This is a genomic window from Bacillota bacterium (genome assembly GCA_013178045.1).
GTDB lineage: Bacteria > Bacillota > Ch66 > Ch66 > Ch66 > Ch66.
Map to the genome: position 1 here is coordinate 173,015 of JABLXP010000002.1, position 44,008 is coordinate 217,022.

General features: G+C 50.4%; 44 protein-coding genes and 1 tRNA gene (1 of these 45 only partly in view). 38 read left to right on the forward strand and 7 right to left on the reverse strand.

Going from position 1 to position 44,008, the window contains the following annotated elements:
* The 6 genes from HPY81_02630 to hemL form a co-directional block, all read left to right on the forward strand.
* Positions 1-1,114, forward strand: partial view of a radical SAM protein gene (locus HPY81_02630; protein NPV26356.1) — the 3' portion only. It extends 65 nt beyond the left edge of the window; only the last 1,114 of its 1,179 coding nucleotides appear in the window; its start codon lies off the left edge, out of view; its stop codon occupies positions 1,112-1,114.
* A gap of 113 nt (positions 1,115-1,227) precedes the next feature.
* The gene (gene hemB, locus HPY81_02635) at positions 1,228-2,205 is read left to right on the forward strand and encodes a porphobilinogen synthase (GenBank protein NPV26357.1); all 978 of its coding nucleotides are present in this window, start codon (positions 1,228-1,230) and stop codon (positions 2,203-2,205) included.
* A gap of 30 nt (positions 2,206-2,235) precedes the next feature.
* Complete coding sequence (nirJ2, locus tag HPY81_02640; GenBank protein ID NPV26358.1) at positions 2,236-3,252, forward strand: putative heme d1 biosynthesis radical SAM protein NirJ2; 1,017 nt, start codon at positions 2,236-2,238, stop codon at positions 3,250-3,252.
* Complete coding sequence (locus HPY81_02645) at positions 3,239-3,718, forward strand: Lrp/AsnC family transcriptional regulator (protein ID NPV26359.1); 480 nt, start codon at positions 3,239-3,241, stop codon at positions 3,716-3,718. The genes nirJ2 and HPY81_02645 overlap by 14 nt, the downstream gene beginning before the upstream one ends.
* On the forward strand, positions 3,715-4,188 hold the full coding sequence (locus HPY81_02650; GenBank protein NPV26360.1) for an Lrp/AsnC family transcriptional regulator: 474 nt from the start codon (positions 3,715-3,717) through the stop codon (positions 4,186-4,188). The genes HPY81_02645 and HPY81_02650 overlap by 4 nt, the downstream gene beginning before the upstream one ends.
* An 8-nt stretch (positions 4,189-4,196) precedes the next feature.
* Positions 4,197-5,498, forward strand: coding sequence for a glutamate-1-semialdehyde 2,1-aminomutase (gene hemL, locus HPY81_02655; protein NPV26361.1), 1,302 nt, complete (start codon positions 4,197-4,199; stop codon positions 5,496-5,498).
* Positions 5,499-5,609: 111 nt separating this feature from the next.
* Here hemL and HPY81_02660 read toward each other — a convergent pair whose 3' ends face one another.
* The 3 genes from HPY81_02660 to HPY81_02670 are packed head-to-tail and all read right to left on the reverse strand — an operon-like array spanning position 5,610 to position 8,481.
* Positions 5,610-6,029 carry a universal stress protein gene (locus tag HPY81_02660; protein NPV26362.1) on the reverse strand — a complete coding sequence of 140 codons (420 nt, stop codon included), beginning with the start codon at positions 6,027-6,029 and terminating at the stop codon, positions 5,610-5,612.
* Positions 6,030-6,067: 38 nt separating this feature from the next.
* Positions 6,068-7,195 carry a cation:proton antiporter gene (locus HPY81_02665; protein ID NPV26363.1) on the reverse strand — a complete coding sequence of 376 codons (1,128 nt, stop codon included), beginning with the start codon at positions 7,193-7,195 and terminating at the stop codon, positions 6,068-6,070.
* A 23-nt stretch (positions 7,196-7,218) separates the two neighbouring features.
* A complete protein-coding gene (locus tag HPY81_02670; GenBank protein NPV26364.1) occupies positions 7,219-8,481 on the reverse strand; it encodes an MFS transporter in 1,263 nt (420 codons plus the stop codon).
* A gap of 297 nt (positions 8,482-8,778) precedes the next feature.
* Between HPY81_02670 and HPY81_02675 the strand changes: the two genes are divergently transcribed.
* Positions 8,779-9,282 carry a universal stress protein gene (locus HPY81_02675; protein ID NPV26365.1) on the forward strand — a complete coding sequence of 168 codons (504 nt, stop codon included), beginning with the start codon at positions 8,779-8,781 and terminating at the stop codon, positions 9,280-9,282.
* A 75-nt stretch (positions 9,283-9,357) separates the two neighbouring features.
* Here the strand turns inward: HPY81_02675 and HPY81_02680 are convergent, their stop codons facing one another.
* Together HPY81_02680 and HPY81_02685 are read right to left on the reverse strand one after the other, a co-directional pair.
* The gene (locus tag HPY81_02680; protein NPV26366.1) at positions 9,358-10,326 is read right to left on the reverse strand and encodes a 2-hydroxyglutaryl-CoA dehydratase; all 969 of its coding nucleotides are present in this window, start codon (positions 10,324-10,326) and stop codon (positions 9,358-9,360) included.
* Between the two features lie 506 nt (positions 10,327-10,832).
* Positions 10,833-11,294 carry a PaaI family thioesterase gene (locus HPY81_02685; GenBank protein NPV26367.1) on the reverse strand — a complete coding sequence of 154 codons (462 nt, stop codon included), beginning with the start codon at positions 11,292-11,294 and terminating at the stop codon, positions 10,833-10,835.
* A 257-nt stretch (positions 11,295-11,551) separates the two neighbouring features.
* Between HPY81_02685 and HPY81_02690 the strand changes: the two genes are divergently transcribed.
* The 11 genes from HPY81_02690 to HPY81_02740 all read left to right on the forward strand — a co-directional run bounded on the left by HPY81_02690 (position 11,552) and on the right by HPY81_02740 (position 22,758).
* Positions 11,552-12,325, forward strand: a complete 774-nt coding sequence (locus HPY81_02690; GenBank protein ID NPV26368.1) for a protein-glutamate O-methyltransferase CheR — start codon at positions 11,552-11,554, stop codon at positions 12,323-12,325.
* A 433-nt stretch (positions 12,326-12,758) separates the two neighbouring features.
* Positions 12,759-13,508 (forward strand): electron transfer flavoprotein subunit beta/FixA family protein, encoded by a 750-nt coding sequence (locus HPY81_02695; protein NPV26369.1) that lies wholly within the window; start codon positions 12,759-12,761, stop codon positions 13,506-13,508.
* Between the two features lie 38 nt (positions 13,509-13,546).
* Entirely contained in the window at positions 13,547-14,506 is a 960-nt protein-coding gene (locus tag HPY81_02700; GenBank protein ID NPV26370.1) for an electron transfer flavoprotein subunit alpha/FixB family protein, read from the forward strand.
* A gap of 157 nt (positions 14,507-14,663) precedes the next feature.
* Positions 14,664-16,778 carry a 4Fe-4S dicluster domain-containing protein gene (locus tag HPY81_02705; protein ID NPV26371.1) on the forward strand — a complete coding sequence of 705 codons (2,115 nt, stop codon included), beginning with the start codon at positions 14,664-14,666 and terminating at the stop codon, positions 16,776-16,778.
* 96 nt (positions 16,779-16,874) lie between these two features.
* On the forward strand, positions 16,875-17,657 hold the full coding sequence (locus HPY81_02710) for a short-chain-enoyl-CoA hydratase (GenBank protein ID NPV26372.1): 783 nt from the start codon (positions 16,875-16,877) through the stop codon (positions 17,655-17,657).
* Between the two features lie 433 nt (positions 17,658-18,090).
* Positions 18,091-19,236, forward strand: a complete 1,146-nt coding sequence (locus HPY81_02715) for an acyl-CoA dehydrogenase (protein ID NPV26373.1) — start codon at positions 18,091-18,093, stop codon at positions 19,234-19,236.
* 220 nt (positions 19,237-19,456) lie between these two features.
* Positions 19,457-20,632, forward strand: a complete 1,176-nt coding sequence (locus tag HPY81_02720; protein NPV26374.1) for an acetyl-CoA C-acetyltransferase — start codon at positions 19,457-19,459, stop codon at positions 20,630-20,632.
* A 42-nt stretch (positions 20,633-20,674) separates the two neighbouring features.
* Positions 20,675-21,517 (forward strand): 3-hydroxybutyryl-CoA dehydrogenase, encoded by an 843-nt coding sequence (locus tag HPY81_02725; GenBank protein ID NPV26375.1) that lies wholly within the window; start codon positions 20,675-20,677, stop codon positions 21,515-21,517.
* Positions 21,518-21,635: 118 nt separating this feature from the next.
* Positions 21,636-22,130 carry a pantetheine-phosphate adenylyltransferase gene (gene coaD / locus HPY81_02730; protein ID NPV26376.1) on the forward strand — a complete coding sequence of 165 codons (495 nt, stop codon included), beginning with the start codon at positions 21,636-21,638 and terminating at the stop codon, positions 22,128-22,130.
* A 160-nt stretch (positions 22,131-22,290) separates the two neighbouring features.
* The gene (locus HPY81_02735) at positions 22,291-22,485 is read left to right on the forward strand and encodes a type II toxin-antitoxin system HicA family toxin (protein ID NPV26377.1); all 195 of its coding nucleotides are present in this window, start codon (positions 22,291-22,293) and stop codon (positions 22,483-22,485) included.
* A 185-nt stretch (positions 22,486-22,670) separates the two neighbouring features.
* Positions 22,671-22,758: transfer RNA gene (locus HPY81_02740), tRNA-Leu, on the forward strand.
* Between the two features lie 9 nt (positions 22,759-22,767).
* Here the strand turns inward: HPY81_02740 and HPY81_02745 are convergent.
* Complete coding sequence (locus tag HPY81_02745) at positions 22,768-23,043, reverse strand: hypothetical protein (protein ID NPV26378.1); 276 nt, start codon at positions 23,041-23,043, stop codon at positions 22,768-22,770.
* Positions 23,044-23,713: 670 nt separating this feature from the next.
* Between HPY81_02745 and HPY81_02750 the strand changes: the two genes are divergently transcribed.
* From HPY81_02750 to HPY81_02805, 12 genes are all read left to right on the forward strand, one after another.
* The gene (locus HPY81_02750) at positions 23,714-25,486 is read left to right on the forward strand and encodes a sigma 54-interacting transcriptional regulator (protein ID NPV26379.1); all 1,773 of its coding nucleotides are present in this window, start codon (positions 23,714-23,716) and stop codon (positions 25,484-25,486) included.
* A 399-nt stretch (positions 25,487-25,885) separates the two neighbouring features.
* The gene (locus HPY81_02755) at positions 25,886-26,878 is read left to right on the forward strand and encodes a CoA transferase subunit A (GenBank protein ID NPV26380.1); all 993 of its coding nucleotides are present in this window, start codon (positions 25,886-25,888) and stop codon (positions 26,876-26,878) included.
* 1 nt (position 26,879) lies between these two features.
* Positions 26,880-27,674 (forward strand): CoA synthetase, encoded by a 795-nt coding sequence (locus tag HPY81_02760; GenBank protein ID NPV26381.1) that lies wholly within the window; start codon positions 26,880-26,882, stop codon positions 27,672-27,674.
* Between the two features lie 131 nt (positions 27,675-27,805).
* A complete protein-coding gene (locus HPY81_02765; GenBank protein ID NPV26382.1) occupies positions 27,806-29,122 on the forward strand; it encodes an MFS transporter in 1,317 nt (438 codons plus the stop codon).
* Between the two features lie 68 nt (positions 29,123-29,190).
* Positions 29,191-29,841, forward strand: a complete 651-nt coding sequence (locus HPY81_02770; GenBank protein NPV26383.1) for a 4Fe-4S binding protein — start codon at positions 29,191-29,193, stop codon at positions 29,839-29,841.
* Complete coding sequence (locus tag HPY81_02775) at positions 29,834-30,775, forward strand: CoB--CoM heterodisulfide reductase iron-sulfur subunit B family protein (protein NPV26384.1); 942 nt, start codon at positions 29,834-29,836, stop codon at positions 30,773-30,775. Before HPY81_02770 ends, HPY81_02775 begins: the two co-directional genes overlap by 8 nt.
* Before the next feature lie 24 nt (positions 30,776-30,799).
* Positions 30,800-31,834, forward strand: a complete 1,035-nt coding sequence (locus HPY81_02780) for a CoB--CoM heterodisulfide reductase iron-sulfur subunit A family protein (GenBank protein ID NPV26385.1) — start codon at positions 30,800-30,802, stop codon at positions 31,832-31,834.
* 29 nt (positions 31,835-31,863) lie between these two features.
* Positions 31,864-32,424 (forward strand): heterodisulfide reductase subunit C, encoded by a 561-nt coding sequence (locus tag HPY81_02785; GenBank protein NPV26386.1) that lies wholly within the window; start codon positions 31,864-31,866, stop codon positions 32,422-32,424.
* Positions 32,417-33,283, forward strand: coding sequence for a CoB--CoM heterodisulfide reductase iron-sulfur subunit B family protein (locus HPY81_02790; protein NPV26387.1), 867 nt, complete (start codon positions 32,417-32,419; stop codon positions 33,281-33,283). The genes HPY81_02785 and HPY81_02790 overlap by 8 nt, the downstream gene beginning before the upstream one ends.
* A gap of 29 nt (positions 33,284-33,312) precedes the next feature.
* Positions 33,313-33,621: a hypothetical protein gene (locus HPY81_02795; GenBank protein NPV26388.1), complete on the forward strand. Its 309-nt coding sequence runs from the start codon at positions 33,313-33,315 to the stop codon at positions 33,619-33,621.
* Positions 33,622-33,627: 6 nt separating this feature from the next.
* Positions 33,628-34,128: a hypothetical protein gene (locus HPY81_02800; protein ID NPV26389.1), complete on the forward strand. Its 501-nt coding sequence runs from the start codon at positions 33,628-33,630 to the stop codon at positions 34,126-34,128.
* A gap of 1 nt (position 34,129) precedes the next feature.
* Positions 34,130-34,858 carry a CoA-transferase gene (locus HPY81_02805; GenBank protein NPV26390.1) on the forward strand — a complete coding sequence of 243 codons (729 nt, stop codon included), beginning with the start codon at positions 34,130-34,132 and terminating at the stop codon, positions 34,856-34,858.
* 94 nt (positions 34,859-34,952) lie between these two features.
* Here the strand turns inward: HPY81_02805 and HPY81_02810 are convergent, their stop codons facing one another.
* Entirely contained in the window at positions 34,953-35,171 is a 219-nt protein-coding gene (locus tag HPY81_02810; protein ID NPV26391.1) for a hypothetical protein, read from the reverse strand.
* 258 nt (positions 35,172-35,429) lie between these two features.
* On the opposite strand from HPY81_02810, the gene HPY81_02815 reads away from it, so the two are divergent.
* From HPY81_02815 to HPY81_02850, 8 genes are all read left to right on the forward strand, one after another.
* Positions 35,430-35,735 carry a polyhydroxyalkanoate synthesis regulator gene (locus tag HPY81_02815; GenBank protein NPV26392.1) on the forward strand — a complete coding sequence of 102 codons (306 nt, stop codon included), beginning with the start codon at positions 35,430-35,432 and terminating at the stop codon, positions 35,733-35,735.
* Positions 35,736-35,813: 78 nt separating this feature from the next.
* The gene (locus HPY81_02820) at positions 35,814-37,472 is read left to right on the forward strand and encodes an AarF/ABC1/UbiB kinase family protein (GenBank protein ID NPV26393.1); all 1,659 of its coding nucleotides are present in this window, start codon (positions 35,814-35,816) and stop codon (positions 37,470-37,472) included.
* Between the two features lie 39 nt (positions 37,473-37,511).
* Positions 37,512-38,630, forward strand: coding sequence for a D-alanyl-D-alanine carboxypeptidase (locus HPY81_02825; protein ID NPV26394.1), 1,119 nt, complete (start codon positions 37,512-37,514; stop codon positions 38,628-38,630).
* Between the two features lie 179 nt (positions 38,631-38,809).
* The gene (locus HPY81_02830; GenBank protein ID NPV26395.1) at positions 38,810-40,456 is read left to right on the forward strand and encodes a hydrogenase iron-sulfur subunit; all 1,647 of its coding nucleotides are present in this window, start codon (positions 38,810-38,812) and stop codon (positions 40,454-40,456) included.
* Positions 40,453-41,133 (forward strand): hypothetical protein, encoded by a 681-nt coding sequence (locus HPY81_02835; GenBank protein NPV26396.1) that lies wholly within the window; start codon positions 40,453-40,455, stop codon positions 41,131-41,133. Before HPY81_02830 ends, HPY81_02835 begins: the two co-directional genes overlap by 4 nt.
* Positions 41,117-42,037 (forward strand): methylenetetrahydrofolate reductase, encoded by a 921-nt coding sequence (locus tag HPY81_02840; GenBank protein NPV26397.1) that lies wholly within the window; start codon positions 41,117-41,119, stop codon positions 42,035-42,037. The genes HPY81_02835 and HPY81_02840 overlap by 17 nt, the downstream gene beginning before the upstream one ends.
* 12 nt (positions 42,038-42,049) lie before the next feature.
* On the forward strand, positions 42,050-43,102 hold the full coding sequence (locus HPY81_02845; GenBank protein NPV26398.1) for a CoB--CoM heterodisulfide reductase iron-sulfur subunit A family protein: 1,053 nt from the start codon (positions 42,050-42,052) through the stop codon (positions 43,100-43,102).
* A gap of 70 nt (positions 43,103-43,172) precedes the next feature.
* Entirely contained in the window at positions 43,173-43,928 is a 756-nt protein-coding gene (locus HPY81_02850) for a hypothetical protein (protein ID NPV26399.1), read from the forward strand.
* Positions 43,929-44,008: the final 80 nt, after the last annotated feature.

Genomic DNA, 44,008 nt, shown 5'->3' on the forward strand with positions numbered 1-44,008 from the left:
CGATTCCAGACAGTTACCACCACAGATGCTGCAGTTTTCTACTGCTGAACGGCCGCTGGTGGTCTGGAACATGACCAACCGCTGCAATCTCCGGTGCCGGCACTGCTACCTGAACGCCGAGGACCGGGATTACCGCGGGGAATTAACCACAAAACAAGCCCTTGCCTTCATCGATGACCTGGCAGAAATGAAAGTCCCAGTGCTCTTATTTTCTGGAGGAGAGCCCCTGCTGCGCCAGGATATTTTCCAACTGGGCAGATACGCGGCTGACCGCGGCTTGCGCCCGGTGATTTCTTCTAACGGTACCCTGATTACGCCAGAGGTCGCCGCGCGGATTAAAGACGCGGGTTTCCAGTACGTCGGAATCAGTTTGGACGGGGCGCCAGCCACTCACGATAAATTCCGGGCCTTACCAGGGGCATTCGCCAAAGCCCTGGAGGGGATTCATAACTGTTTGCAGTTCGGCGTCAAAACCGGTGTCAGGTTTACAGTCAACAAGTTCAATCAACAGGACCTGCCGGAAGTTCTCGACATCGTCGAGAAAGAAGGTATCCCGCGTTTCTGCATGTACCACCTGGTCTACTCCGGCCGGGGCAAAGAGATCAGGGACCTGGATACCAGCCGGGAAGAGAAACGGGAGATCATGGAGCAGATCATCGCGAAAACCCTTGATTTACACCGGCGCGGGGTCGAGGTGGAGATCCTGACCACGGATAACCACGCTGATGGCATCTATCTGTTGCACTATCTACGGAAGCACGCGCCCGAGCGGGTAGACGAAATTATGCAACTATTAGACATGCATGGTGGCTGCTCGGCCGGGACCAAGTTTGCTAATGTGGATCCCCAGGGAAATGTTCATCCCTGTCAGTTCTGGCAACACTACACCCTGGGTAATGTCAAGGAGCAGAAGTTCAGTGAGATTTGGTGGAATAACGATGATGAACTGCTGGTCGCCTTGCGGGATAAACAGAGTAAAGTTACCGGCCGCTGTGGGCGCTGCCAGTATAAAGCGGTTTGCGGCGGTTGCCGGATTCGAGCTCAGATGGTGTACGGCGACCTCTGGGCAGAGGATCCCGCTTGCTATTTGACGGAAGAAGAGATCGGCAGTTAGCCTTAGAGTCAGCTATCGTTGGCTAACGAAAAACTGCCGGTTAACCGTACCCTGATGATGAGGAAGTGCGGTTGGTACTGAATAATTTAAAATAATAGGAGGTTGATTAGGCTATGGGTTTTCCCACGATCCGGCTGCGGCGTCTGCGCGAAAATCAGGCCATGCGCAATCTGGTCAGAGAAACACACCTCACTGTGAATGACCTGATTTATCCCCTTTTCGTCATCGGGGGGCAGAACGTGCGTAACCCCATCGATGCAATGCCAGGGGTCTACCAGCTTTCGATTGACCAGTTGCTAAAAGAGGTGAATGAGGTAGTAGACCTGGGTATACCCGGCGTGTTGCTTTTCGGTATTCCTGAAACCAAAGACGAAGTGGGTTCAGCAGCGTATGACCCGGACGGCATCATCCCCCGTGCGGTGCGCGCTCTCAAGGATGCTTACCCCGAACTGCTGGTCATGACCGATGTCTGTCTCTGCGAGTATACCAGCCACGGTCACTGCGGTGTAATCAAAGAAGGGCATGTGGACAACGACGAAACCCTGGAGTTATTGGCCAAAGAAGCCGTCGCGCACGTTAAGGCGGGGGCGGATCTGGTGGCTCCCTCCGACATGATGGACGGACGGGTGGGCTATATTCGTCGAGCCCTGGACGAGGCGGGCTACAGGCACATCCCCATCATGGCTTATTCGGCCAAATATGCCTCGGCTTTCTATGGCCCATTCCGCGAAGCCGCCCAGTCAGCTCCTCAATTTGGCGACCGCCGCGGCTACCAGATGGACCCGGCCAATGGCGATGAAGCCCTGCGTGAAGTCTGGCTGGACATCGAGGAAGGGGCGGACATCGTGATGGTCAAACCTGCCCTGCCGTACCTGGATATCGTCCGGCGCGTGAAAGATGAATTCCGTTACCCGGTGGCTGCCTACAACGTCAGTGGGGAATACGCTATGCTGAAAGCAGCGATCGCCAACGGATGGCTGGAAGAGGAGCGTGCCATCATGGAAGCCCTTACCAGCATCAAGCGGGCCGGGGCGGATGTCATCATCACCTATTTTGCCAAAGATGTGGCCAGGTGGCTGCGTGGCGAATGATATGAATGGAAGAAAAGGGGTGGGGCCAGCATGATCGTTTCCTGGAACACGACCAACCAGTGCAATATGTACTGCGACCACTGTTACCGGGATGCTGGAGCCAGGGTGGAAGACGAGCTGAGTACAGCGGAGGCGAAGAAATTATTAGACGAGATCGCGCGAGCCGGCTTTAAGATCATGATTTTTAGCGGCGGTGAGCCGCTGCTGCGGGAGGATATTTTTGAACTGGTGGCCTGCGCCCGGGAACTTGGTTTACGTCCCGTCTTTGGGACCAATGGTACCCTTATAACACCAGAGGTGGCCGAAAAGCTGAAACAGGCGGGAACAATGGGCATGGGGATCAGTCTGGACAGCCTCAATCCTGACCGTCATGATCAACTGCGGAAGTTCCCTGGCGCCTGGGAAGGCGCGGTGGCCGGGATGCAGAACTGCCGGGCGGTCGGTCTGCCCTTCCAGATTCATACGACTGCCTTTGATTGGAACTATGATGAGATCGAGGCTTTGACTGACTTTGCTGTAGAAGTTGGGGCAGTCGCCCACCACATCTTTTTCCTGGTACCGACCGGCCGGGCGGTGAATATTGAAAATGAGGCTCTGCGGGTGGAAAAATATGAACGGCTGCTGCACCGGATTCTAAAGAAACAGCGGGAAGTGTCAATCGAGCTCAAACCCACCTGCGCTCCCCAGTTTATGCGGATTGCCCAGCAGCAGGGAATAAACCTCCGCTTCCAGCGGGGGTGTCTGGCGGGAACGTCCTATTGTATCATTGGCCCGACAGGGGATGTCCAGCCGTGTGCTTATCTAAATACCCCGCTCGGCAATGTGCGGGAAGTACCATTTGATGAAATCTGGCGTCACCACCCGGTTTTCACCCGCTTGCGCAGCCTGGAATACGGTGGAAAATGCGGCTGGTGCCAGTTTAAACAATCCTGTGGCGGCTGCCGGGCCCGGGCGGCTTATTATCAAAAGGGTGATTACATGGCGGAAGATACCTGGTGTCTTTTTCAACCCAAGCGAGGTGAGCAGGTTAGTGCTGGAAGCCGTTGACCGGAAACTTTTAAATATGATTCAGACCGATTTTCCCATCACCACGGCTCCCTACCGGATAATCGGCGAACGGCTTGGGCTGACCGAAGCGGAGGTTTTGGCCAGGATCGCTAAACTTCGGCAGCAGGGCATCATCCGGCGCCTGGGTGCAACTTTTGATTCTCAGCGGCTTGGCTACCACAGCACCCTGTGTGCGGTTAAGGTCCCTGTCGATCGGGTTGAAGAGGTGGCGGCTTTGATCAACAAGTATCCCGGCGTCACTCATAACTACCTGCGCGAACATGAGTACAACCTGTGGTTTACCTTGATTGTTCCAACTCCTGAGGATCTGCACGCAACCATCATGGAGATCCAGGCACGAACGGGATTACCCGTGCTTAATCTACCCGCTGACAAGATGTTTAAAATCAGGGTTAACTTTGATTTTGCACTTGTGCCGGAAGACCGGGAGGTGGAGGATGATTGACTGAGCTAGAACAGCGCATCGTCAGAGAACTTCAAGAAGATCTGCCCCTGGTCCCCAATCCATTCAAGGTCATTGCTGACCGGCTGGGTCTGACCGAAGTGGAATTACTGGACAAAATTCGTGAGCTGCAAGCCTGCGGGATCATCCGCCGCTTTGGAGCGGTGCTCCGACACCGGGAAGCTGGCATTGAGGCCAACGCGATGGTGGTCTGGCGGGTTCCCCCAGAACGGGTGGAGGAAGTAGGCGTGCAAATGGCCGCATTTTCGGCGGTTAGCCACTGTTACGCCCGTCTGACGTACCCAGACTGGCCGTACAGCTTATTTACTATGATCCACGGTCGAGACCGGCAACAGTGCCAGCAGATAACCGAAGAAATTGCCCGAACAGTAGGCATTGAGGATTATCAGTTATTGTTCAGCACCGCGGAATTGAAGAAGACGAGTATGCGGTATTTTGTAAAGGAAGGTTAGGTGAGATTGTGCACAAGGGGTTTTCTCGCTCGATTGAACTGTTTGCGGAGGCGAAAAAACTGATCCCCGGCGGTGTTAACAGTCCGGTCCGGGCCTTTAAGTCCGTAGGAGCCAACCCTGTGTTTCTCACGCAGGGAGTGGGGGCGAAGGTATATGACGTTGATGGTAATGAGTATATTGACTACGTGGCCTCCTGGGGGCCGTTGATCTTGGGCCACTGCCACCCGGCTGTGGTAGCGGCGCTCAAGGAGCAGGTTGAGCGGGCAATGAGCTTTGGTGCGCCAACCGAATTAGAGACAGAGATGGCTCGCCTGATCGTCGAGGCTCTGCCCTCGGTCGAGATGGTGCGGATGGTCAACTCGGGGACCGAGGCGACGATGAGCGCGCTTCGCTTGGCCAGAGGCTACACTGGGCGCGACAAGATCGTCAAGTTTGAAGGCTGCTACCACGGGCACGCTGACTCTCTGCTGATCAAAGCCGGTTCAGGTGCCCTGACCCTGGGTGTTCCCACCAGCCCGGGCGTGCCAGCCGCCATCGCCAACTACACCATCACTGCTCCCCTTAATGACCTGGAGACCCTGAGCCGGATTTTCGAGCTGGAGGGAGAAGACATCGCGGCGGTGCTCGTCGAGCCGGTGGCCGGGAACATGGGCGTAGTCCTGCCCCAGCCCGGCTGGCTGGAAGGCTTGCGCGAACTAACCCGGGCTTACGGGGCGCTCTTGATCTTTGATGAAGTGATCACCGGCTTTCGGGTTGGTTACAGCGGGGCCCAGGGCCTCTACGGGATCGACCCGGACCTGACCTGTCTGGGCAAAATTATCGGCGGGGGGCTTCCGGTGGGGGCTTACGGCGGGAAACGGGAGATCATGGAGGCGATGGCGCCGGTGGGGCCTATCTACCAGGCGGGGACGTTGTCGGGTAATCCCCTGGCGATGACCGCGGGAATCGCCACCCTGCGGGTCCTCCAGCAGCCGGGTGTTTACGAAGAGTTAGAGAGGAAGGCGGCTAAACTCAACGAGGGATTACGCCAGGCGGCCGAGGAGGCCGGTGTGCCGGTGGCCTTTAATCGAGTAGGGTCGATGATGTGCGGTTTCTTCACCGATCAGCCGGTCATTGACTACGCGAGCGCGTGTACAGCGAATACGGCGCGCTACGCTGCCTACTTCAGAAGCATGCTGAAGCAAGGGGTTTATCTCACTCCGTCGCAATTTGAAGCTGCTTTCGTCTCGCTGGCCCACACCGACGAGGACATCGAACGGACGATTGAGGCCAGCCGGGTAGCGTTTAAGGTAGCGGCTAGGGTAGAATAAGGCGCTTGTTTTTTCTACGCTGAACTGTGCGGGTAAGCGGGTTTTTCTCCTGCTTTTAGCCGACGAAAGAAGGCGTCATAGTCCCGTTCGACCCGCCTTTCATCTTCCTTTTTATTTGACCAGGATTACGGTACAAGGGGAGTGATGAATTACTTTTGATGACACACTCCCTAAGAGGAATCTCTCTATACCAGATACCCCTTTATAACCAATGACTAGCACATCAAAACCTTTTTCAATGGCATAAGCAACAATTTTATCGGCCGGATGACCAAAAAGAACTTTAGTGCCAATTTCTATTCCTTGATTTTCAGCCATCCGTTTGACCTGGGAAAGGATACGTTCCCCCCGAAGCTGACCCTCAGATTGTGCCTCATTTACTTCTCCGACCGTGGCGCTGTAGTCGGGTAGTGGTACTACGGTGAGAGCACAGATACTACCTTCATATTTCGCCGCCAAATCAAGGGCTATCTGGACGCCTTTCTTGGCAATTGGTGAGTCATCTACCGCAACTAATATTTTTTTAAACACTGTATTCCCTCCTTGTTGATTATTTGATTGATCTTATCTTAGATATTATTGTCCTCATATAGAAGATGCCTTGGTTCAAACCAGCGTTGAGCAATGTAAGTTGGAATTATAGCGCTTAGAACTACCGCTGCTACGAGCAGCGAGAATTGAGTTGCATCAATAAACCCCATTGATAGCCCGAACATCGACGAAATAGTTCCAAACGTTAAGCCTGTGCTCATAAGCAGGGTTGTGTATGTCGCACTCTCTTTTATATAAGCTCGGGCAAATGGGTATACTCCAATGATTTTAGCAGCGACTTTCACCAGGAATAGAAATGTTAAAAGTCCCAGGTTGGCATATATTCCAGGCAATGATACATTCATCCCAGCCTTTATGAAGAAGAACGGTGTCAGCATAGCAAAGGCAACAATTCGTAATTTGCGTTGTACGGCCGCATACTGGCTGAAGGTTCGGGACAGAACCAGGCCAAGAACAAAAGCTGGAAGTACAGCATGCCCGGCGCCAACATTGGCCAGGTACATGAAGGCAAATAGTAATAAAAACAGAAATTTAATTTCGGGTTCGATTACACGGTCACCGTATCGATCAAAAACAATAGGAATAATTTTCGGGGCTACCATGATGATTGCAATTGAGCCAAACAGGAAAATTAGCGTTGTCCAACTGTAATCTGCAAACAACAGGCTGAGTGCCAATACTGTACCCATGTCGGTGATAAAACATGATGCCATAATAATTTTTCCCAGTTCAGTGTTAGTTAATCCTGTTTCAACTAAAACGGCATAGACTACCGCTAAAGAGGTGGTTGACAAAGCGACTCCCGCTATCTCGGCCGCTTGAAGTGACCAACCAGCAATCCAATAAGTATAAGCGAAGGCAGCCAATCCGGGGAGTAAAAATGAAAAGCCACCAATCAGGATACTTTCTTTCAGTTTTTGCTTCATGATATCCGGGTCAACTTCTGCCCCGGCTAAAAAGGTTAACAATACGGAGGCAAACCCCGCTAAAAAGTCGACCCAGGGGACCGTATGCAGCCCTAAAAAGTTGCCGCCAATTATCCCCATTGCTATTTCCACGATAGTTACGGAAATTGCAGTTTCAACTGAAACAAAACTGGCAATAAATACAAGAGTGATTAATACTAAAGCTAATTGATAATCCACCGGTGTCCCTCCTAAAATGTCAATTATGCCTCTTGGCGATTATGTTTTGTGGTGGAAAGCAACCAAAAGAGTGTTAAGGTTCCTGCCAACATGACTATGGCTGAATAAGAAAAAGCAAACTTTGGTGATACGGCTGTCCATAAAAATCCGACGGCTAAACTGGAAAATAAATCCCCGATCCCATTGATGGTACCCAACACTCCAAATGCGGTTCCTCTTATTTTAGAATCAATATAATCGCCAGTGAGTGCTCCCTCCAGCGCATCCTCAGCAGCAATATAAACGCCGGCTAAAGCTGATAGGAAACCCAAGTATAGAATGCTGGATGTGTTCAGGGAGAATTCTATGGCAAAACCAAATGAAACTATACTGCCCAAAAGATAACCTACCGCTAGTAGTTTTCCTCGGCCGATTCGGTCACTAATGGCCCCAATCGGGTAGGACGCTAAAGTGTAGAAAATATTTCTTACGACATATAAAGTGGCGGCCATTTGTGCAGCTTTAATTGGACCAAGGCTCGTTGCCAGCAATTGAGTGGAGGCTAAAATGATCAGAGTATGAGAAAAATCGCCGATTCCAAACAATCCTACCGCGGTTAAAAAACGTTTGAAATCTGAGGGTAATGTACGAATGGTCGACCATAAACGAAGTTCACGGTTCCCTTCATGCGGCACTTCCCGAACCATCAAAAAGAAAACTAACGCTGAGCCAATACCCGGGATCAAAGTAAGCAAAAAGATTGTTCTAAATGGAGCAGTTGGCTCAACCGGGTTGGACAAAAACTGTAGGACATAGACCGCGATCAGAGGACCAACCACGGCACCTAAAGTATCACCCGCTCGATGAAATCCGAACGCTTTACCTCTAAAACGGCTTGGTACCGAATCTGTAAGCATGGCGTCGCGGAGAGGCCCCCTTATTCCTCGACCAAACCAACCTACGGTTCGCCCAAATAGGACAAGCAGCCAGGTATTAGCGAAAGCAAACACTGCCTTAGCTATCCCAGTTAAAAAATAGCCTAATGTTACAATATTCTTACGTCGGCCCAAACGATCAGAAAACCAGCCAGCACCAAGTTTAACGAAACTAGAAACGGCATCAGCAATTCCTTCAATAGCACCTAATGCCACAGGTGGCGCCCCGATCGCAGCTAGAAACGCTGGCAACACAGAAGTTGCCATTTCATGTCCTGCATCGGATAGAAAGCTGGTTATACCCATCCCAAGAACGTTACGGTTCAACCAGGTATCTTCTTGTTGTATTATTTGTTCTTCGAGGTCAGCCATTTTTAAAAGGTTCACCTCCTCAAGATTAACTCGGCTTAGTTTTCCCACCCACTAAAAAATAATGACCCCTCTTAAAGTAGGGGCCATTAGCATACTGCATTTCAGTCTACCGACTGTGGTGAGCACCAACACCAAGAATTATTTTTTTTACTGAGTTTCAATATATCAGAATTCCACTTGTACAATCAAGACATTTATTCTTATTGAAAAAGGATAATTAACAATTTATTGTAAGATTTCTCTCTTTTTTAAGTATTTTTGTATTGTTCCCTAATTTTATTTGCTGATAAAAATTATATGGCTGTTTTTGGTCCAGGAAACTCTCGTAAGTTGGGAAAATATGTTATAATAAAAAAAGAAAATGATATGGGGGAGTCGGAAATGTTTCGGAAAGTTTTAGTTCCAATTGACGACTCTCTGATCGCGAGAAAGGCAGCTAACGTCGCAATTGATCTGGCAAAAAGAATGGGTGCTGAATTGCTGCTAATATCTGTTGTTCCCCTTCCTGAGCATGCTGGCACGGTCGGAGAAGTAGCGGAGGCCAAGGCCGAAGGAGAGAGCAAAGTTAGTAAGTATCTTCTAGAATTCCAAAAAGCGGCCAATTTATCTGGAATAAAAGCTGGGGCAAAAATTCTCTTTGGGCACCCTGCCCACACAATTCTCAAGTGCGCAACAGAGGGTAGATTTGATTTGATTGTGATCGGTTATAAAGGGGCCTCAGCAATACAACGATTTTTACTTGGTAGTGTCTCAACTGCTATTGCCGAACATGCACAATGTACTGTTATGATCATAAAATAATCCTGCGTAACGACCGATTTTAAAAAATAAGAATGCTGTTGACTATCCCTAATTTGATACCTTTCTTAAAACGTGTTATGCTGAAATATCTTGGACGTTACCCTGCCACTTACCGCATCTGTCTCCCCATCTAGCCACCGTCTTTCCGTTAAGTTTTAAAGTAACAATTTCACACAGGTTTGGGCATCCTTGGCATTCCCAGCTTGTTGAGGCAAATTGGAAATTGGCAACTTCAAATCCCCTAAATTTTGTTTGGTTTTCTCCGATTGTATCACGGGCTATTAAAGCCGCCCCAATTGCTCCCATAATACCGAAATGATCGGGCACTAATACTTGTAACCCTAACGCTTTTTCGAAAGCCTGTTTTATAGCAATATTTGCAGCCACACCACCTTGGAACACAACTGGTGGTTTGATGTCTTTACCTTTACCAACATTGTTAAGATAGTTTCTAACCATTGCCTCACATAAACCCGCAAGTATGTCAGGCAGGTTATGTCCAACTTGCTGCTTATGAATCATATCTGTTTCAGCAAAGACAGCACATCGGCCGGCAATTCGGACTGGGTTTCTCGCCTTTAAAGCAGTTTCCCCAAAGTCCTCAATATTTATGTTGAGCCGGGCTGCCTGATGGTCTAAAAAAGATCCTGTACCGGCAGCGCAAACGGTGTTCATGGCAAAGTCCACAGGTACGCCATCACGCAAAATAATAATCTTTGAGTCCTGGCCTCCGATTTCTATAATTGTTTGCACACCCGGTACAACATGACTGGCGGCTACTGCATGCGCGGTTATTTCATTTTTTATAACATCTGCGCCTGCCACAACCCCCGCCAGGTATCTACCGCTGCCCGTGGTACCAACTGCTTTAATACTCACTGTCTCATCAATTGCTTCCTTTATTTTGCTCAGGCCTGTTTGTAGCACTTTGGTTGGCTGTCCCTGTGTTCTTAGATAAAGCCCCTTAATAAGACTACCATTTTCATCAATTAATGCTAATTTGGTTGTAACTGAACCAATATCAATTCCCAAGTAAGTGTTCACATCGAGAACTCCCTCCTTATAGTTACAAAAAAATAATTTGTCTATAATTAAATAAAAAACTAAAGCCCCTATTAGTATTTAATACCAACAGGGGCCATTAGCATTCGCTGTTTTGATCGATTCTCCGATCAGGGTGGGCACCATCACCTGATTTATTAAACTACTATATATATTTTTCTATATTTTTCTCCTAAAATTAATAATATACCATCTTTTATCTAATATACAAGAAGGTAAATCTATTTTCTCTGAACCGGTAGGGGTGCTGACGTGCAACACGTCCGAATGGCAGCGGATTCGGAAGCAGAAGCTTGCCATCAATACCTTGTGTGAGGATTGTGTCAGGGAGGGCAAGGTGACGCCTGCAACAATTGTAGACCATATTGTTCCTAATATACCGTTTCAATTCCTCGTAAAATTTTTCACGAGTGCCGGCAAGAATCATATAACAACGGTTGAGCCGCCTTCTTCAATAAATAATTGTATAGTCCAGCTCATAGTTTGTTTTATCTAAAAACATCGGAATTACTCCATATCTGCCCGCGGATGAAGAACGTGCAGCGGGCTTTAGCGATCAATGAATTGTTTTCATCACGAACTTCTGTTTCGGCGACAATAATGTTTTTTCCGATGTTAAGAACAGTGGCTGTAGCTGTTAATGTCTGACCTACCTTTGCCCCAGCGATATAATTAATGTTCATTTCCACAGTGACAACCGAGTAGCCAACGCTGCGAATGGCCATGCCCATAGCTGTATCAGCCAAAGCTGATGCAATCCCGCCGTGAGCGTACTCGAAAAGGTTGGCATGCTCAGGTTGAACTTTTATGATTACGCTGGCCTGACCAGGGGCGACTGAGGCCAGATTCAGACCAAGATAGCGGTGAAATGGGCAGGTCTGATTGATCTCCAGGATTCGCTCGAAACGAGCCGGATCAATTCCTTCATTTTTTACTATATCCCAGTTCATTTGCCATAATCTCCTTATTTTAATTTTAATAATATTAAAATTAAAAATCTCATGTCGAGATTACCTTGTTCAATCCACCTTGTCAATAGTAATGATTCTATTTATCCACTCAATTAAGCAGGAATTTACCCTGAAGGAGCGAATATCTTGACATGCTGGATGCTTTTTGCCCCGAAGAGATTCGGAAAAAATAAACGGTATTCTTGGCCTAAATTTTGACGAAGTCGATTTAGGTATTGAGGGAGAACGCGTACGGTATGGACCTTGGCTACGAATGGTTTATTCAGAAGATTTACGAGCGCAGCGGAATTGACCTCCGTTATTACAAACGCACCCAAATGGAGCGACGGATTAATGCCTTGATGCGGTCAATGAATATTGACAATTACGCTGAGTATTTGAGGTTATTAGTGCGAGAGCCGGCTCACTACCGTAAATTTATTGATCACCTGACCATCAACGTCTCTGAATTTTATCGCAATCCCCAGCACTGGGAGGTGCTCGAAAAAAAGATTCTGCCTGAACTGAAAGCAGCAAATGCTCATCTAAAAATCTGGAGTGCTGGCTGTTCAACCGGGGAAGAACCATACACACTGGCGATTATTGTGAGCGAACAATTGCGCGGGACGCAGAGCCGGATCCTGGCGACAGATATAGATCGAGGGGTTTTGGCCAAAGCCAAAGAGGGGGTTTATTCGAGTAAAGCGGTGGCCAATGTTCCGCCACGGTTGTTGGAGAAGTATTTTGAACGCAACGGTGATCATTTTGTGGTGCGGGACTCCCTCAAACAGCTCATTACCTGGCGGCAGCATGATTTGCTCTGTGATGAATTTCCAACGCAGTGCGATCTGATTTTATGCCGGAACGTGGTCATCTATTTTACCGAAGATGCCAAAAGCAAACTATATCAGCGTTTTGCCCAGGCACTACGAAAAGGTGGAGTATTGTTTATCGGTAGTACGGAACAGATTTTTCAAGCTCGGGAGCTAGGACTAAGCACAAAAGCAACATTTTTTTACCAAAAAAACTAAGGAATGTAGAAATGTGGGAAATTAGAAAAATTTTCGTTTATGGGAGGAATTTAAATAAATCATGTAGAATAAACAGGTGAATGTTATATTGTGTGTATTATATTCTCCTGGTTATCTGTCTGACTAGGCAGAGGCAGGTTTATACTGTTCAGAAAATGGGGTAGTTATAAAAGAAATAGTGAATAATTGTACTATTTCACCGGAATTAAGAAATAAAATGTTCTTGTGTAACCGGTTAGTACGAAAACCGGGTGCCAAGGCTTTAATAGTATAGTTTAATTTTAAGTGTTTTAGGATTACCAAACTGATTTAAGATTCCAGTGCTGGAGGTGGTAGATAGACATTATTGGCAGCAGAAGAGACTTAGTACATTGCCATTGTTTATCTTTGGTTAAACTTGAAGAAGAAATCTTTAAAAAGGGAGGAAAGAGCTTTGAAGATAGTTGTTTTAGTTAAACAAACGTTCGACACCGAAGCCAAGATTGTTATTGGTGGAGACGGCAAGATCTCAGATCAGGGTGTAAGCCTAATTATCAACCCTTATGATGAAGTGGCGGTAGAAGAAGCTCTCCGAATTAAAGAAAAACTTGGTGGCGAAGTTATCGTTGTGTCTGCGGGCAGTGACAAAGTAACTGAAGCGATTCGTCAGGCCTTGGCAATGGGTGCTGACAAGGGCGTGCTGGTGAATATGGACGGAGAAGCTGACGAATATGCCCGCGCGGTTATTCTGGCGAAAGCCGTTCAAGGCCTGGGTGCTGATTTAATTCTCTGCGGCCATGTGGCTGCCGACGATGGTTCTTCCCAGGTTCCGACCAGAGTGGCGGAAATTCTTAATATCCCCCACGTCAATGTTGTCCGTAAGCTTGAACTGAATGGTAATGTAGCAACCTGCACCCGTGAAGTCGACGGCGGTACCGAGATCATCGATGTAAATCTTCCCGCGTTGATCACCTGCCAGGTTGGTATGAACGAGCCTCGTTATCCTTCGATGAAGGGAATCATGCAGGCTAAGAAGAAGCCGATTGATAAGGTGGCTGGAGAAGCAGTTCCTTCCAAGGCGAAAGTGGTCACCTACTTCTTACCACCGACGAAGGCTGCTGGTATCGTGATCGAAGGCGATCCTGCTGAAACCGCGGCGAAACTGGCTGAGTGGCTGAAGAAAGAGGCCAAAGTCGTTGGCTAATACTCGATAAAAAATATCGAAAAGGAGGATTTACACTGATGGCTAAAGGTACGTGGGTATTTGTCGATCAAAGGGATGGTAAAATTCGTAAAGTCACTTTTGAATTAATTAGTGAAGCTAAGAAATTAGGCGACGAAGTTTGCGCGGTTCTGTTGGGTAAAGGCGTAGAAGGCTTGGCAGCTGAACTAGGTAAATACGGCGCAGACAAGGTTTATATCGCTGATGACGATAAACTGGAGAAATACACTACTGGTGCTTTCGCGGCCCAACTGGCGGCGATGGTGAAGGAATATCAACCGGCGACGATCCTCTTCGGTCACACGGCCATGGGTAAGGACCTCGCTCCCCGGCTGGCGCAAAAACTGGAAGCGGGCCTGGTTACCGATTGCACCGCGATGGCTAACGAAGGCGGCCAACTAGTCTTTACCAGACCAGTTTACGCTGGTAAGGCCTTTGCCAAGGTCGTTGTGGAAAGCACGCCGGTGATGGCTACCCTGCGGGGAAATGTTTTCGAAGCAGTTGAAGCGCCGAAGTCTCCTGAGGTGATTAAAGAGGCGATCGCAGTGACTGATGCGGATATATACCAAAACGTTAAGGAGTTTATCCCCACTGTTTCTACCCGTCCTGAACTTAGTGAAGCGAACTATGTTGTGTCTGGTGGCCGTGGCATGAAGAGCGCCGAAGGATTCAAAGAAGTGCTTGAGCCGCTGGCTGACTTGCTTGGCGCGGCGATTGGTGCTTCTCGGGCGGCTGTTGACTCTGGTTGGATTGACAACCAGTATCAAGTTGGTCAAACTGGTAAAGTTGTTAACCCGATTCTGTATGTAGCGGCTGGTATTTCCGGTGCAATTCAGCACCTCGCGGGGATGTCTTCTTCCAAAGTTATCGTGGCTGTGAATAAGGACCCTGAAGCGCCGATCTTCAAAGTGGCCGACTTTGGTGTTGTCGGAGACCTATTCCAGGTAATTCCGAAGTTAACTGAAGAACTGAAAAAGTAACACGCTCTAGCTGGATGATTTAGACGAAAGAAGGATAGAGCGAGATCTGTTCCGAAATTCGGAATACTGGATATGCGCCGGCATTAGTACCATTGCTGGTCACGGTTCGTATATCCAGTATTCCTTTAATAAAGTAGAGCGCAAGGAGGGTATTGTCATGCAATATCACGGCTTCACCGTGCCAACTGTCCCAATGCGTGAGGTTGGAGCGAATATACCCGGGGAATTTTTAATTTACGTTTTTATGTGGATTCCTTTAATCGCCTTCGCATATGGGATTTATAAGCGGGTACAACTGTGGCGGTTGGGTCAACCGGAAAACCGGTTTGACAATGTTGGTGCCCGAATCGGTTCGCTCCTTACCTACAGCTTTGGTCATAAGCGAATTATCCGCGAAACCGTACCTGGCTTTATGCACTTCTTCCTGTTCTGGGGATTCGTCATTCTGGCTATAGCTGCTGGTATTGATGCACTGCACTCTGCTCCTGGCTTGAGTGTGATTGGACACATCTTGGGGCTTAAAGTTGAGGGAGGATTCTACATCGGCTTTTCGGCTATCGTTGACCTGATGGGATTCCTGGCGACGATCGGGGTTTTTTATCTAATGTATCGGCGTTATATCGTTAAACCTGACCGGTTGGACAATCAGCCGGAAGATGCTTATGCTATTCTTCTGGTCGCAATTATCTTGGTTACTGGCTTCCTGATTGAAGGCCTGCGGATCGCGGCACAAATTCAAATCGGCGGCGTAGCAGCGATGGCTTTTGAAAAAATCGCTTCGCCCTTTGGCTGGCTGACGGCGCAACTTTTTACTGGTTGGCCGCATGAGACCGTTCTGGTCTGGCACCGCATCCTCTGGTGGTTCCACATGGTGATGGCCTTTGCTTTTATCGGCTACCTGCCTTATTCGAAACTGTGGCACATTCTGGCCGGGATGATCAATCACTATTTCCGTAACTTGGGGCCCAAAGGTGCCTTAAAACCGATTGAAAACATCGAAGAGGCAGAGTCTTTTGGGGTTAGCGCTATTGAACAATTCACTTGGAAAGATATGCTCGATTTCGACACCTGTGTTCGTTGCGGTCGATGTCAGGACAATTGTCCAGCTTATTTGACGGGCAAACCTCTTTCTCCGAAACGACTGATTCAGGATCTGAAGGCACACTGGTTGGAAAAAGCACCCTATCTGGAGCCGCCTAAACCGGCGACGGGGGCTGAAGAAGCGGCACTTTCTGATGAAGAAGCCGCTGACGTGTTGAACGTTAACCTGATTGGTGACGTCATAGAAGAAGAAGCAATCTGGGCTTGCACCACCTGCCGGGCTTGTATGGAAATGTGTCCTATGTTTATTGAGCACATTCCGAAGACGATCGAAATGCGGCGGAACTTGGTCATGTGGGAGAGTAATTTCCCATCCGAAGTGCAAATTGTCTTCCGTGGTCTGGAAGTCAATGGGAACCCATGGAACGTTGGTTGGGACAAACGGGCTGATTGGGCTGAAGGCTTGGATGTGCCGCTGATTTCTGACAATAATGATGTTGAATACCTGTACTGGGTTGGCTGCGCAGGTGCCTTTGACGACCGGAACAAGAAAGTTGCCGCTGCGACCGCGAAGATTTTGAAAGCCGCGGGTGTAAAATTTGCGATCCTGGGCACGGAAGAGAAGTGCTGTGGTGAGTCTGCTCGCCGAATTGGTAACGAGTATTTATACCAGACGCTGGTTATGGAAAATGTTGAGGTCATGAATGGTTACGGCGTGAAGAAGATCGTTACCCACTGCCCGCACTGCTTTAATACACTGAAGAACGAGTATCCGCAGTTTGGCGGCAACTATGAAGTCATCCACCATACGCAACTGATCGCGGATCTGATTGCTAGTGGCAAGATCAAACTCAGCAAACCGGTCAATGCGACCTTGACGTATCATGATTCCTGCTATCTAGGCCGACACAACGATGTTTACGAAGAACCGCGTAAGGTCATAAACGCGGTGCCCGGGACCAGGCTGGTGGAAATGGAGCGTAACCGCGAAAAAGGTTTCTGTTGTGGTGCTGGTGGCGGCCGGATGTGGATGGAAGAACATACTGGTGAGGGACAACGGCGGATTAACGAGGCCCGGACTGAACAGGCGCTCGCCCTGAATCCGGATATCATCATGACCAACTGCCCCTTCTGTATGACAATGCTGGCCGATGGCGTCAAAGGTCAGGAGAAAGAGGAACAGGTCAAGGTCCTGGATATCGCTGAACTCGTCCAACAATCCATGAATTAAGTTCCATATTGACATCGTTATTATTACCTGTAGAGACGGTTAAATAATCGGGTAAAATAAATAAAAAATATAAAATAATTTGGGAGGTATGGAACGATGGCGTGGAACAATGTATTGTTGGAAAAGGATGGCGAAATCGCTGTTCTTACTGTTAACCGACCGAAGGCATTGAATGCCCTCAATGCAGACACTTTGAAAGATTTAGACGAAGCGATTGATGTGATCGCGAAGGATGAAGAGGTCAAAGTGGTTATTTTGACCGGGGCGGGCGACAAGGCTTTTGTCGCGGGGGCAGATATTGCTTTTATGGTCAATTTAACTCCGCTCGAAGCCAGAGCCTTCTCCAAACTGGGTCAGGCCGTCTTTGATAAAATTGAAAAGTTGCCTCAACCAGTTATCGCCGCCGTTAACGGCTTTGCATTGGGAGGCGGTTGTGAGCTGGCTATGGCGGCGGACATCCGGATCGCCTCTGAAAAGGCTAAGTTTGGGCAACCAGAAGTAGGTCTGGGAATTATGGCTGGCTTCGCCGGGACCCAGCGTTTACCGCGGTTGGTTGGTAAAGGTCGGGCGAAAGAACTGCTGTACACAGCGGATATGATTGATGCCAACGAGGCCTACCGGATCGGCCTTGTCAATAAAGTCGTGCCCCCTGAGGAATTAATGGATGCGGCCCAAAAGATGGCAAAGAAGATCGCGGCCCAGAGCAAAGTTGGTGTACGGCTTACTAAGGCGGCAGTCAATGAAGGAATGGAGATGCCGGTCGAACAAGGCTACGATCATGAAGCGGATCTTTTCGGGTTATGTTTCAGCGCTGGTGATCAAAAAGAAGGTATGACGGCTTTCATAGAGAAAAGGAAACCCCAGTTTACTGGCAAATAAATACTAAAATATAACCGGCCGATGATAATATTCCTGGCCGGTTCTTATTTTTATTCTGACCCGGGATTTGTGTCATAATGTGCAAGCCAGGGAAATCACCGCCTTTACTTTAGAAAAATAGAGAATAATAAAGATAATAAAGATCTTGAAGAAAAGATATTTTGAACTTACCCATTATCAGCAGGAATTCTTAGGAATGTGTAGAATAGTACCTATGGAACAAGGAACAAGGCCGATTGGTTTCTAACACCCTGCTTAAGGAGGTGAAGCCGGCTCATCCCTAGGTAAAGTTTTTGTGATTATCCAGTCACCGCCGTAGATTTTAGTACTCTATAGTATGACAACCCGCAAAGAACAGCAGTGAATCAGACAAATAGACAGAATAAAAAGGGGCAGCATAAGAAACAGCGGACATGAATAGGAGGTTGGGAAAATGGATTTTATCCTGTCAGAAGAGCATCAAATGTTACGCCAAATGGTACGGGACTTTGCGGAAAAGGAATTGGCACCAGGCGCTAAAGAAAGAGACGAAAAAGAAGAATTTCCCTTGGAACTGTGGCATAAATTAGGCGAACTCGGTTTGGCCGGAATTCCCTGGGAAGAGAAATACGGCGGTGCTGGTTCTGATTTCCTGGCTTATGCGATCGCAGTGGAAGAGCTCTCCCGCGTTGACGCTTCGATGGGTGTAACCCTTTCGGCCCATACTTCTCTTTGCAGCTGGCCGATCTGGAAGTTTGGGACCGAAGAGCAGAAGATGAAATATTTGAAACCTCTGGCTGAGGGCAAACACCTGGGGGCATTTGCGATTACCGAGCCTTCCGCTGGTAGTGATGCCGGTGGTACTAAGACAACGGCGGTGCGAGATGGAGATTACTATGTCCTGAACGGTACCAAGATCTTTATTACCAATGCCTACTATGCCGATACCTACATCGTTATTGCCAGAACCAGCAAAGAAGGTAAGAAACACGAAGGCATCAGCGCGTTTATCGTTGAAAAGGGTACACCAGGCTTCTCCTTCGGTAAAAAGGAAGAAAAACTCGGGATCCGTGCTTCGGCGACCTATGAGCTGGTCTTTGAAGATTGCCGGGTGCCGGCCGAAAACCTGCTGGGCAAAGAAGGCGAAGGTTTCAAGATTGGGATGAGAATACTCGATGGCGGGCGGAACGGGATCGCCGCGCAAGCGGTCGGTATCGCCCAGGGCGCTTTTGAATTTGCCCTGGCCTATGCCAAGCAAAGAGAGCAATTTGGCCGACCGATTATTGCTAATCAGGCTATTGCCTTTATGCTGGCTGACGCCGCGACCGAGATCGAAGCGGCTCGCCTTCTGACCTATCAGGCTGCCTGGCTGGAAGGGGCTGGCCTGCCGTATGGAAAAGCCAGCGCCATGGCGAAAGTATTCGCTGGTGACATCGCCATGAAGGTGACCACCGATATGGTCCAGGTTCTTGGTGGTTATGGTTACACCAAGGAATACCCGGTGGAGCGGTTCATGCGGGATGCCAAGATCACCCAGATCTACGAAGGCACCAACCAGGTGCAAAGAATCGTTATCTCCGGCTTCTTGATGAAAGAGTAGGGAACATCTTTTATTACCGTGATTTTAAATTAATTAGGGGGAGTGGGATGCCTGTCCCGCGAAAGGAATAGGCATCCCCGGCTTCAATGACACTGGGGAGCAGTTGTTTGACAGAAGAGAGTTTGACTCTTGATTAAACGATCAAAGAAAGAAACAAAATGTGAGAATATTCACGTGGAACAATTAAAAAAAATAAAATTTATATTGGGAGGTTGATAAAGTGGCTGAAGCTGTAATTGTTAGTGCATGCCGGACTCCGATCGGTACTTTTGGTGGGGCTCTCACAGAAGTCGGCGCTGCCCAACTGGGTGCTATCGTAATAAAAGAAGCAATTAACCGGGCTGGAATTAAGCCAGAAGCAATTGACGAAGTCATTTTTGGTTGCGTACTCCAGGCTGGTTTAGGACAAAACGTAGCCAGACAAGCCTCATTAGCCGCTGGCATTCCCATAGAAGTTCCGACTTATACCGTGAACAAAGTATGCGGTTCTGGATTAAAGACTGTGGCGTTGGCTGCTCAAGCCATTAAGGCTGGCGATGCGGAAATTATTGTCGCCGGGGGCACGGAAAACATGAGTGCTGCCCCCTATCTGGTGGAAAAGGGCCGCTGGGGTTATCGGATGGGCAACGGTCAGCTAGTTGATGCTATGATCAAGGATGGTCTCTGGGAAGCTTTCAATAACTACCACATGGGTATCACTGCGGAGAACGTGGCTGAGCAGTGGGGGATAACCCGGGAAATGCAGGATGAGTTTGGTTTGCGGAGCCAGCAATTAGCGGCGAAAGCAATTGCTGAAGGTAGATTTAAAGATGAAATTGTCCCCGTTGAGATTCAGACCAAGAAGGGTGTTAAGGTTTTCGATACGGACGAGCATGTGAGACCGGGTACAACCAAGGAAGGCCTGGCTGCTTTAAAACCAGCGTTCAAGAAAGACGGAACTGTCACCGCGGGGAACGCTTCCGGTATCAACGATGCCGCGGCTGCAGTGGTTGTTATGTCTAAAGCTAAAGCTGATGAGTTAGGTCTCAAACCAATGGCCACGATCAAGAGCTATGCTTCTGGTGGAGTCGATCCCAAGATCATGGGTGTAGGGCCAGTTGTTGCTACCCGAAAAGCGCTGGCTAAAGCTGGTATGACCATTGAGGACATCGATCTGATCGAAGCCAACGAAGCGTTTGCGGCTCAGTCTCTTGCCGTAGCGAAAGATCTGAACTTTGATATAAACAAAGTCAATGTGAATGGTGGCGCCATCGCACTCGGTCACCCGATCGGCGCGAGCGGAACGCGAATTTTGGTTACCCTGCTGTACGAAATGCAGAAACGCGGTGCCAAACGTGGTCTAGCGACTCTCTGCATTGGTGGCGGTATGGGAATAGCTATGATTGTGGAGAGATAAACTAAGCCGTAAGGATGAGTTTTGAGAAGGAGGACCAGTGCGATGCAAAAAGTAATGGTGTTAGGCGCCGGGACGATGGGTGCCGGGATTGCGCAGGTTTGTGCTGAAGCAGGTCTGACCGTCTATCTGCGCGATATCGACCAAAAGTTCGTGGATAACGGTTTAAAAACGATCACGAAAAACTACGCCAAGGCGATCGAAAAAGGTAAAATGACCGTTGAGGCAAAAGATGAAATCATGGCCCGGATAATCGGGACAACGGACATAGGCCTGGCTAAGGAATGCGAGCTGGTCATTGAAGCCATTATCGAAAATTTGGATATCAAAGTCAAGGTCTTTAAAGAGTTGGATGAAATCTGTCCGCCGGAAACGATTTTGGCTTCTAATACTTCGGCCTTGAGCGTTACCGCGATCGCAGCGGCGACGAAGAGGCCCGACAAGGTTATCGGCATGCACTTCTTCAATCCGGTACCGGTGATGAAGCTCGTCGAGTTAATCAAGGCGGCGGCGACCTCAGAAGAAACCTATAACACCATTAAGGAATTGACGATTAAGCTTGGCAAAACGCCAGTTGAAGTCAACGAAGCTCCTGGTTTCGTCGTGAACCGGATCTTGATCCCGATGATTAACGAAGCCTGCTATATCCTGCAGGAAGGTGTGGCCAGTGCGGCTGATATTGATGCGGCCATGAAACTTGGAGCCAACCATCCGATTGGTCCTCTGGCTCTGGGTGATCTGATCGGTCTGGATGTTTGCCTGGCGATCATGGAAACTCTCTACAAAGAGCTGGGCGAGTCCAAGTATCGTCCCTGCCCGCTGTTGCGGAAACTTGTCCGGGCAGGACAACTTGGCCGCAAGACTGGTAAAGGTTTCTATCAATACTAAAAAATATTGGGTAGATATCACGACCTCCGATTGGCATTGCTCTAGGATCTGCTTTTCTTGCGAAAGCCAAGAATTAGGCAAAGCCTAATTCTTGGCTTTTTAAAAAGGGGGATATGAATTGAAAATTGGTGTCTATCCGGGCAGCTTTGACCCTGTTACCAATGGTCATTTAGACATTGTTGAAAGAGCCACTAAAATTTTTGATCAAGTAATTGTCGCAGTGATTCATAACCCACGGAAGAGTTCTCTGTTTACTATTGAAGAACGTGTTCAAATGCTGTTAGAAGCGACCCGCTCGAACCCGCACGTCTGTGTGGACTCATTTACTGGATTACTAATGGATTATGTTAATAAAAAAGGTGCGTTGGCGGTTATCCGCGGTCTGAGAGCGGTCTCTGACTTCGATTATGAAATGCAAATGGCGCTGATGAACAACAAGTTGTCTCCGAATGTTGAAACCATATTTATCATTTCAAGTCCCCAGTACATATATCTCAGCTCCAGTAATATTAAAGAGGTTGCCATGTTAGGTGGATGTGTGAAGGGTCTAGTGCCGGAATGTGTGGAAGAAAAACTGTTAGAAAAAATCAATTCTCATCGCCAGTCTAAGTGAAATTGAAGGGGCTACCGTATGTGTAGTCCTTTTGAGTTTGTATAAAGCGGATAGCTTCTGAACAAATTAAGCTTACCTGTTACACCTCAATCTACCTGGGGGTGAAGCCGTGGGAACACCTGCTCGGCTACCGGCTGTTTCCTCCAAACAGGTAGTGAAGATGTTGGAGGCACAGGGGTTTACACTTGTCCGCCAGAAGGGTAGTCACATTCGTCTACGTAAAGAGGAAATTGGTCGGACACTGCTGGTGACTGTTCCCTCCAACCAGAAGCAAATCCGGAAGGGAACGCTCAATGGTATCTTGAGTCAGGCTGGGTTATCGAAAGAAGAACTGGTTGCCTTGTTCCAGGTTTAAGCTGCTCCTCATTGGTAAACAATTAGGTAGTGGGGTGTAGCAGGATTCATCATAACCTTTAGGAGTGGTGGAATTATCCTGCTTATTTTCAATGATCAGGCTTGACACCATCAAGAAGGGTGTGCTATCATATCAATTGCGGTTGGAGTTGTTCGTATTAGATTAGAAGACTGCCAGATGAATATGCGGCAGTGGCGGAATTGGCAGACGCGCTAGATTCAGGGTCTAGTGGGCTTTAGGCTCGTGGGGGTTCAAGTCCCTTCTGCCGCACCAAAACCGCGATTAACCTCCCGATGTGATCGTCTCGGTCCGACGCAAGGGAGGTTTTGTTATGTCTAGTTGCCTGGGGAGTTCACTGGTGTTTTTGAGTGGTTCTTGCGGTTTGGTCAGGTCAGTAATGCCCCGGATATTAGAAAATACCTGATTTCCTGACGACATTTCCTCTCGAACAGCACTTGATTTGAAGAAACAAAAAAAGGCTTCTGTTTTTACGAAGAGTCTTGCTAAATCATGGTAAACGACAAATGGCAGCCCAGCTAATTCAGCTATTTTTTGCAATTACATCTAACCCTCCTTTCTGCGCCTTTCCCCAAACCCAACCTGTTCAACTCATGAAATATCAGGATTTCATAAGGGCAAACAGGTCTTTTGTTTGTTGCTTTACCCATTACGGAAGTAATAGGTACGCAGAAAACCAATTGATCTGTTATTTATTATTTTATTTATTGATCTGTTATTTATATGTTATTTTATAAAGCAAAAATCATGCCAATTCTCCCGAATGCGAAACCAGGCCATATTTTCAACCTTGACCTGGTTTCTGAAAACAAACTATATGCAAGAATGAACGCAGTCAGAGGATAAAAGCGGCCGAACCAGGATGTTCACGCGAGATTCATACCAGACAAAAACGAATACATTATTTGCGAAATTGCATACAGTAAACCCTTTCTTCAACAATAAACGACAGTCTTATTTAGCTTCGGAAAGCATATTGCGACGAAACGGCCAGGCATTTACCGAATACTGTCGATATTTAACGAACGAGAATACACGTTCATGTGAAGGAGTTCACGAAAAAATGCCGAAGCTTTAATTTAATAAAAATAGCAACATGCCGTGAACAATGTAAATACGCAAACATAGCAAATACGAGCAAAGCAAATAATTGATCTGCCAATATATCTATAACATAATAAAATATCTATCAGCCAGGGGGGAGTAGTCTTTGGAAAACCTCAAGTTAACCACCATTAAAGTTCGGGATGTCATGTCTCCTTTTTTTCGGACGGTTAGTTTGCATGAACGGGCTCTGGATTTGGTTGAACTGCTCCTGAATATGAAACTTGATGAGGTGCTGGTTGTAGATACCACGGGAAAACTCTGCGGCTTGGTTACCAAAAAACAGTTATTAAGGGACTTTTCAGAAGGAAGGCTGGGGGAAGAGACAACGGTAGCAGAGATCATGTTATCTGAACTGATTACTACTTCGCCGGATGAAGACTTAACCCAGGCCCGGACGACAATGCGCGCGAACGGGATTGGCCGCATGCCGGTGCTGGATGCTCAGGGGCGTATTGTGGGGGTTATTACAGCAATCCACGTTTGCAATGGGTTTTCCGATAAGCTGGAAAAAATCGGCCGACAACTGCAGGCTATACTGGACACAATTGCGGAAGCGATTGTGGTTGTTGATCCCGACGGAAAGGTAGTATACTGGAACAAAAGTGCGGAACGGATTTATGAGATCACCAGTGATGAGATCATGGGGCGTTGCCTGAGCGACTTCTACCCGGATGATATTGCTTTACAGGCCCTCACCTCGGGGCAGCCGGTCCGGAATGTCTACCTGATCACTGACAAAGGCAAGCATTTGCTGAAGAATGCTGTGCCGATTTGTCAGGCCGATAAGTCGGTGGGGGTGGTCTGCACAACCCAGGACGTGACCAAGGCGGTTAAGCTGATGACCGAATTGAACCTGGCCAGAGACCGCATCACCGAATTAGAGCGAAAAACCGGCGCCAAGCAGCACCGGCTGGAAATGGTGCCGAGTCAAAATGCTGCCTATGTGCGGACGCTGGAGACGGCTCGGCGCCTGGCACAAACAGATGCTACGGTGTTGATCCTGGGGGAAAGCGGTACGGGAAAAGAGTTGATGGCCAACGCGATCCACAACTGGAGCAACCGGCGGAATAAGCCGTTTATTGTGATTAATTGCGCGGCGATCCCCGAGAATCTTTGTGAGAGCGAATTGTTTGGTTACGCCACCGGGGCTTTTACCGGGGCAAGTAGAGAAGGTCGGCCTGGCAAATTTGAACTGGCTAATGGCGGGACGATTTTTCTTGACGAGGTTGGTGAACTGCCACTCGAAATTCAGGCTAAACTGTTGCGGGTTCTACAGGAGCAAACCTTTTACCGGGTGGGTGGAACAATCCCGGTTACCGTTAATGTGCGGGTAATTGCGGCAACCAACCGCGACCTAGAGCAGATGGTTAATAAAGGGAGATTTCGGGAAGATTTATTTTATCGGCTCAACGTCTTCAGCTTGAAGATGCCTCCGCTCAGAGAAAGAAGAGGTGATATCCCTGGCCTGGTCAATCTTTTCTTGGAGGAATTTGCGGCGAAATACCAGCGGCCGGTACCTGTGGTGGGACAAGAAGCGATGAAAATGCTGATGAACCGCGAATGGCGGGGTAATATCAGGGAATTGCGCAATACGATGGAACGGCTCGTAGTTCTGTGTGATAAAGAAATTGTTGACGAGGCAGACGTTACGGCAATGATTCAGGACGAATCTCCGACTGGTCGATTTGCTGAAACGGCTCCTGCCCAAAAACTGATAGATGGAAATCTGGATAGTCTGCTGCTTGATCAGGAAAGGATGATAATTGTCGATTTATTGAAACGGTGTAACAATAACAAGGCAGAGGTGGCCAGGTTGTTGAACATACCTCGCAGCACGCTTTACTACCGAATGAAAGCGCTTGATATTGCGCAGTGATACTCCGGAGCAGGAGTGTCATAAAAAGATGTCAACCTTTTTAAAGTGTCAAATGATTGACAAAAGTGTCAGCTTTTTGACAGGAGTGTCAGTTTTTTGACGCTTTTTTCTTTTCTGGTGACTAGACAAAAGGCCAGCTGAAGCCATTTGCGGGGGTACCTGACAATGGCACGGAATTTGCGTGTAGTATATAAAGCAGATGACCAAAAAGTGGCCAAGGAGGATGATAGAAACGCATTGGGTATTAACCAAACCGAGGAAATACCGTATAGACGGGACCATTGTGAAAGGGGGAGAGTAAAAAGCAAAAACGGAAAGTTTTCTGCAGACAGATAGCCAAATCTCGGGAAAAATTGCAACATTAAGGTATATACAATACCTGATAATAAAGGAGGGGATTTGATGCGTAACAAGTTGATCACGATGCAGGAAGCCGTGGCGAAATATACCTGGGATGGTATGACGTATGCCCACGGAGCAGCACTGCCGGTAGGTTCAGATTCCATTGCCTTTGGACGGGAGATGGTCAGGCAGGGCCGAAAAAACCTTAATCTTATCTCCAATTGTAACACTCAGCAGTCTAACTTGCTTGCCGCCGTCGGGGCGGTTCGGCGGATCGAGGTTGGCTTCTCTGGCTTGGAAGTTTACGGGTTCGCCAATGGCTTAAAACGGGCGGTGGAAAGCGGACAAACCATTCTTGAAGACTATTCCAATGGAGCGATTCCCCTGCGATTGCTGGGGGGTGCCTTGAACTGGCCGTTTGTCCCTGCGACCATTAACATTGGCAATGACCAGCAGTGGTGTTCGGCTGATCGACCAGATGAGTATCCCTGCACAACTAAGATTCCCGAGATGACCGATCCGTTTACCGGCAAAAAGGTCTACGCTTTCTCGGTTCTTAAGCCGGACGTCGCCGCCATTCACGTAACGATGGCCGATATGTTCGGTAACGCCATTATGTTGGGAACAGAATGGAGCCGCTATGAACTCTCCCGGGCGGCGAAGAAGGTTGTTCTGCAGGCTGATTTTATCGTCGATACCGATTGCATGCGGCAGTATCCGAACCTGGTACGGATTCCGGGTGAGGTTGTCGATGCGGTTGTTTACTGGCCGATGGGGGTCTGGCCGGCGTGTTCGGTTGGGGTGTACGACAGTGATGAAGAGCATATGTTCTACATGAACAAAGCTCTGGCTACTCCAGAAGGTACAGAGGAGTATGTGAAAAAGTATGTTTTAAGTTATAACACCCGCGAAGAATACCTGGCCATGATCGGGAAAGAAAAGATCGCCAAACTAACCAATAATCCGACTACGCACTTAATGGACCCGTACCAGAAGTGGATTAAGAGCGAGGCCGAAATCAAGGAACTGGAAGCGAAGGGAGGTAAGTAAAATGGATTATACCAGACAGGAATATATGGCTATTGCCACCGGTCGAGAATTACGGGACGGTGAACTGGCAATTTTTGGCGTAGGTCTGAGCATGCTGGCGGGTTATTTCGCGCAGAAAAACCATGCTCCCAATCTGATGGCTTTTACTGAAGGGGGAGTGTTTGGTTCGTCCCCCGTGGGTGGGTTGCCCTGGGGCATTGAGTGTAATCGGATTTCAGCAAATGCCACCAGTTTCACCAACGCCATCGATGCCCTTGGCTGTCTGGTTGCTTCCGGTCGCTGTGATGTGGGCATCATTGGAGCAGCCCAGATCGATAAATATGGTAACGTGAACACGACCGGTATCTGGGAACCAGGACAGACTCCTTGGCAGGTTGGCCGCTACACCCTACCGCGGGTAAGGTTGAATGGCAGCGGTGGCGCCAATGAGATCGCGGTGGGTTGTAAGCGCTATATTATCATGGCGGCCCACGAGAAGAAGAGATTTGTGGACAAAGTCGATTATATCTCTTCGCCTGGTTACATCAATGGCGGCAATGACCGGGAGAGGTATGGTTTCCCAGGCGGCGGCCCTTCGGCCATCATCACTACCCTGGGTATCCTGCGGCCCGACCCGGTCACCAAAGAATTCTATCTAGATGCTTATTTTGCCTATTCGAGTGTCGAAGAGATCAAGGCAAACACCGGCTGGGACCTGAAAATATCGCCAAATATCAAGGTAGTTCCCGAGCCGACAGAGGAAGAACTCAAGAATTTAAGAGAAGTGGACGTCACCGGTTCATTGCGTAAGAAGTAACAAGCGTAGATGGCCCTACAGTGGAGCGTAGGCGATTGAGCGCCTGCACGAATAGACGTTGGGGAGGTAGAAGGTGAAGGGGAGGTCGATTCTCCTCCCCTATCTACTCCTTAGTGTAAGTACGAGGAGGTATGATTAATTTGGCGAATATTCAGTTAGGGAGCACCGCAACTCAATCAAAGATCCAGAAGACCCTCACCTACCGCTATGTGATTTACATTGTTGTTGCCCTGGCCTATTTCTTTGTTTATTTTCACCGCACCTCAACAGCGGTAATGGCGCCAGAATTGATTAGGGATTTTAAAATTGACCCGGCGGCTTTGGGTCTCTTTGGATCAATGTATTTCTACGCTTATGCCCTTGGTCAGTTGCCGGCCGGGATTTTGGCTGACCGCTGGGGTAATAGGAAGACAATCTCTGTATTTGTCTTGATTGCGGCGGCGGGGGCCCTTCTGTTCGGATTTGCCTCAAACTTCAGTGTCGCCCTGGTTGGCCGGTTCCTGGTAGGACTGGGTGTTGGCTTCGTGTACGTTCCCGCGATGCGGTTCCTGGCTGACTGGTTTAAGAAAAACGAGTTTGCTACCTACTCGGGCCTCTTGTTGGCGATTGGTAACATCGGGTCACTGGCTTCATCTGCTCCACTGGTCGCGATGATGGCTGCTATTGGTTGGCGGAATTCGATGAACATCGTGGGGATTATTACCATTGCTATTGCTGTGCTGGCCTATGCCTTCATCAGGAATAAACCTACTGATGTTGGCGGAGCGACCATTGCTGAGATTGAAGGAACGGCACCGGCTGGGCCGGCGCCAGCCGCGATCGGCATTGGTGAGAGCTTGAAAATAATCGCTAGCACCTATAATTTCTGGACAATAACCGTTCTATTCTTTGCTATGTATGGGAGTATTATGGGCTTTCAGGGACTCTGGGCTGGTCCGTATTTGATGAATGTTTATGGGATGACCAAGACCGAAGCCGGCAAAATTTTAATGATGATCCCCATCGGGATGATCTTCGGCTGTCCGCTGTCGGGTGTAATCTCTGACAAGATCCTGAAGTCGCGGAAAAAGGTTGTCTTCGGCGGCACACTCATTTACATTCTGACCTGGCTACCACTGGTGTTCATGATTGATTCCATGTCCAAAGGATTCCTGACCGTGTTAATGTTCTTCTATGGTTTCTTTGGTGGTTTCTTCGTGGTAATGTACGCCAACCTTAAGGAAAATGTCGCGCCGCAAATCGCTGGAACCGGTACCGGCTTTTTAAACCTGTTTGTCTTCGTCGGCGGGGCAACTTTCCAGCAGGTAATGGGGGCGATTATTGGCAGTTATCCAACGATAAATAAGGTAATCCCGGTTGCTGCCTTTAAGTCCGCTTTCACATTCTGCCTGGTAGCGCTGATTGTTGCTGTCGCCTTCTACGCCACCCAAAAGGAAAAAACTGCATAAATAGAGTGAGTGAGATTTTTGCTCACGGTTCTGGAGTTATCCGACTTTCTTGACAAGGAGCTAGTGGGATGAAAAGAGAGTTGGCCAAGAACTGGTCAATCGAATTTCAAAAGGCAATCGAGGCGTCGGGATTGGTAGAAGATCTGGAACGCTGCCTAACCTGCGGTAAGTGTGTGGGTAACTGCCCGGTAGCGGCGCTCACGCCCTCTTACAATCCCTGCCAAGTGATACGTGAGGTTCTGCTGGGCAACGTTGAACGGCTGCTTGCCAGCGAAGAAATCTGGCGGTGTTTCTGGTGCGCGGGATGTTACGCTACCTGCCCCAGTGAAATCAAATATCCTCTCTTGATGCTGGTCCTCCGTTACTATGCTTTGGAGCACGGGGCGGGTAAGAAGTACGTCCAGATCTTCAAACGTTTTGTTTTGAAGGCCAGAGAGGATGGGGTAACTTTTCAACCAGGTGGAACCCAGAAATTGGAGAAGATTAAAGCCTTGCGGACCAGTATTGGTCTGACACCGTTGCGGGTGGTATCTGAACAGGCGCGTAAGGAATACCAGCAGTTATTTGAAATGACGGGTACCATGGCCTGGCTGGAAGGGCTAGATGCCAAACCTGAGGCACAGCTTCGCCTGAGTTTTGCCCCAGGGAGAATTACCGGGCCGGGAAAAGAAGAAACCTCTACCTGTCAAGCGGCCGAGGGAGGACAAACTGATGACTAAGGCGGAAAGAGTTTCTCTGATTAACCAGGAGCGGGTCAAACAATTGCCGGTGCCCCAAAAAATGTTCCTGTTTTTAAGCTGTACCGGCAGCATTGAGTACCCGGGCACGGAGAAAGCCGTGAGAGTGGTGGCCCAAAAGCTGGGGATAGAAATGGTGGAATCTCCAGAGCAGACTTGTTGTACCGGCTATATGTTAACCTGCAATGCTTTAAATCCGGGCTTGGCCCTGGCTGCCACGGCCCGCAATCTGAGCATACCCGAAGCAATGGGCCTGGATGTTGCTGTTTTCTGCAATGGCTGCTACGGATACCTGAACGAACTGGCGCATTTGCTTGCCCACAACCCCGCGTTTAAAGCCGAAATCGACCAGATATTAGCTCAGATTGGCAGGCAGTATCACGGAGAAGTTAAGGTTTACCACGTGCAAGAACTCTGGTATCGTCAGTTAGACCGAATCACGACGATGGTGGAAAGACCATTGACCGGCCTGCGGGTCGCGGTTCACTACGGCTGTCATTATCTGGCCAATAAGGTGGCAGCGATCGATGATGCTGCTTATCCAACCTTTATGGAGGAAATCATTGAACGTCTCGGGGCTACTCCCGTATTCTACCCAGAGCGAAGAGCTTGCTGTGGCTACTCGGTGGGACGTGGGTTTACGCACCGGGATGAGGTGGTGATTCCGCACCTGGCGAGGAAGATGAAGAGTGCTGTGGAAGCCGGCGTCGAGCTGATGGTGACTGTCTGTCCGGGATGCAATGTGGCACTTGACCGGGAGCAGCCCACCCTGCGTAATCTGGGGATCAACACCAACATTCCTGTCATTGATCTATCACAATTGATCGCTTTTGCCCTCGGAACGCCGATCGACCAGTTGGGTTTTGCGGCGAATACGACCAGGGTGGAGCCAATATTGGCGCGATTTGTTCAGTAATTGGCGCGGGAAAGGAGTATAGTGATGACCTCGTACAAAGTTTTAGTCGTCGGTGGCGGGGTTGCCGGCATGCAAACATCCTTGGAACTTGCGGCGGCTGGTCAGGCGGTAACTCTGGTGGAAAGAAGTCCTCACTTGGGTGGACATGTTGCTGGATATACACGTCTGTTCCCCAGTCTGGCTGATGGGCGAGCCCTGGTCAAGGACCGGATTGAAAGAATTACCAAAAACCCTTTGATCAGTCCCCTGGTGGCGACAGAGGTCAGTGGTTTTGAGATAACTTCATTTGGGTTTAAGGCGTTTTTGGGATCAGAGGGATCATCTTGGACCGAGGTTTTTCAAGCCGTTGTACTGGCGACCGGTTATACCAGCTTTGATGCCAGGAAATACGGGGAATATGGTTATGGCCGCTACCCAGGAGTAATCACCAGCGTTGAATTTGAAACCCAGTTTGCGGAGATCTGCCGCCAACCGATTAAAACAGCGGTGTTTGTCAAGTGTGTTGGTTCCCGTGACCGTAGTAAAGGTATGCCTTACTGTTCCAAGGTTTGCTGTATGTATACCGCGAAGCAGGCAATGGAATTGAAATCGGCTCTCCCGACTGCCCAGGTATATGTTTTCTATATGGATATCCGCTCCAATTTCAACCACGGAGAGGAGTTCGTCCGTGGGGTAATGGAAAAGCAGCGCGTGCGCTACATCAGGGGCCGTGTCGCCAAAGTCTTTCCCAGCCAGGAACGCCTGGTGGTCCGAGCAGAAGATACCTTAATGGGCGTCCCATTAGAGATGGAAGCTGACCTGGTGGTCCTGGCGACCGCCATCTTACCTGACCCCGCGACGGCGACCCTGGCCGGCCAGCTGGGGGTCAGTTTGGATGAATACGGGTTTATTGCCTCTCCTTCTCTGGAAGCAGTCAGTAATCCGATGAGTATCGCGCCGGGAGTCTTCTACGCGGGAGCGTGCGGCTTTCCAGCAGATGTCCGCGACTCCATGGCTCAGGGGAGTGCGGCTGCTGCCGGTGTACTGGCTTATCTACGGTCCATTTCAGGGCGTGAATAGCCTGGGATGGGGAAAGGAAGGATCAATCGGTGACTTTGGTGATTGACACAACTCCATCACAACTGCAAACCGAACTGGAACGGAACTGCGGCGTTAATCTAGATGGTTGCCTGCAGTGTGGATGCTGTACCGCTGGTTGCAGCAGCATCGAATTTATGGACTATGGTCCGCGACAGGTGATCCAGTTAGTTAAACTCGGCTACCGGGAAGTGATATTGGGCAGTTCGGCCATCTGGATGTGTGTCGCTTGCCACATCTGCGAGGATCGCTGTCCCGCCGGGATCAGCATTCCCACCCTGATGGACGGGCTGCGGGAAATAGCATTTAACGAAGCGTCACTCTCGACAACAAAACCGGCCCAATTCCATCGACTGTTTCTGGAACAGGTGCGGCGGTTTGGCCGTCAGCATGAGGGTTTGCTGGCGTTGCGCTACAGCTGGCGGACCAGCAACCCGCTGCCTAATCCCAGGTTAATCTGGCGTTTGCTTACCAAAGGGCGGGTAGACCTTAAACCCCTACGCTTACCCGGACGCTCTTACCGGCGAATGGTGGAGAAATTGAAGGATGAGGGGGGAGCCCGGCATGATTGATCGGCAAGCGGTGGCCTATTACCCGGGGTGCTCACTGCATGGATTAGCCCGTCCCTATGACCGTTCAACGAAACTGGTCTGTGCTAAACTAGAGCTTGATCTGCGAGAAGTTCCCGATTGGAACTGCTGTGGAGCAACTTCCGGCCACAGCATTAATCGGGAATTAACCCTGGCCCTGGGCGCCAGAAATCTTTCCCAGGTTATGACGACGGGAGCGAAGATAGTTACGTCCCCCTGTGCTGCCTGTTACTCTAGTTTGGTCCGGGTGGCTGATGAACTCAGGGATCCGGCCACCAGAGCGAAGGCGGAAGAGCTGATTGAGGCCGCGGTGGGTGAAGTCAAGGTGATGCACCTGCTGGAGTTGTTGACCCGGCCCGAGGTGGTTGTCCGGCTGGAGCAAAAGGTTTCTCACCGCTTACAAAATCTGCGGGTTGTCTGCTATTACGGATGCCTGATCGTTCGTCCCTACCGAATCACGGGGTTCGATGACCCGGAAAACCCGCAGGTCCTGGACCGGCTGTTGCGTAATCTGGGTGCTGAGGTTCTGGATTGGTCCCACAAGACCGAGTGCTGTGGAGCTAGCTTCTCGGTGTGTGGACCAGAAATGGCCGACCAGCGCACAGACGAGATACTGCGGCAGGCCAGGCAGGTTGGGGCGGAGGCGATTGTCGTCGCCTGTCCGCTATGTCAGTCTAACCTGGAGTTCAGGCAAGCCAGCCTTGGTGGAGACTGGAACATGCCAGTGATCTTTTTTACTCAGTTGATCGGACTGGCATTGGGGATGTCAGTAAAAGAGGTTGGTTTACACCAGTTATTGGGTGATGCTTTTCCCTGGCGGGAAAAGATTAAACCGGTATAACAACTTAACCACAAAAAGGAGGGGACATAATGAATAGTAAACTGATGTCAATGCGTGACGCGGTGCAACTGGTCCAGGACGGTCAGATGATCGCGGTCGGCGGCAATGCCTTGCACCGGACACCGGCGGCCTTTTGTCAGGAACTGGCTAAACTGAAGCGGACTGGTTTGGTAGGCGTTGGCGCTGCGCCGGGGTATGCCATGGATGTTTTGTGTGCCTCGGAAAGTCTCTCAACCGTCTATTTTGGATTCTTTGGGTTTGAAAATGAGTATGGTCTCGCACCCGGGATGCGGAAAGGCATCCAGGAGGGTAAGATCAAAGCGATGGAAGGTTCCTGAACGGCGATTATCAATGCCCTCCGTGCGGGGGCATACGGTATCCCCTTTATAGGTGTGGGGGGAATGTGGGGCAGTGACTTAATTGCCCAGCGACCCGATTTCTTTCAGATCATGAAGAGCCCCTTCTCTGATGAAGAAGTGGTAGTTGTCCGCGCCTTGCAGCCCGATTGGGCGATTATCCACGTCCAAGAAGCTGATGAATACGGCAATGCCCGTATCCTGGGCTCTGATTTTCAGGATGTGCTGTTTACCCGGGCGGCGAAAAAGACAATCATTACCACTGAAAAGTTGGTTGATACCGACTCTTTCCGTCAAGAACCTAAACTGACCTCAGTGCCACACTTCCTGGTCGCGGCGGTTGTCCTGGCACCCGGCGGAGCCAAGCCAGGCATCTGCTACCCGATGTACAACACGGTTGACGCTGATGGGATGAAGGCCTATAGTCAGGCGGTCAAAGACGGTAAGGTAGACGAATATCTGACCAAAGTAACGGAAGGGAGGGCTTAAGATGAATTACGGCCCAGCTGAAATGATGGTTGTTGCCCTGGCGCGTGAAATCAAGGATGGAGACATTGTTTTCCACGGTCTGGCGTCACCTGTGCCGATGACGGCAATGAAACTGGCCAAGGCCTTGGGGACCAATTTCACCTATGTCAACATCACGGGCGGGGTTGATCCCGATTGGCAAAAACCGGCTTTCATCGGCTCGACCTTATCTTCCAACCTTTTTGATGGATCGCCGGCGATGTATGGTTTGGACGAGATTTTTGACCTGGCCTGTACCGACCGGGTAGATATTTCCTTCCTCAGCCTGGTGCAGATCAGCCCGCAGGGCGAGATTAACATGTCGTACGTTGGCGGTGACTACGACCATCCCAAGGTAAGACTGCCTGGGGGAGCCGGGAGCGCGACTTTAACGCCGGTAACCAAGCGGACGACCATCTGGAAAACCAAACACGACAAGAATTCTTTTGTTGAGAAGGTAGCTTTCTGTACAGCCAAAGCGGATCCCCAAAAACAGTTCAAGGTGATTACCAACCTGTGTACGATGGTAATGAGAAATGGCCGTCTGGAGCTGGAAAGCATTCACCCCTACTCCAGCCTGGAGGAAGTGAAGGCCAACACCGGTTGGGAAATAACCCAAACCGAGGTGCCGTTTACCCCAGCGCCTACTGAAGAAGAACTGGCGGCGCTGGAAAAAGTGGATCCCAACCGCATCCGTTACATCGAGTTTTAGCCTTCTTTGACCAGAAATCTCTCTCTTGTGACCTACCTCTTTCCTTCTCTTTCTCTATAACCGCGGAAATATCCGCGGTATTTTTTTCTCAACATTATTCAAAGTCTTTTACATGCATGCTGACCAGACGGCGAGTGTTTTCCTCTATATCGAGCAGGATGTCGCTGATCTCCGTGGCGGCCAGTAAGAACAGGCTGATGGCGATACATACCACGGCTGTTAGAAAACCGGTCCCGGCACCGGCGGTGAACCCCCCGATCACCCCAGCGGACCCGATAAGCAAGGCAAAAACCTTGTTTACGGTTTGCATCACGTAAAAAAAGCGATATTTTTTTCCCGCATATGGATAATAATCCTCCTCCTTTGTTTTGCAATAGGTTAGCCAATAAAATTATGTTATAACCTATAAATTACCAGAATCATGTCGGCTTGTGTAGCCGATATTGCTCAATTTTCAAATAAAAAAGCTGCCGATGTAAGAAAAAGATGCCCATTAGATCCAAAAGTGTGGTTATTAAGGAAGGGTTTGGATATAATAGTAGCAGAATAGTAAAGAGGAGGTAGATAAAAGATGATTGATCTGCTCCGCAAAACGCTTTATATGGGGCTGGGTGCACTCTACATGACCAAGGAAAAAGCCGAACAGTTGGTGGAAGACCTGGTCAAAAAAGGAGAGGTCAGTACCGATGAGGCCAAAACCCTGATCAGCGAACTGATTCAAAAAGGTGAGCAACAGAAAGAAGAACTGGCTCAATTCATTCGTGGTGAAATGGAAAAACGTCGTTTCGATTTAGGGTTGGTAACCAAGAAAGACCTGGAGAGATTAGAACAAAGGATCAAAGAACTGGAAGAACGACTTAATCCGCCGGTTACATGATAAGTTGAGTGATAATAGACCCCTTGACTGGCAGGGAAGATTGGAGGTAGAGAAAAGAGGGGAGGGGAGAACGTGGTCCTGGGTAGGCGATATCGTCATCTGGCTCGCTATCGGGAGGTCGCGAATATTCTGGCCAAGCATGGGTTTGGCTATCTGATCGGCCAGTTGGGTTTGCGCGAACTGCTGCCACGGTGGTCTGAACGGGTGCAAACTAAACAGCGGGCCAGGCTGACTGCGCCCCAACGGGTGTTCTATGCCCTGGAAGAGCTTGGACCAACGTTTGTTAAACTGGGTCAAATCCTGAGCACCCGTCCTGACCTTATTCCCCGTGAATATATTGTTGAGCTCGAAAGGCTGCAGGATGACGTGCCACCTTTTCCTTTTGAACAGGTGCAGGAGGTAATTCGTCAAGACCAGGGCAAGGAGATCACGGAGCTTTATCGCGAATTCCAACCGACACCGCTGGCCTCGGCCTCGATTGGTCAGGTCCACCGCGCCGTGCTGATCAGCGGGGAAGAGGTGGTGGTTAAGGTCCAGCGTCCTATGATCCAACAGGTGATCGAAACCGACCTGGAGATTATGTTTGACCTGGCACGGCTTCTAGAGGCCAGGACATCCTGGGGCAAATTTTACCGGCTGGTCGATATTGTCGAGGAGTTTGCCACCTCGCTCCTGGCTGAGCTGGATTACACAGTTGAGGGGCGCAACGCCGACCGCTTTAAAAAAATGTTCACCGATGACCCGACCGTCTATATTCCCCAGGTCTACTGGGAATACTCGACGAAGCGGGTGCTGATCTTAGAATACGTAGAGGCGATCAAGGTTTCTGCTGTTGAACGTCTGATCAGGGCCGGCTACAGCCGGGAAAAAGTGGCGCAAAACGCGGTCAACGCCCTGTTGAAACAGATTTATGTCTACGGCTTTTTTCATGCCGATCCTCACCCGGGAAACCTGGGCGTCCTTCCTGGGGAACGGATCGTGTTCATGGATTTTGGTCAGGTGGGGCGGATTGACGCCGCCACGCGGGAAAAGGCGGTGGATATGATTCTGGCTATGGTCAGGTACGATGTTGGTGGTGTCATGCGGAGTCTCCTGGATATTGGGATTGCGCAACACACCGTTAATAAACAGGTCTTGAGGCGGGATCTCACCCGGCTGCAGGAGAAGTACTACGGGTTACCCTTGAGCCAGATCTCAGTGGGCGAGGCCTTACAGGAACTGGTTGACCTTTCCTTTAAACATCAGATTCGCATACCTGCTGAATTCACCATGGTGATTAAATCATTAATTACTATGGAGGGCTTGGTCAAACAGCTCGATCCCAAAATCAGCATGCTGGATGTGGCGGAACCGTTTGCCCGCAAACTGGTCCGCGGCCGGTTAACGGCCCAGCGCCTCCAGCGCCGGGCGCTGGAAGCCCTGGGCGAACTGTATGGAATTATGACCCGCGTGCCGCAGCAGGTGGAGAACATCCTGGGACAGGTTGAAGAAGGGGAACTGCGGCTGCAACTGGAGCATCGCAATCTGAACCGGGTCATGCAGCGCCTCAACATCATTGCCAACCGGATTGCTTTAAGCATCATGATCGCCGGCCTCATTGTTGGCTCCTCATTGATCGCCCAGCGGGCGGACGCGGGGTCGTTATGGAGCCTGCAGATTGCCGAGGGAGGATTTGTGGTGGCCATGGCCATGGGCCTGTGGTTGATCGTGGCGATCTTTCGGACGGGCCGGTTTTAGGATTAAATTAACCTTTCAACCTAGGAGTAGTATAAATAAATGCGGTATATTCTCATCAGTATTGTCTTGCTCTTCTTTAGCCTGGCAAATATAAATCTCGTTCAAGCCGAGCCATCCCAGCTCTCCGCGCGTGCCGCCGTGTTGATGGACGCCCACAGCGGTGAGATTCTGTTCGGTAAGGAACCGCACAAGCGGCGGGCCCCGGCGAGTACGACGAAGATTATGACGGCCCTGCTGGCCCTGGAGAGCGGAGATTTGGAGCGGGTGGTGCGCATTTCTAAACATTCCGCCTGGATGGAAATCGGCTCAGACATTGGCTTGCGCCCGGGCGATGAACTTACCCTGAACGAGCTATTAAAAGCGGCGATGATCGTTTCGGCCAATGACGCGGCGGTAGCCATTGCGGAAGCGGTCGGCGGTAGCGAGCAGAGTTTCGCGCAACTGATGAATCAGAAGGCCGTCGCGCTTGGGGCGTACGACACCAACTTTGTCAATGCCAACGGGTATTCGAAGGCCAACCACTACTCTACGGCCTATGATCTGGCCTTAATCACCCGGGCGGCACTGGCCAATCCCGAATTCCTGGCTCTGGTCGGTACGCGGGAAGCCGTCATCCATTGGCGGAACCGGCCAGTGGAGTTACCGGTTCGCAACACCAACCGGCTGCTCTGGCTTTACCCGGGGTCAATTGGCGTTAAGACGGGTACCACCGTAGCGGCTGGTGAATGCCTGGTGGCGGCAGCGGAGCGGGACGGCTGGCGGTTGATTGCGGTGGTGCTGGGCAGCCGCCAGCGATACGAAGATACTATTCGCTTGCTGGATTATGGTTTTCAGAATTTTTCCCATCTGCAGATTCTCCCCCATCAGGAGTACGACACGGTTCCCGTGGAGAATGGACGGGAAGCCTCTGTACCGCTGCTGACTACCGGTGGAATCGAGTTTACCTGTCCGCGGTCAGAAATGGCTAACCTGGAGACGAAGATTATCCCCAGCCGCTCTTTCCAGGCGCCGATTAATTTGGGTGAAAGGCTGGCCGAGCTGGTGGTCATGTATCATGGCCAGGTGGTTGGCCGCACCGATCTGGTCGCGGGACGAGCGGTAGAACGGCGGTCATGGCTGGACCGGCTATTAGATTGGGTCAGGCCGAGACAAGGATAAAAAGCAAATTACTACCTAATTAGACGACAATTATCATTCGGTATTAAGCGAAACAGGCTGCTGTCAACGAGGACAGCAGTTTTTGCTTTGTTTTATCAGAGGATTTTAGCTTAACCAGCAGGGGAAGCGAAATTTATGAAGAAAATTACATATTTATGATTTAATTTGGAGGGGTAACAATGCCGAACAGCCCTGGTGCAACTGTTGTTCCTGTTTTGCCGCGCGTGCTGGTCGTCGGCGACGGGGAAGCAGCCCGACAAACTGCGGAATTGATCGCCCGGCGTCAGCCGGTTACTCTAATTATCCCGCAGGAAAGATTGTCTGGCCCAGCGGGCCTGGTCAGTCACAACAATATATCTGTTTGCAACGGGGCGCGGATCCTGAGCGTGCATGGTCAGTGGGGTAACTTTGCGGTTACCGTAAAAACAGAAGGTTCCGAACAGCAGGTCACTGCGGGAGCGATTGTACTGGCTATGGACCCAGTGCCAGGGCGACTGAACCGGGATTGTTTGCTGCCAGCGGGGGAGCGGGTTTGGCCCTTGAGCCGGTTCAGTCCTCAGGCCATACCCAACTATGTCTGCTCTGTCTCGTTTCTGGTTGGCGCCGGTGAAAACGACTGGGCATTGACGTTTATACCCGCTTTGCGGGCGGCGGTCGAGCTAGTCGAACGAGGAATAGACGTGAACTTCTTTTTTCGCGAATACCGGGTGAGCGCCCCTGGATTGGAAGAATTGTGTCATCGGGCCAGACAGGCGGGGGTTAACATGTATCGGTATCAGGAACCACCGTCTGGTCGTGTTTTACCAGAGGGAGTGGCTCTGGTCTACCGGGATCCATTTTTGACGGAAGAATTTCCAGTTCTTCAGGTGGTGAGCGATTTACTGGTGGTGGCAGAAGAATACGCATTGCCCCAGGAAGCAATGGCGCTGGCTGAATTGTTGGGGTTGGCCCGGGGGGCAAGTGATCGTCTACAGCCTACCAATGTCCACTACTGGCCGGTCAAATCCAGTCGGCCGGGTGTTTATCTGGTTGGGAGTTGCCGGGACCTGGCTTTAGCGGGGGAGGCCTGGCTGGATGCGGCGGTGGTGGCGAGTGAAGTCTCCAGGCTGGCCGGAGGACGGATGGAGGTGGAAGCAGGCTACGCGGTAGTCGAGCCGGCCCGCTGTGCTCTCTGTTTGACCTGCTACCGGGTTTGTCCCTACCGGGCGGTAGAGATTAAGGGTCAGCCGCAAAACCGGACCTATGGCGCAGCGGCCTGGATTCATCCTTTGGCCTGTCAGCGCTGTGGATTGTGTGCCGCTGAGTGTCCGTCAGCCGCCATCACCCTTGGCTTATCAAATGCGGAAAAATGGGCGGAATCGCAAGAAATTAGATTCGGATCGTCCGAACCAGGGGAAGCTAGCGCGGTTTGTCTGCAGGTTTTCGCCTGCGCCAACTCCAGCTGGTTATTAACCCGCGATGTTGGCCGGTCGCTGGAAAGTAAGCTAGCGCATCTGGCTGGCCAGGATCAGATTATTGTACAGCGCGTTCCCTGTGCTGGTCAGGTCGGCGAGCCAGAAGTCTTAAGCGCTTTGTTACACGGCGCGGACGGTGTCCTGGTCCTGCCCTGCTATGACCAGAACTGCCGTCACCGGCGAGGGAATCGCCGCTGGCACCAGCGAGGAGACAACGTAAGCTGGTTCCTGTCTGATGTGGGGCTGGAACCTGAACGGTTGCACTGGCGGCCGCTCAGTGCGAGTAGCCACCAACTGGTGGTAACCGTAAATGAAATGCTGGAGCGGCTCAGAGCACTGGGGCCCTGGCATAAAGGGAGGTCTGCGGGATGATCGTGGCGGAACGGAAACCTATTCAAGAAATCAAAAAGATGCTCATTCCTTTTCAGCGGATTCTGGTCTGCGGTTGTCAGGGTTGTGTCACGGTTTGTGCCGCGGGTGGGGCCAAGGAGGTCGCCGTGACGGCTGCTGCTCTGCGGTTAGCGGCTGAGGTGGAGGGGAATTCATTGCTGATCAGGGAGGCGACTGTTGAGCGGCAGTGTGAATTCGAGTTTGTTGATCAACTGCAAAAGGAGATCACGGACATTCAGGCGGTCCTCTCACTGGCTTGCGGAGCCGGGGTGCAGACTATTGCGGAACGCTTTCCGCACTTGCCAGTCTACCCGGGTGTGAACACTAGATTCATCGGTTTACCAGTTCAGCACGGAGTGTGGGCCGAACGGTGTCAGGCTTGCGGCGAGTGCCTGCTTGACCGGACGGGCGGCATCTGCCCGGTCGCTCGCTGCGCAAAAAATCTGCTGAATGGCCCGTGCGGCGGGTCCCAGAACGGTAAGTGCGAGATCGGCCAGGACCTCGACTGTGCCTGGCAGTTGATTTACGATCGTCTGGCCGGTCTGGGCCAGCTTGACCGCCTGCGGGAAATCATGCTGCCCAAAGACTGGTCAAAGAGTCGAGACGGTGGGCCACGCCGGCTGGTGAGGAGGGATTTGCTCCTTGAAGACGAGCAGTAGACTGGAAAGAATACTGAACAGCGGGGAGTTTGTGGTCACAGCCGAGGTTGGGCCGCCCAAGAGCTGTGATGGGGATGTGATTCGACGGCACGGCGAAAACTTGCGTGGCTACGTTGATGCCTTTAATGTTACCGACAATCAGACGGCGATCGTGCGGATGTCCAGCCTGGCCGCGGCCGCTATTCTCGTCCAAATGGGGCTCGAGCCAGTCATGCAGATGACTTGCCGGGACCGCAACCGGATCGGCCTGCAGTCCGACCTGCTGGGGGCAGCGGCCCTAGGGATCAAGAACGTCCTCTGTCTGACGGGGGATCACCAGAGCTTTGGCAACCACCCCACGGCGAAGAATGTCTTTGACCTGGATTCAATCCAGCTGATCCGGATGGTCAAGTTGATGCGGGATGAGGGGCGGTTTCTATGCGGTGAGGAGATGAAGGTCCGGCCGCAAGTTTTTATCGGCTGTGTGGCCAATCCTTTCGCGGACCCGTTTGAGTTTCGCGTGACCCGGCTGGAAAAGAAGGTAGAGGCGGGCGCTGATTTCGTGCAGACTCAGGCGGTTTTAGATCTGGAGCGGTTCAGTCGATTTATGGATCTGGTCTGTGCGCATGGCCTGCACGAACGGGTGAAGATTCTGGCGGGCTTGATGCCGATCAAGTCAGCGCGGATGGCTCGCTATATGCAGAAAAATGTCGCGGGCATGATGGTGGATGAGGACATCTGCCTGCGCCTGGAGAGAGCAGAGGACGTTAAGGAGGAAGCGGTTCGGATCGTGGTCGAACAGATTGAACAAGTAAGGCGCATTAAAGGAGTGGCGGGTGTCCACCTGATGGCGGTGGCCTGGGAGGAGATTATTCCGGTGATTGTTGAACGGGCTGGGCTTCTTCCCCGCCCTACCGCAGAGTAGGAGGTGAGGCCGGTGGCTGAATGGGGTAAAGTGGCCGTCATCGGCGGAGGAGTGGCTGGTCTGACTTTGGCGGTGGAACTCGCCCGCTGGGGAATAGAGGTCTGGTTGATTGAACGCCAGGCTGTCCCGGGCGGCTGGGCGGCACGTTTCTTCTGTAAGGCGACTGACCAGTGCCAGCAATGTCTGGCTTGCCGGGTGCATCAGCTGATCGATGAAGCGACGAAAAGCCCCGCGATCCGCTGGCTGCTGGGGACGGAGGTCAGTCAGGTGCAGCGCCAGGGGAGAGACTTTGCCCTGACGGTTAAGCAGGCTGGGAAAACAGAGCGGCTTTTTGTCCAAGCCGCAGTTTTGGCCGTCGGATTCCGTGTCTTCTCCGCGGAACACCGGGGAGAATTTGGCTATCGACTTTATCCCCGGGTGTTGACGGGGGCCGACCTGGAGCAGGCTCTGACTCAAGGGGCCGGGTTCCCTATTCAGGGGGATAAACTCAAGCGCATCGGCTTTATTCAGTGTGTCGGCAGCCGGGACACAGCCCTTGGCCGTGGGTACTGCTCACAGGTTTGTTGCCAGACCAGTATTCGTCAAGCCCGGGTATTACGCTCCCAATACCCGGATGCGGAAATTAACATCTTCTATCTTGATCTGCAGGCGGGGAGCGGTAATGCCGTCCAAGTTAGACAAAGCTGTCAAGAAGCTCGGCTAAATCTGGTGCGGGGGATACCATCCCGGGTATACAACCGGGCCGACGGACGGCTTGGCCTTCGGCTTGACCCCAGTTTGGCCGATCGGGTGGCAGCTGAACCTTACGACCTGGTCGTGCTGGCCTGCGGCATGGTTCCAACGGACGGTCTGGAGGAACTGGCCCGGTGGTTTGGCTGGCCGCTAAACAGTTATGGGTTTCTTGATAATCGACCTGGTTGCGGTTTTCAAGGGCCGGTGCCCGGCGTTTTTGCGGTTGGTGCCTGCCGGGGTCCGCTTAACATCAGCCAGAGCATAGCTGAAGGGCAGGCCGCTGCTCTGGAAATTCTGGTATGGCTTGAATCTGCTGTAAAAACAATGGTATGATTTGGCATATTTCCCACCCGGAGCGGAATAGAATAAAATTGATAGACTAAATTTGGGGTGGGGGATTGCGATGGATAGAGATACCAGAAAACAAATTGAGCGAGCTCTGCTTGAACAAATTGATCAGTTGATTGAGTGCGGTATTGAAGTAAGCGAGCTAGAGACAGACAAGCGCGAACTGGCAATTAAACGGGGCCAGGAACTGGTCTGCCGGATCCTGAGTTTATTAACGCAGATCTTTTTTGGTCCCAGTGATTATTACGAGACTATTTTAAAGCAATTAGTTGGTCAGAGGCTACCGAGTACCCAGGTGTTGGACAGCTTTGGCGATTTCTCTAACCTCTTAAATGAGATGATTGTCGCCGGGATTGCCCATTATACGGGCGGGCAGCAACTGGATTATGGAGAAGAATGGACGGACCAGTCCCAGGTAGTTCGAATGAACCCAGTGAACGAAGAGGTCAAGGCAGAACAAATATACAATTCTGAAAAGACGCCAACTGAGGAGACCCTCTCACCGCTGGGCCGTTCGCTCAGGATCCTTTTTCCCCACAGTCAGATCTTAACCAATAAGCCTTTTCAAGGTACAGTATTTGAATATTTTCTGCCCGACCAGCGGCTAGCGGTTGAGCTTAATCTTCCAGTGAGGCGTGAGTCTGACCGCCGAAAATTACTTGTTTGTGCCCAATCTGGCATTGGGCTAGTAAGAATTAATCCCGAAGACGCCGGCCACCATAAACAGGTGCAGCGGGAGATCCGGCGGCAGACGCGGGTGACTAGGCCGAGTAAAATTTCAGTAGGCACCAGAAGGGGATCAGCCCCCTGAAAAAGAAATGAGACCTCGCCCAAAAAAACACCCAAAGTCAAACTAAAGGAGTGTGAGGTCTCATGTTAAATATTCGCCAA

Bases quoted from the DNA above. Each gene is read 5' to 3' on its own strand.
- HPY81_02685 (NPV26367.1), bottom strand. From the start codon at position 11,294: ATGAACTGGGATATAGTAAAAAATGAAGGAATTGATCCGGCTCGTTTC.
- hemB (NPV26357.1), top strand. From the start codon at position 1,228: ATGGGTTTTCCCACGATCCGGCTGCGGCGTCTGCGCGAAAATCAGGCC.
- HPY81_02690 (NPV26368.1), top strand. From the start codon at position 11,552: ATGGACCTTGGCTACGAATGGTTTATTCAGAAGATTTACGAGCGCAGC.
- HPY81_02715 (NPV26373.1), top strand. From the start codon at position 18,091: ATGGATTTTATCCTGTCAGAAGAGCATCAAATGTTACGCCAAATGGTA.
- HPY81_02770 (NPV26383.1), top strand. From the start codon at position 29,191: ATGAAAAGAGAGTTGGCCAAGAACTGGTCAATCGAATTTCAAAAGGCA.
- HPY81_02815 (NPV26392.1), top strand. From the start codon at position 35,430: ATGATTGATCTGCTCCGCAAAACGCTTTATATGGGGCTGGGTGCACTC.
- HPY81_02710 (NPV26372.1), top strand. From the start codon at position 16,875: ATGGCGTGGAACAATGTATTGTTGGAAAAGGATGGCGAAATCGCTGTT.
- HPY81_02760 (NPV26381.1), top strand. From the start codon at position 26,880: ATGGATTATACCAGACAGGAATATATGGCTATTGCCACCGGTCGAGAA.
- HPY81_02850 (NPV26399.1), top strand. From the start codon at position 43,173: ATGGATAGAGATACCAGAAAACAAATTGAGCGAGCTCTGCTTGAACAA.
- HPY81_02805 (NPV26390.1), top strand. From the start codon at position 34,130: ATGAATTACGGCCCAGCTGAAATGATGGTTGTTGCCCTGGCGCGTGAA.
- HPY81_02765 (NPV26382.1), top strand. From the start codon at position 27,806: ATGATTAATTTGGCGAATATTCAGTTAGGGAGCACCGCAACTCAATCA.
- HPY81_02795 (NPV26388.1), top strand. From the start codon at position 33,313: ATGAATAGTAAACTGATGTCAATGCGTGACGCGGTGCAACTGGTCCAG.
- HPY81_02830 (NPV26395.1), top strand. From the start codon at position 38,810: ATGCCGAACAGCCCTGGTGCAACTGTTGTTCCTGTTTTGCCGCGCGTG.
- HPY81_02700 (NPV26370.1), top strand. From the start codon at position 13,547: ATGGCTAAAGGTACGTGGGTATTTGTCGATCAAAGGGATGGTAAAATT.
- HPY81_02705 (NPV26371.1), top strand. From the start codon at position 14,664: ATGCAATATCACGGCTTCACCGTGCCAACTGTCCCAATGCGTGAGGTT.
- HPY81_02725 (NPV26375.1), top strand. From the start codon at position 20,675: ATGCAAAAAGTAATGGTGTTAGGCGCCGGGACGATGGGTGCCGGGATT.
- HPY81_02670 (NPV26364.1), bottom strand. From the start codon at position 8,481: ATGGCTGACCTCGAAGAACAAATAATACAACAAGAAGATACCTGGTTG.
- HPY81_02675 (NPV26365.1), top strand. From the start codon at position 8,779: ATGGCTGTTTTTGGTCCAGGAAACTCTCGTAAGTTGGGAAAATATGTT.
- HPY81_02790 (NPV26387.1), top strand. From the start codon at position 32,417: ATGATTGATCGGCAAGCGGTGGCCTATTACCCGGGGTGCTCACTGCAT.
- nirJ2 (NPV26358.1), top strand. From the start codon at position 2,236: ATGATCGTTTCCTGGAACACGACCAACCAGTGCAATATGTACTGCGAC.
- HPY81_02780 (NPV26385.1), top strand. From the start codon at position 30,800: ATGACCTCGTACAAAGTTTTAGTCGTCGGTGGCGGGGTTGCCGGCATG.
- HPY81_02775 (NPV26384.1), top strand. From the start codon at position 29,834: ATGACTAAGGCGGAAAGAGTTTCTCTGATTAACCAGGAGCGGGTCAAA.
- HPY81_02825 (NPV26394.1), top strand. From the start codon at position 37,512: ATGCGGTATATTCTCATCAGTATTGTCTTGCTCTTCTTTAGCCTGGCA.
- HPY81_02835 (NPV26396.1), top strand. From the start codon at position 40,453: ATGATCGTGGCGGAACGGAAACCTATTCAAGAAATCAAAAAGATGCTC.
- HPY81_02735 (NPV26377.1), top strand. From the start codon at position 22,291: ATGTTGGAGGCACAGGGGTTTACACTTGTCCGCCAGAAGGGTAGTCAC.